Below are 41,229 nucleotides of genomic sequence, written 5' to 3'. Positions count from 1 at the left end.
GGCACCGCTGTCTAGCCCTCGATTCCCTCCGCCCCCCCGCAGCACGCCACGCCCCCCCCCCCCCCCACCGCCCCCCCCCCCCCCCCCCGCCCTCCCCCCCCCCCCCCCCCGGACGACGGGACGGGGACGGGGGATGCACCGAAGACACCCGCGCGGGGGCGCGGGCAAGGCCGCACAGCCGGGTCGGGACCGGGAGCGGCGAAGCACGGAGAACGGCCCGGACGCCAGGGGACGTCCGGGCCGTTCGGCGTAGCCGGCTGCGCTGACCGGCCGAAATGCCCTCCGCGAACCACAGACAAGGGGTTAGGGTTCGCGCTCGTGGATCAAGGGAGCAGGACGGCGGCGAAGATCGTCGTCGGGATCTTGGGTGGGCTCTACCTGGTCGCCGGGCTGGGGCTGACCGCCTTGGCCGCGTTCACGGCGCTCGCCTTCAACGACACCGGCAGCCCGAGCGTCACCAGAACCGTGCTCTACACCGCCGCCGCGCTGGCGATCTGGGTCCTGCTCACCGGGATCGGCGCGATCGTCGTCGCGCTGGAAGCGGAAGAAGCGAGCACCGCCTGGCTCGGGGGCCTCGGGGTGCTCGCCTTCGGCGTTGTCATCGCCGGCGCCTTCGCCGTCTGGTTCTTCACGAAACCATAAAAAAAGCCCGGCCCGCCGAAGCGGACCGGGCTTTTCCTGCGTGGATCAGAAGTCCATGCCACCCATGCCACCGGACGGGTCGGCGGGAGCGGCCGAAGCCTTCTCCGGCTTGTCCGCCACGACGGCCTCGGTGGTCAGGAACAGCGCCGCGATGGAAGCGGCGTTCTGCAGCGCGGAGCGGGTGACCTTCGTCGGGTCCGGCACGCCGGCGGCGAGCAGGTCCTCGTAGACACCCGTGGCGGCGTTGAGGCCGTGACCCTGCGGCAGGCCCTTGACCTTCTCCACCACGACGCCGCCTTCGAGGCCGGCGTTGATCGCGATCTGCTTGAGCGGGGCCTCGACGGCCACCTTGACGATGTTGGCGCCAGTGGCCTCGTCGCCCTCGAGCTTCAGGCCCGCGAAGGCAGCCTCGGCAGCCTGGATGAGAGCGACGCCACCACCGGCGACGATGCCCTCTTCGACGGCGGCCTTGGCGTTGCGCACCGCGTCCTCGATGCGGTGCTTGCGCTCCTTGAGCTCGACCTCGGTCGCGGCGCCGGCCTTGATGACGGCCACGCCGCCGGCCAGCTTCGCGAGCCGCTCCTGCAGCTTCTCGCGGTCGTAGTCCGAGTCCGAGTTGTCGATCTCGGCGCGGATCTGGTTGACGCGACCCTGGATCTGGTCGGCGTCGCCCGCACCCTCGACGATGGTCGTCTCGTCCTTGGTGATGACGGCCTTGCGGGCCTTGCCCAGCAGGGACAGGTCCGCGTTCTCCAGCTTGAGGCCGACGTCCTCGGAGATGACCTGGCCACCGGTCAGGATCGCGATGTCCTGCAGGATCGCCTTGCGGCGGTCACCGAAGCCCGGGGCCTTGACGGCGACGGACTTGAAGGTGCCGCGCATCTTGTTGACGATGAGGGTGGCCAGGGCCTCGCCCTCGACGTCCTCGGCGATGATCAGCAGCGGCTTGCCGGACTGGATGACCTTCTCCAGCAGCGGCAGGACGTCCTTGACGGTGGAGATCTTGGAACCGAAGAGGAGGATGTAGGGGTCCTCCAGCTCGGCTTCCTGACGCTCCGGGTCGGTCACGAAGTAACCGGAGATGTAGCCCTTGTCGAAGCGCATGCCCTCGGTGAGCTCGAGCTCGAGGCCGAAGGTGTTGCTCTCCTCGACGGTGACGACGCCTTCCTTGCCGACCTTGTCCAGCGCCTCGGCGATCAGCTCGCCGATGGTGCGGTCAGCGGCCGAGATCGAGGCGGTGGCAGCGATCTGCTCCTTGGTCTCGATCTGGACGGCGGCCTTGTGCAGCTGCTCGGTGACGGCCTCGACGGCCGCCTCGATGCCACGCTTGAGGGAGATGGGGTCGGCGCCGGCGGCGACGTTGCGCAGCCCCTCGCGGACGAGGGCCTGGGCGAGCACGGTGGCGGTGGTGGTGCCGTCACCCGCGACGTCGTCGGTCTTCTTGGCGACCTCCTTGACGAGCTCGGCCCCGATCTTCTCCCACGGGTCCTCGAGCTCGATCTCCTTGGCGATGGAGACACCGTCGTTGGTGATGGTCGGCGCGCCCCACTTCTTCTCGAGCACGACGTTCCGGCCCCGCGGGCCGAGGGTCACCTTGACGGCTTCGGCGAGGGTGTTCAAGCCGCGCTCAAGACCGCGGCGGGCGTCCTCGTCGAACGCGATCAGTTTGGCCATTGCGGTGTGGTCCTCCGGTATTGGGCGCCACCGCCACGTGTCTACAGCGGCGGCGGCAGGACTCTTCCTCGGCCAGGCTCGGTGCCCGCGACGGACGACTGGACCCGAGTGGGGGTCAGCCTCACCGTCCCGACCTTTGGCACTCGACGGCGTCGAGTGCCAACACCGTGTCTAGCACTCTCGGGTGGAGAGTGCAAGAAGACCTGCTCAGCGCGGCCCGGACTCAGGAGCTCGGCTTGATGGAGATCGACGTCGGCGGGGCCTTGAGCGAAGACGTCGGGTTGCTCTGCGAGTCGCCGGGGCCGACCGGGATGTTCGGCGCCGTCGAAGTGCCGTCACTCCCGCCGCTGCCGCTGTCGGAGAACAGGAAGATCGCGCCGACGATCAGGCCGGCCAGCACGAGCAGGCCGAGGGCGATGAAGATCCACTTCTTGCCACCGCTGCTCTTCGGCTGGTGGAACGCGCCCGCGCCGCCCGCGGGCATCGGGGGCCGCAACCGCATCGGGTCCTGGCCGTAGCCGGGCGGCGGGCCCTGCGGGGGCATGCCCGGCTGCTGCGGGTAGCCGTACCCCGGGGGCGGTCCTTGGGGCGGCATGCCCTGCGGCGGCATGCCCTGCGGCATGCCCTGCTGGGGGTAGCCGTAGCCGGGCGGCGGGCCCTGCGGCGGCCCACCAGGGCCACCAAGCCCACCGGGGCCCTGCGGCCCGGGCTGCTGCCCGTAACCGGGCTGCTGCTGTCCTCCGTACGGGTGCACGGGGGCCCCCTCTCCCTGCGGTGCCGTGGCCTGGTGCGGTCCTTGTTGTACCTGACCAGGCCGTGGCGGCGCGGGAATTCCCCCCGAATTCGTCCCCGGGGGACCCGGTGGGGTGTCCGAGGCGGCGAGGGCGCCGAGCGCGCGGCGCGCGGCCGCGACCATCTCGACGCAGCTGGGATAACGGTCGGCGGGGTTCTTCGCCATGCCCTTGCGGACGACCTCGTCGATCGCCGGCGGCAGCGCGACCGCCCGGGAGATCGCCGGCGGGTCGCCGTTGAGGTGGCCCTTGATCACCGTCGGCACGTCACCCTTGAAGGGCGGGCTGCCGGTGAGGCACGCGTAGAGGACGCACGTGAGCGCGTACTGGTCGGTGCGCCCGTCCAGCGGCTCGCCGCGCAGGTGCTCGGGCGCCGCGTACGTCGGCGAGCCGAGGAAGTCGCCGCCGCGCGTGCGGTGGCCGGTCGCGCCGCGGCGCGTCAGCCCGAAGTCGGCGACGTACACGTGTTCGCGCGAGGTCTCCTTCTTCGTCACGAGCACATTGGCCGGCTTGACGTCCAGGTGGACCAGACCACGGTTGTGCAGCGTGTCGAGGGCGTCCGCGACCTGGTCGAGCATGGTCAGGGCGCGCGCCGGCGCGATCGGGCCGCCCGAGATCAGCCCCGCGAGGTCACCGCCGTCGACCATGCGCATGGCGATGTAGAGCATCCCGTCGAGCTCGCCGAAGTCGTACAGCGGCACGACGTTGGCGTGGTCGATCGCGGAGGTGTTGCGGGCCTCGTCGACGAAGCGCTCGCGGAACTCGGCGTCCGCACCGAGGTGGTCGCCGATGACCTTCAGCGCCACCTTCCGGCCCAGACGCACGTCCGTGGCCTTGTAGGTCACGCTCATGCCGCCCTTGCCGAGCACTCCGTCGATGCGGTAGTTGCCCAGCCGGCGACCGGTGAGGTCCCCCGACACATCGCCTGTCACGCCCGGCAGCCTAACGTCCCAGGTTCGGCGGCTGCCGGGGGTTCGCCAATCGGGTGATGAAGGTCGTTACGACACCTTCCGCACGTCGGCTGCCTGGCTCCGTCCGTCCCGGCCGGACTGGACTTCGAACTCGACGCGGTCGCCTTCGTCCAAAGTGCGGAATCCGTCGGCCTGAATGGCCGAATAGTGGACGAACACGTCCGGCCCCTCGGTGGATTCGATGAACCCGTAGCCCTTTTCCGAGTTGAACCATTTGACGGTGCCGACAGCCACGGCGCCCTCCCTCAGCACAAAGGATCCGCTGGCCCGAGCGGACGCCAGCGGCGGAAGTGTCAATCACGCTACCGGAATTATTCCCCTCGGCAATGGGCAATTCGTCTGAAGATCACGTTGAAGAAAGGCGCCGGTTCCGCGCTTGCACGAGCACCGTCCCGGGACCCGCGAAGTCGACGGCGAGCCCTTCCCCGGTGCGCAGCGACTGCGCGCCGCCCGGGTCGAGCGCCCGCAGCCGGCACTGCACGGTGTCCGGGTAGGCCAGCAGGTAGTCCGGCCGCACGGTGACCAGCTCGCCCTTGCCGAGCTCGAAGGCGTCGACCGGGCCGGGCGCGGCCAGCACGAGCGGGCCGGTTCCGCTGTAGTGCTCCAGGAATCCCGAGTCCGCGCCGAAGAGCTGCTGCAACGGCGCCCAGCCGGGGTCGTGCCGGACGGACGCGGGCCGCACCAGCACCGCGTCGCGGTGGACCGCCCACCCCGTCCCGCCGCCGAGCTCCAGCGGGTAGACGTCGCCGGGGCGCAGCGGCGCGAAGTCGATCCAGCCGCCGTCGGACGGTGCCGTGTAGACGGCGAACGTCGTCTTGCCCGCGCGGGCGCCGCCGCGGCCCGGCGCCGTCTCGGTGACGCCGAACCGGCTGGCGAGCAACGTCTCGGGCGCGGCCTGCACCGCCTCGCCCGGGTCGAGGAGGACGCGGGCGACGCCGAAGCCGGGCGTGTGCCGGGTCTGGACGCGCATCAGCGGGACGGGACGTGGGAGACGATCCAGCTGATCAGCGCGGACGGGTTGCGCGTCTGCGTCATGACCTGGCCGGGACCGACGAAGTCGAACACGAGGCCTTCGCCGCTCTTCATGGACTGGATGACGCCCGTCGCGACCTTCCGGATCTGGTACTGCACGGTGTCGGCGTACGCGACGACGTGCCCGGTGTCGACGGTGACCATCTCGCCCTGCTGCAGGGTGATCGTCTCGACGGCGCCGTAACAGCTGACGAGCAGCTGGCCCTGGCCGGTGGCGTGGGTCAGGAAGCCGCCTTCGCCGCCCACCAGGTTCTTCATCCCGCCCCACTTGGTCTCGGTCTGCACGCCGTGCGACGACGCGAGCCAGCAGCCGCGCGTGACGGCCCAGCCGGTGCGGCCGTCGAGGGGGATCACCTGGATGTCGCCGGGGAGGTTGGCGGCGACGTCGACCCAGCCGCCGTTCTGCGGCGCGGTGAAGGTGGAGATGAAGAAGGACTCGCCGGAGAGGAACGCGCGCCCGAGGCCCTTCATGATCCCGCCCTGGGCCTGCGACTGCACCTGCACGCCGTAGCTGGTCGCCATCATCGCGCCGGACTCGACCTGGCACGGCTCGCCGGGCGCCAGCATCAGCCGGGCGACGGCGAACGAGGGCTGTTGACGGACTCCGACCTGCATGCTGCTCCCCTTCGGCGCGCTCTCGAACGACGCAGAGTCTTGCATGCCCTGCACGGGGGTGGAGGATGGTCCGGTGATCTCCGTCGACGACTACCGCGACCGCGTTGCCGCGCTCCTGGGCAGCTCCCCCGCGACCGCCCTGCCCCTCGCCGAAGCCGCCGGTCTGGTGCTGGCCGAGGACGTCCGGGCCGGGGTGTCCCTGCCGCCCTTCGACAACTCCGCGATGGACGGGTATGCGGTCCGCGCGGCGGACGTCGCCGAAGCGCCGGTGACCTTGCCGGTGGCGGACGACATCCCGGCGGGCCGGGTCGACGTCCAGCCGCTGAAGCCGGGCACCGCGCACCGGATCATGACCGGCGCGCCGCTGCCGCCCGGCGCGGACGCCGTCGTGATGGTCGAAGACACCGACGGCGGCACCGAGACCGTCACGATCTCCGCCGTGGCAGGCGAAGGCGCGCACATCCGGCGGTCGGGCGAAGACGTCCTCAAAGACACTGTGGCGCTGCACGCCGGCACCGTGCTCGGCCACTCCCAGCTGGGCCTGGCGGCCGCGGTCGGGCTCGCCGAGGTGCGGGTGCACCGGCCGCTGCGGGTGCTCGTCGCCTCGACCGGCACCGAGCTGATCGACGCGCCGGCCCCGCTGCGCCACGGCCAGATCTACGAGTCCAACAGCGTGATGCTCGCGGCGGCGATCCGCGGCCTCGGCTGCGAGGTCGACGTCGTCCGCAGTGTGGTCGACGACGTCGAGGAGTTCCGCAAGGTCATCGAGCCGAGGCTGAACGACGTCGACCTGCTGGTCACCTCCGGCGGCGTCAGCGCGGGCGCGTACGAAGTGGTGAAGGACGCGCTCACCGGGCAGGGCGTCGAGTTCGCGAAGGTCGCGATGCAGCCGGGCGGCCCGCAGGGCAACGGCCGCTGGCACGGCGTGCCGGTGGTGACGCTGCCCGGCAACCCGGTCAGCGTGCTGGTGTCGTTCGAGGCGTTCCTGCGCCCGGCGATCCTGACGGCGCTCGGCCACACCGACGTCTCACGACGGCGTGTGCGGGCCCGGCTGACCGAAGCGATGACCTCGCCGGCCGGGCGCCGGCAGTTCCGCCGGGGTGTGTTCACCTCCTCCGACGGCGAGGTGACCGGGATCGTCGGGCCGCGCGGCGGGCCGGGCTCGCACCTGCTGGCCGCGTTCACCCAGGCCAACTGCCTGATCGTGCTGCCGGAGGACGTCACGTCGGCAGCGGTTGGCGAGGAAGTGGACGTGCTGCTGCTCTGACCGGGAAGTCGCGCTCCTTCACCAGCGGCACGAGCATTCCGAGCGCGACGACCAGCACGCCGGACATCACCCAGAGCGTCTCGCGGACGCCGATCGCCTCGCCCAGCACGCCGCCGAGCACCCCGGCCAGCGGGATCGTGCCGTAGTTGACGAGCGAGGCGCTGGAGTTGATCCGGCTGAACAGCTCGGGCGGGCAGTACTGCTGCCGGAACGTCGTGGTCAGCACGTTGGAGGCGACCACACCGGCGCAGACGCCGAACTCCGCGACCACGAACAGCACCAGGCCCCAGCCGGGGCCGCTCAGCGGGCCGAGCAGCAGCATCGGCGCCGCGAAGACCTCGCACAGCAGGAACGCGCGTGCAGTGCCGAAGCGCGCGCCGAGCCGTCCGGCCAGAACCGCGCCGAGCACCCCGCCGGAGGCGGCCACCGCCAGGACCAGCCCGACCAGGCCGGGTGCGGCACCGAGCGTCCGGGACAGGAAGACGATCTGGATGGCCTGGTACCCGGTGAGCGCGAGGTTCGAGACCGCGCCGAACGTCATCAGCGTCCGCAGGTAGCGGTCGCCGAGGGCGAACCTGAGGCCTTCGGCGATCTGGCTGCGCAACGGCGTGCGCGCCACCGGGACGACGACTTCGCGCACCCGGATCGCCCGGACGCACAGCACGGAAACGCCGAAGCTGACGGCGTCCGCGAGGACCCCGCTGACCGGGCCGAACGCCTGCGCCAGCAACCCGGCCAGCCCCGGCCCGGCGACCTGCGTCGCGGACTCGCTGCCCTGCAGCTTGGCGTTGGCCTCCAAGAGCTCGTCCGGCTGGGCCAGAACCGGCAGGTAAGCGCGGTAGGCGAGGGTGAAGAAGACCTTGGCGACCCCGCCGAGCAGAGCCGCGACCAGCAGGTACGGCATGGTCAGCACGCCGAACGCGGCCGCGAGCGGGACGCTGCCGAAGACCGCCATCGACACCGTGTTGCACGTCAGCATCACCGGGCGCTTCGGCAGCCGGTCGACCCAGGCGCCGGCGGGCAGGCCGACGACCAGCCACGGCAGCCAGGCGACCGCCGTCAGCAGCGCGACCTGGAAGGTGCTCGCCCCGAGCGTGACCACCGCGACCAGCGGCAACGCCGTGCTCGCGACCATGCTGCCGAGCATGCTCGTGGTCTCGCCGGTCCAGAGCAGCCGGAAGTCCCTGTTCCCCCAGAGCCCCTTCACGGCTTGCCCAGCGAAGCCCGCGCGGCGAAGAAGACGGGACGGCGCTCGACGCCGTCACCCGGTTCGGTGCGGTTCTCGAACTCGGTGAGCAGCAGGAGGATCCGCTCGTTCAGCTCTTCGAGCTCGGCGACCGAGAGCCGCATCCAGGTGTCGGTGCTGAACGCCGAGCCGCGCCACGGTTCGGGGTAGGTCTCGCGGTTCGCGATCCAGTCGCGGGCGATCGCCATCTGGTGGTCGAGGGTGAGGATCTCGGCCGCTTCGGCGACCGGGTCGTCCGGGAAGTCCGCAGCCGCCCACCGGAGGGTCTTCGCGCTGCGCTTCCACCAGCGTTCCCGCTGGTCACGGGCCAGTTCGGGGGCCTCCTCGACCAGCTTGGCCGCGGCCAGCACCTTCATGTGGTGGCTGATGTTGCCGACCGCCTGGTCGGTCTTGCCCGCCAGCATCGACGCCGTCGCCGGGCCGTCCAGGTGGAGCAGTTCCATCAGCCGTCGCCGCAGCGGGTGCGAAACCGCGGCCAGCACCTTCGAATCCCGGATGTCCCGGACCTCGTCGCTCATGAAGCACAAGAGTAGTTGTACAAGAACTCTTGTGCAATGGCTCTTGTGCACCTGCTCGCGTAAGCTCGCGCCATGGGTTTCGTCGCATGGGTGATCTTCGGGGCGATCGTCGGCTGGGCCGCGAACCTCGTGGTCGGCGGCCGGGACCGCCGCCGCCAGGGTTGCCTGGTCAGCGTGCTGGTCGGGGTGGTCGGCGCGGCGCTCGGCGGGCTGCTCTACCGGCTCGCGACCGGGCAGTCGAAGGCGTTCGAATTCGACTTCCCGAGCTTCGGCGTGGCCATCCTCGGGGCGGTTGTGCTGCTGGCGATCCTGCGGCTCGTCACCGGTCTCGGCCGTCGCCCGAGCGACCGTTTGTAACTTTTGCCGGATGAACGCTGATCAACGGCGTCCCAGCCGTTAAAATTCGTCGTCACGCGCACCACCCGGTGGCCGGGTGCCTGCGCCGTCGGGGGGCGCATGCACCCGGCCTCCGTTCTTCGCTTCGATGACCACGTCGACGGCGCGCACCGGATCCACCAAGGACGGGATCGGCACTTCGTCGATCTCCGTCCGCCACGCGCCGAGCAGCTCGTCGAGGCGAGCTTCGGCAGCATCGCGGTGGTCGGTCATCGTTGCCCTCCCCAGGCCCGGCGGCAGCGCCCCGAACGGCGTCAACTACTTAGAGTTGTCGCCGAATTCGACTTTGTGTTACCGGGATGTGGTCGTTCCCACCCGCTGTGGGGACACCCTCGCGGAGGAGCCACCCAGGGGCGCGCGGACACGTTCACCTGGGGCAGCGGTAGCGTGGTGGCGCCCGTACGCGGCGGCCGGACCCGGCGCCGACCCGATCTTCCGACACGAAACCAGGGGACCCGACCATGAGCGGCACCCGGCCGGAGCCCGCCGGCAACCCAGTCGCGCACGCCCTCCAGCTCGCCCGCGAAACGCTGCCGCCGATGCACCCGGCCGGTCGCCCGTTCGTGGCGGGCGGGGTCGCGGCGACGCTGCTGGCCCGCCGGTTCTCCAAGCGCCTGGGCGTCCTCGGCGCGCTCACGACCGTCGCGATGGCCGCGTTCTTCCGCGAGCCGAAGCGGGTCCCGCCGCCGCGTGACGGCGTCGCGCTCGCGTCGGCCGACGGGCTCGTGTCGCTGATCGAGGAAGCCGTCCCGCCCGCCGAGCTCGGCCTGCCCGCCGAGCCGCGGATGCGCGTGTCGGTGTTCCTCTCGGTGTTCGACGTGCACGTCCAGCGCGTGCCGGCGAACGGCGTGATCGAGCGCGTCGCCTACCGGCCGGGCAAGTTCCTCTCCGCCGACCTGGACAAGGCCAGCGAGGACAACGAACGCAACTCCGTGCTGATGCGTACCGAAGACGGCCACGAGCTCGTCGTCGTGCAGATCGCCGGGCTGGTCGCGCGCCGCATCCTCTGCGAGATCCGCGAGGGTGACAAGGTCGGCGCGGCCGCGACGTACGGCATCATCCGCTTCGGCTCCCGGGTCGACCTCTACCTCCCGCCGGGTTCCCGCGTGCTGGTCGCCAAGGGCCAGCGCACGGTCGGCGGTGAGACCGTGATCGCGGAACTCCCTGACTCGCCTGCGAAGGGCTGATCGATGGTCCGCGTGACCACCCCCGGCGTCCGGCTGCTGCCGAACGCCATCACCGTCCTCGCGTTGTGCGCGGGCCTGTCGGCCGTGCAGTTCGCGCTGACGAAGAACTTCTCGATGGCGATCGCGTCGATCGGCATCGCGGCGGTGCTCGACAGCCTCGACGGCCGGATCGCCCGCCTTCTCGACGCGACGTCGAAGATGGGCGCGGAGCTGGACTCCCTGTCCGACGGCATCTCCTTCGGCGTCGCGCCGGCGCTCGTCATCTACGTGTGGCAGACGGGCGCCGACCGGATCGGCTGGGTGGCGTCGCTGATCTTCGCCGTCTGCATGATCCTGCGGCTGGCGCGCTTCAACACGCTGCTGGACGACACCGAGCAGCCGCCGTACGCGAGTGAGTTCTTCGTCGGCGTCCCGGCGCCCGCGGGCGGTCTGCTCGGGATGCTGCCGCTGGTGGCGTACCTGCAGTGGGGCGACGGCTGGTGGTCTTCGCAGTACGTCGTGTGGGCGTGGACGATCGCCATCGCGGCCCTGCTGATCAGCCGCATCCCGACGCTGTCGCTGAAGACGGTCAAGGCCCCGGCAAAGGCGATCGCGCCCCTGCTGCTCGGCGTCGCGCTGCTGGCCGCGGCGATCATCCAGTTCCCGCTGGTCGCGCTGCTCGTGGCGATGGTGCTGTACCTGGCGCACATCCCGTACTCGGTCTACCGGCACCGCTGGCTGGCCGCGCACCCGGAGGCCTGGACGGTCCCGCCCCGCGAGCGCCGCGCGATCCGCCGGGCCCGTTCCCCGCGCCGACTGGGCCTGCGCCCGCCGCTGCGCCGCCGGGTCGCGGGCGCGGCGATGCGCGCGGTCCGCCTGCCGCGCACCGGCGAAACGGTCCGCACCCCCCGCGGCACCTCGGAAAACGGCAACGGCCAGCGCCGCCGCTCCTGGCGCCAGATCGGCCTCCGCCGCAAGTAACCGTGTCGACCCCCCAATCACGCGTGTCGACCCTCCAATCACACGTGTCGTCCGTCCAATCACGCGTGTCGTCCATCCAGACACGCGTGTCGTCCATCCAGACACGCGCGATGCCCCTCCAATCACGCGTGATGCCCGCCCAATCACGCGAGATCGCCCGCTGATCACACGAGTCACGCTCCCAGTCACGCGAGTCACGTCCCCAATCACGCGAGATCGGTCCCTGATCACGCGAACCGACCGGGCCGACACAGCGTCCACCCGTGACCCGAGGGGCATCACGCGTGACCCGAGAGGCATCACGCGTGATTGGCGGGGCATCACGCGTGATCGGAGGGTCGACACGGGTTCCGCCCGTCCATCACCTCCTGCGCGGCCGCCGGATCGCTAGGGTGAACGGCGTGAGCCACCCGCAGATCACGCTGACCGTCCGGCACACGCCGTCCGCGCTGGACACGCGCCGCGGCGTCGTCCGGCTGCACCCCGAAGTCCTCGACGCGCTGGGCCTGCGGGCCTGGGACGCCGTGCACCTCACCGGCGCCCGCGTCAGCGCCGCCCTCGCCGCGCCGACCGACGAGGCCGACGTGCCGGGGGTGCTGCTCACCGACGACGTCACCATGTCGAACCTCGGCGTCACCGAAGGCGCCGAGGTCGTGGTCGCGCCGGCCGAGGTCGCGGCGGCGAAGACGGTGACCGTCGCGGGCTCGCGGCTGGCCAGCGTCTCGGTCAGCCCGCACATGCTGCGGCTCGCCCTGATCGGCAAGGTCCTGACCGTCGGTGACGCCGTTTCGCTGCTGCCGCAGGACCTCGCGCCGTCACCGGGGTCCGACGCGGCCGGCCTGCGCGGCCAGCTCTCCCGCGCGATCGGCGCGACCTGGACCAACGAGCTGCTCACCGTCACCGCGACCGAGCCGGCCGGCGCGGTCGCCGTCGGGCCGTCCACTGTGGTCGTCTGGCGGGACGGCGCCCGCCCCGCCCCCGAGCCCGCCACGCCCCGCACGGCGACCGCGCTCGTCCGCACCTCCGCCGTCACCGCGGCCGAGGAGTGGATCGACGCGGAGATCGTCGAAGACGAAATCACCGTCCAAGAGACCGCCGAACCGGCCGTGCCGCTGGCCGACCTGATCGGCGCCGAAGCCGCCGCGCGCAAGCTCGCCGAGTGGTTCGACCTGGCCTTCCACCGGCCCGAGCTGCTCGCGCGGCTGGGCGCGCCCGCCCACCTCGGCGTCCTGCTGTCCGGGCCCGAAGGGGTCGGCAAGGCGACGCTGGTCCGCTCGGTCGCGAGTGACGCCGACATCCGCGTGGTCCCGGTGGCCGCGCCGAACCTCGCGGTGCTGGACCCGAACATCGCCGTAGCGCGCCTGCGCGAAGCGATCCGCGCGGCCGAGGAGCCCGCGGTGCTGCTGCTCACCGACGTCGACGCGTTGCTGCCCGCGGCCACCCCGCCGCCGGTGGCCACGGTCGTGCTGGAGGAGCTGCGGACGGCCCTGCGGCGCGAGCGGTTCGCCGTCGTCGCGACGACCGCCCGCGCGGAGTCCGCCGACCCGCGGCTGCGCGCCGCCGACCTGCTCGACCGCGAGCTCGGCCTGGCGCTGCCGGACGCGAAGATCCGCCGTGAGCTGCTGAACGTGCTGCTGCGCGACGTCCCGCTCGACTCGGGCATCGACTGCGGTGTCCTCGCCGAGAAGACGCCGGGGTTCGTCGCGGCCGACCTGATCGCGCTGCGGCGGGACGCGGCGCTGCGGGCCGCGCTGCGCCAGCGTGAGACGGCCGAGCCGCGAATCTCCCAGCAGGACCTGCTGGACGCGCTGGCGACCGTCCGCCCGGTGTCGCTGTCCACTTCGGACAACCTGGCGACCGGCGGGCTGACCCTGGACGACGTCGGCAACATGGTCGACGTCAAGCAGTCGCTCACCGAGACGGTGCTGTGGCCGCTGCGGTACCCGGACTCGTTCGCGCGGCTCGGGGTCGAACCGCCGCGCGGCGTGCTGCTGTACGGGCCGCCCGGCGGCGGCAAGACGTTCCTGGTGCGCGCGCTGGCCGGCACCGGCGCGCTGAACGTCTTCGCGGTCAAGGGCGCCGAGCTGATGGACAAGTGGGTCGGCGAGTCCGAGCGCGCGGTGCGGGAGCTGTTCCGCCGGGCCGCCGAGGCCGCGCCGTCGCTGATCTTCCTGGACGAGATCGACGCGCTCGCCCCGCGCCGCGGGCAGTCGTCGGACTCCGGCGTCGCCGATCGTGTGGTCGCGGCGCTGCTGACCGAGCTCGACGGCGTCGAGCCGATGCGCGAGGTCGTCGTCCTGGGCGCGACGAACCGGCCGGAGCTCGTCGACCCGGCGCTGCTGCGGCCGGGACGGCTCGAGCGGCGTGTCTACGTGCCACCGCCGGACGCCGAGGCCCGCGCCGCGATCCTGGTGGCCAGCTCGAAGAACACCCCGCTGGCCTCTGATGTGGACCTCGCGGAGATCGCGTCCACTCTGGACGGTTATTCGGCCGCCGACTGCGCGGCGCTGATCCGCGAAGCGGCCCTGACGGCGATGCGCGAGTCCCTGGAGGCCCGCGAAGTCACGGCAGCGCACCTGGACGCGGCGAGGAAGGCGGTCCGGCCGAGCCTCGACCCGGCCCAGCTCGCGACCCTCGAGGCGTACGCGAAAACCCAGGCCGGAGAGTGAAAAAGGGGCGTCACCCGCGGGTGACGCCCCTTCGGGGGAAGATCGTCAGCTGCCCTTGTGGCCGGACTGGTATTCCTTCGTCACGATGATGATCAAGCCCGGCGTCGCGCTCTCTATCCCGGGGAACCGCGGCTCGGCCTTGATCCCGAACTCCTGCGCGAGCTGCTTCGCCGCCGCTTCCTCGTCGGTGCCCGGCCGGTAGAACGCCGTGGTCGTCGGGATGGTGCCCTGCGAGTAGTTGCCGACCTCGTTGACCGTCCAGCCGCCGCCGCGGAAGTCGTCCGCCGCGCGGTCCGCCAGGCCCTTGATCGTCGAGTTGTTGAACACCCGGACGGTCACCCACTTGTTGCCCGCCTGCTGGTCGCCACCCGGCTGCCCGGGCTGACCCGGCTGGCCGGACGTCGGCTGCCCCGGGGGCGGGGTGGTCGGCGACGGCGGAGTGGGCGACGTCGGGCTGGGGGTCGTCGACGGCGGCGTCGACGGTGAGGTCGGCGGCGCCGACGTCCCCCCGGACGTGCCCGGCTGCGTGGCCGTGCCGCTCGGCCCGGCCTCGTTCGACCCGTCACCCCCGCTCAGCGCGGAGATCCCGCCGATCACGGCGGCCACGATCGCCACGCCGACCAGAACGACGCCCGCGGCCTTCATCGGCCGGGACATCCCCGAAAACACGCTCATTTCAGCTCGATCCCCAGTCGCCGGGCGCCACGCTTGCGCTGCCGGGCGGCGCGCGTCTTGCGCAGCCGCTTCACCAGCATCGGGTCGGCTTCGATCGCCTCCGGCTTCTCCAGCAGCTTGTTGAGCAGCTGGTAGTAGCGCGTGGCCGACAGATCGAAGCGCTCGCGGATGGCGTTCTCCTTCGCCCCGGCGTGTCGCCACCACTGACGCTCGAACGCGAGGATCTCGACCTCGCGTTCGGTCAGGCCGGGCACGGGCTTCGGCGGCGACGGCTGCGGCTCAGCCATCGACTCCGCGGCGTCCATCCGAGTCCCTCTCAATCGGGCGTCATGGCGAATCAGACCTAGCTCCTCCGCGGGCGCCATTCAACCACGGAAGCGGCCGCCGACGTGGGCATCCGCGTCGGCGCGTCACGGTCTGGTGCAGGTCTACCAGAAGGGTCCGACTAAACTGCGTGGTCGTGACCATCCACCCCATCGTGATCGCCGGCGAACCCGTGCTGCACCAGCCGACCCGGGAGATCACCGAGTTCGACGAGAAGCTGAGCACCCTCGTCGACGACATGTTCGAGACGATGTACGCCGCCGAGGGCGTCGGCCTCGCGGCCAACCAGATCGGCCTCGACCTGCGGGTGTTCGTCTACGACTGCCCGGACGACGAGGGCGTGCGGCACAAGGGCGTCGTCGTCAACCCGAAGCTCGAGACCTCGGAGATCCCGGAGACCATGCCGGACCCGGACGACGACTGGGAGGGCTGCCTCTCGGCGCCCGGGGAGTCGTACCCGACGGGCCGCGCGAAGTGGGCGAAGGTGACCGGCGCCGACATCGAGGGCAACCCGATCGAGGTCGAGGGCACCGGCTACTTCGCCCGCTGCCTGCAGCACGAGACCGACCACCTGGACGGGTTCATCTACCTGGACCGCCTGGTCGGCCGGCACGCGCGCGCGGCGAAGAAGATGCTGAAGGCGAACAAGTGGGGCGTCCCGGGCCTGTCGTGGCTGCCGCCGCGCACCCCGGAAGACGACGGCGCCGTCATCTGACCCCGGCCGGTCGTGAGTGGTAATTAGGGTTAGAACCCGAATTACCACTCACGACATCTTCAGCAGCCGAGGAAGTGGCAGCGGACCACCTTCGGCGTCTCCAGGGTCGAGCCCGCCTTGACGTCCGAGGCCAGCCGGACGTACTGCGCGTGCGTCCAGGCCAGCGGGGTCGCCGACGCGTTCGGCGTGCCCACCGGGAAGCCCGTCTGACCGGACGGCGGGTTCTCGTCCCACACCTGCTCCGGCATGGTCTCCGCCGAGCTGCTCACCCGGCCGAGGTCACGCAGCCGCCGCGCGGCCGAAGCCGGGTCGCCGAGCGTCAGCTCGTACTCGCCGCGCTCCCCCGCCAGCAGCGGCCAGAGCCGGCCGAACGTCGTGCGGCTCTCGGCCGGGAACGTGTAGTCCCACGGTGAGCCGTCGGCCTGCTCGCCGTAACCGTCCTTCGTGTACCGGTGCCAGAACTGCCCGGTCGGCGTGGTGAACGCGATCTCCTTGTCGGTGACGCGGACGCTGTTGCGGATCACCGGGTCGTCGGCGCGGTAGATCCCGAGCCGCACGAGGTCGAGGAACCCGGCGTCGGTGACCGCGCGCTGGTCCATGGTGACGCTCGAGTTGCCGAGGTTGTACGTCGTCCCGGCGTTCGCGTTGGCGTCCTTGGTCAGCCGGACGAAGTACGGGTCCTTCGACAGTGGCCCGTTCGTCGTGATCGTCTGCTTCGGCAGGTCGGCCTTGAACTTGTCCGCCGCGGCGAGGTAGCGGGCGGCGTCCGCCGAAGCGCCGTTGTGCGTGGCGAGGTCCGCCGCGCAGACGAGCCCGGCGATCACCGACGCGATCGTCGACGGCGACCACCCGTCCTGTTCCTCCCAGCGCTCCTGCTGGGTCCACGGCGACGCCTGACCGTTGGGTCCCTTGTAGGACAACAGGAACTCGGCCGCCTTGCGCACGCCGGGCCAGACGTCGGCGCGTCCGAGCTGCTGGGCCAGCACGATCGGGAAAGCGGTTTCGTCGAGCTGGACCGACGTCCAGTACGGCACGCCGTCGACCCGGCTGTTCTGCGGCATGTGCCCGTCGGCCTGCTGCTGCGTGCCGAACATGTAGGTCACCGCGCGGTTCGCGGCCGCGGTGTCGCCGCCGGCGGCCAGCCCGGTCGCGATCTGGTAGAGGTCCCGCGGCCAGACCAGGTGGTAGGTGCCGGACGGCGACCACTCGGGGTCGTTGTTGCCGAAGCGCCACGGCATGCTCGGCGACGCGATGAAGGCGCCCGGGTGGTGCTTGTCCTCGCTCGCGGCGAGCGTCAGCATCGACGCCTTGTAGAGGTCACGCTCGCTGTCGGTCTTCAGCGACGACGGCGGTTTGCTGACCCCATGGAGGTACTGCTCCCAGCCGCGGTCGTAGGCGCGCGTGATGTCGCGGACGCCGCGTCGCTGCGACGCCTGCGCGCTGCCGAGCGCGTCGGACGCCTTCGCGCCCATGCCGAGCGCGAGGGTGACGTGCCGGTTCCGGACGCCGTCGGCGCTCGTCTGCCCGGTCAGCACGACGTTGCCCTTCGCGGCGGTGTCGTAGGTCTTCAGCTTGAACGTCGTCATGAGCTGCGCGGTGCCGTCGGAGCTGCCCGCGTAACCGACGCTGGTCTGCACGAAGGCGGGCTTCGCGGTGAGCGCGGCGGCGTTCGTGGCGTCCGACGCGGTGACGGCGTCACCCTTGCGCGCGGCCGAATCGTCGGAGCCGTCGTTGGTCAGGTCCGGGTCGGCGACCGCGTAGAGCTGGTACGGCCGCCCGGTGAGAGACTGGAAGTCGACATCCACCAGCACCGTCGTGGCGGCCGGGTCGGTGACGTAGGTCTTGCGCAGCCGCCAGCGGTGCTGGTCGTCGGTGATGGTCTGCTCGTAGGTCAGGCTGTCGTCGTCGGTCCGGCGGACCTGCTGCGACTTCTCCGCGTAGTCGAGGTCGGCGAAGCTGCGGCCGTCCGTGACGACGAAGTTCATCGACCGGACGCTCGGCGTCGACAGGTCCGGGTAGTAGACCTCGGACAGCTGCCCGCCCTGGAGCGTGAACCAGACGTTGCTCGACCGGTTGTGGGCGGTGCCGAAGCCGGTCTTGTTCGCGGGCAGCCAGCTCGGATGGGTGCCCGGGGCGCCGGGCGCCTCTCCCTGGGCCGCCGCGATCCCCGGGACCAGCCCGGTGACCAGCAGCCCGGCGAGGGCGCCGAACATGAGTTTGCGCATATCAACCCCACAGAAAGTCACTTCTGCACCGTTACAGAAGCGCCTGGAAGTGTCTCGCCGATCCTTCACGGGCGCATGGTCCGATCCGGTGAACCACTGACCGTCACTGGTCCGGTCGGCGGTTCACGGACAGCGAACTCCCCCCGGCCGGTTTCGAGCGCAGACTTGTAGTACCTGCAACGGTGTAATCGAGGTGCCCATGGAAGACGCGATGGACGCGTACTCGCGCGCGGTGAGCACGGTCGCCCGGACCGTCACCCCGCACGTCGCCGGGGTGCAGCTCGCGCGCGGCAGCGGCTCGGCCGTCGTCTTCGCCGAGGACGGCCACCTGCTCACCAACGCCCACGTCGTCGACGACCACCGGCGTGGTGTCGCGACCTTCGCCGACGGCAGCGAAGTGCCGTTCGACGTCGTCGGCGCCGATCCGCTGTCCGATCTCGCCGTGCTGCGGGCGCGCGGCGAGACGCCGTCGGCCGCCGAGCTCGGGGACGCCGACCAGCTCGTCGTCGGGCAGCTCGTGGTGGCCATCGGCAGCCCGCTCGGCTTCTCCGGCACGGTCACCGCCGGGGTCGTGAGCGCGCTCGGCCGGGCCCTCCCGGTGCGCCACGGCCGCGCCGGGCGCGTGATCGAAGACGTCATCCAGACCGACGCCGCGCTCAACCCCGGCAACTCCGGTGGCGCGCTCGCCGACTCCACCGGCCGGGTCGTCGGGATCAACACCGCGGTCGCCGGCGTCGGGCTCGGGCTCGCCGTGCCGATCAACACGACCACCCGCCGGATCATCGACACGCTCGTGGTCGAAGGCCGGGTGCGGCGGGCGTACCTCGGCGTCGTCGGCGTGCCCGCGCCGCTGCCGGACGACATCGCCGAGCGCACCGGCCAGACCGCCGGGCTGCGGGTGCGCGAAGTCGTCGCGGGCGGGCCCGCCGCGCTGGCCGGGCTGCGCGCCGGCGACCTCGTGCTGACCGTCGGGCGCACCCGCGTCTCGGACGCGCAGGGCATCCAGCGGCAGCTGTTCGCGGAAGTGATCGGCACCGCACTGCCGATCACCGTGCTGCGCAACGGAGCCATGGTCGACGTCTACGCCACTCCGGCCGAGTTGGTCGGGTGACTTGAGTATCGCGCCCCGGCGTGGCATGGTCGGTGGCACAACACCAACGCGGGAGCTCGCGCCATGGCGGGCTGAGAGGGTGACTGGGGTTCTCCCGGCGTCACCGACCGCATGAACCTGACCGGGTAATGCCGGCGTAGGGAGTGAAAGTCGTTGACGACGCTCGAAAACAATGCTGCCCTGAATGTCACGACCGGCCCGATCACGGGCTCGCACAAGGTGTACCACCAGACCGAATCCGGGCTGCGTGTCCCCGCCCGCCGCATCGACCTCTCGAACGGCGAACACTTCGACGTCTACGACACTTCCGGCCCCTACACGGATCCGGAAGTGTCGATCGACGTCCACAGTGGACTTCACCGGCTGCGCGCCGGGTGGGCCGACGGGCGTGAGCACAACACCCAGCTCGGGTGGGCCAAACAGGGCGTGGTCACGCGGGAGATGGAGTACATCGCCGCCCGCGAACGGGTTTCGCCGGAGTTCGTCCGGGACGAGGTCGCGCGCGGCCGGGCGGTGATCCCGGTCAACCGGCGCCACCCCGAGTCCGAGCCGATGATCATCGGCAAGAACTTCCTGGTGAAGATCAACGCCAACATGGGCAACTCGGCCGTCTGGTCGTCGGTCGAGGAGGAGGTCGACAAGATGGTGTGGGCGACCCGCTGGGGCGCCGACACGATCATGGACCTCTCCACCGGCAAACGGATCCACGAGACGCGCGAGTGGATCATCCGCAACTCGCCGGTCCCGGTCGGCACCGTGCCGATCTACCAGGCGCTCGAAAAGGTCAACGGCGAACCGGAAAAGCTGTCGTGGGAGGTCTACCGCGACACGATCGTCGAGCAGTGTGAGCAGGGTGTGGACTACGTCACGGTGCACGCCGGCGTGCTGCTGCGCTACATCCCGCTGACCGCGCGGCGCGTCACCGGGATCGTCAGCCGCGGCGGGTCGATCATGGCCGCCTGGTGCCTCGCGCACCACCAGGAGTCCTTTTTGTACACGCACTTCGAGGAGCTCTGCGAGCTGCTGCGGCAGTACGACGTCACGTTCTCCCTGGGCGACGGCCTGCGTCCGGGCTCGATCGCCGACGCCAACGACCGCGCCCAGTTCGCCGAGCTGGAGACCCTCGGCGAGCTGACGCACCTCGCGCGCTCGCACGACGTCCAGGTGATGATCGAGGGGCCCGGCCACGTGCCGATGCACAAGATCAAGGAGAACGTCGAGCTGGAGGAAAAGCTCTGCGGCGAAGCTCCGTTCTACACTCTCGGTCCACTCGCGACGGACATCGCGCCGGCGTACGACCACATCACCTCCGCCATCGGCGCGGCCCAGATCGGCTGGTACGGCACGGCGATGCTGTGTTACGTCACGCCGAAGGAGCACCTGGGCCTGCCGAACCGCGACGACGTCAAGACCGGCGTGATCACGTACAAGATCGCCGCGCACGCCGCCGACCTGGCCAAGGGGCACCAGTACGCGCAGGAGTGGGACGACGAGCTGTCCAAGGCGCGGTTCGAGTTCCGCTGGAACGACCAGTTCAACCTCTCGCTCGACCCGGACACGGCGCGCGCGTTCCACGACGAGACGCTGCCCGCCGAGCCGGCCAAGACCGCGCACTTCTGCTCGATGTGCGGCCCGAAGTTCTGCTCGATGCGGATCACGCAAGACGTCCGCAAGTACGCCGAGGAGCACGGACTGTCCACTGTGGAGGCGATCGAGGCCGGGATGGCTTCGAAGTCCGCGGAGTTCACCGAGTCCGGCGGCCAGGTCTACCTGCCCGTGGTCCAGCCGTGACTCCGCCCACCGCCCTCACCATCGCCGGATCGGACTCCGGCGGTGGTGCGGGCATCCAGGCGGACCTGCGGACGTTCTTCGCCCACGGTGTCCATGGCCTGGTCGCCCTGACGGCGGTCACGGTCCAGAACTCGCTGGGTGTGCAGGGTTTCACCGAGATCCCGGCTGACGTCGTCGCGGCGCAGATCAAGGCGGTGGCGTCCGACATGGGCGTCGGCGCGGCGAAGACGGGCATGCTGGCCACGGCGGAGATCATCCGCGCGGTGGCCAAGACCCTCGACGAGGTCGGCGGTGAGATCCCCCTGGTGGTCGACCCGGTGGCGGCGTCGATGACCGGGCATTCGTTGCTGCGCGAGGACGCGCTCGAGGCGATCCGCACGGAGCTGTTCCCGCGGGCGGTCCTGATCACCCCGAACCTGGACGAGGTCCGCCTGCTGACGGGAGTGTCCGTTGTGGACGCAGTGTCTCAGCGCGCGGCGGCGGAAGCGTTGCTGGAGTTCGGTTCCCGCTGGGTCCTCGTCAAGGGCGGCCACATGACGGGTTCGGCGGAGTGCGTGGACCTGCTGTCGGACGGCAGTTCGTTCATCTCCCTGAGCGGCCCCCGGTATGCGACGGAGAACACCCACGGCGGCGGCGACACACTGGCGTCAGCGATCACTTCGGGGCTCGCGAAGGGTGCCTCGGTGCCGGACGCGGTGGCGGCGGGGAAGAAGTTCATCGAGCGCTGCGTGGCGGAGGCCTATCCGCTCGGTGCGGGGGTCGGACCGGTGTCGCCGTTCTGGGTGCTGCCAGACTGAGCGGGTGAGAGAACCCGACGAGCTGTGGGCGGCCCTGTCCGAGGAGCTGCGCGCCGAGATCGACGGCCTGCTCGCCGACGGCCACTTCGTGCACGCGATCCTCGCCCTGCGGGAGAAGTCGGGCCTCGACCCGGTGCCGGGGATCAACGAAGGCAAGGGGCTGGCGGGCTTCCGCACCGCTCTCCTGCACGAGCGCGGCCTGCTGAAACCGCCGCCGGAGTACACCGTGGACGGCATGCTCGCCGAGGTCTCGGCGCGGGGCCTGACCCCGCTCGCCATCGAGATAACCTGGGACGGCGATTCCCGGGGGTGGCACACCGAGCTGTGCGCGGTCGTCAAGGACCCGGACTTCGAACTGGCCTGTCTCGGCCGGTTCGTGCCGCACCTCGACCGCACCCGGTCGGTGCGGGACGAAGCGCGGGAGAAGGGTCAGGCGGTCGCGGACCGGCTCGGCGTGCCCTTCTACTTCCCGCTCCCCGACACTCCCGACATCGAGCAGCCGCACTGGTGGGACCTACCGCACTCGTCGTGAGTGGTAATTAGGGTTAGAACCCGAATTACCACTCACGACGGGGTCAGCGGGTCGTGAGGCGCGGGGCGTCGACCGCCCAGTACCAGTTGTTGCCGGCCGCATACAGGCGCCACGTGAAGCGGGCCGTCTGGGCGCCCGCCGGGATCGCCACCGAGGTTGCCGTCGGCTGGGACAGGACGTCTCCACCCCGGTTGGCCGACGACGACTCCGGGCCGTAGGCGAGCAGCGTCTTCTCCGCGCCGCCGTCGAAGGACACCGTCAGCGCGCCTCGCTGGGTGCCGTCCTGGCGGTAGTGCGACACGAACCCTACGTCCACAGTGGACCTACCCGAAACCGGCAGAGACGGCGACACCAGCGAAGAATCGAACGTCCCCCGTGACGACGGCGAACCCTTGTCGTCCCACTCGTCCGGGTCCGCCACCGCGAAGACACCGCGGGACCGGACGTTCGCCTCACGCTCCTGGCCCGGCGCGGTGCGCGTCCAGAAGTCGTCGTTCGTGAACGCCCAGCCCTGCCACTCCGTGACGCCCGCGGGCATGCCCGACGCGTTCCGCACACTCCACCCGGAAGGCGCGTCGTGCGTCCAGCCCGGCACCGAGGCGGGCACGCCCGTTTCGTCCACACGCGACTTCAACACCGCGGAATCGAAGGGATCCACGGGAAGCGAGCCCAGCGCGTAACCGTCCAAAGAAGACGAAATACCCAAGTGGCGCAGCACCGTCGGCGCGATGTCGACGATCTTCGGCGCCACCGCCGGAGTGCCGACAGGCACCGCGCCACCCGCCGCGATCACGAACGTCATGCGCTCCTCGGGACTGTCCCCGCCGTGGCCGCCCGGGCCCGTGTGGCCGTGGTCCGTCGTCAGCATGACAAGCCAGTCCTCTGACGCGTACGAAGCACGCGCGTTGATCGCCGCCAGCAACCGTCCGATGTAGGCATCGTCCGAACGCAACGTCGCCGCGTACTCCGCCGAGTCGGCGCCGTGGGCGTGGCCCGCCTCGTCCGTCTCTCCGAAGTAGACGAACGACGCGTCGGCCTTGTCCTGCTTGAGGTGCTTCTCCGCGTCGGCCGCAATCTGCGGGTCCGTGTTCTCGTAGCCGGCGCTGTCGCCGTCCAGGACGTACTTGCGGTCCTGGCCCGTGCGCAGGATCTTGTCGCCGATCGGCTTCCAGTCGACCGCCGCGTACGTGTCGAGCGCCGGGTTGGCCGTCTCCGCCCGGGCGAGCCAGCTCGGGTACGCCGCGAGGTTGTTGCCGGTGAACGCGTTGTCCTTCACCAGGTGCTTGTCGGGCCAGACGCCGGTGAGGATCGACGACCAGCCGGGCCCGCTGAGCGTCGGCGCCATCCCGCTGCCGTACAGGGAGCTGCGCGACGAATACCCGCGCTGGACCAGCGCGTGCACGTTCGGCGTGTCCGCCGCGAGGAGCTTGTCGAACCGCGTGCCGTCGAGCCCGATCACGAGCACTTTGGGCGTTTTCGCCGCCGCCGAAGCGACGCCGGTGGTCAGCCCGGCGGCCGCCACCAACGCCGTGACCAGGCAGAACAGTCTCCGCATGAACCCTCCAGATAATTGGTTCGGACGAGTTATCCGGAGGTTAGGGAGCGGCGACGACGGTGAGGTGAACGCGCGGCGAAACCCCGCCGGCCATCAGCGGACGGGCAGCAGCTCCCGGCCGTCGTAGGTCTCGCGCGCCGCGCGGATGCGGCCGAAGTTGGCCTGCGACCACGCGCTCAGCGCCACCAGGTGCGCCCCGACCTCCGCGCCCATGTCCGTGAGCGCGTACTCCACCGTCGGCGGGGTCGTCGGGTACACCGTGCGCGTCAGGAAGCCGTCGCGCTCCAGCTGGCGCAGGTTCTGGGTCAGCATCTTCTGGCTGATGCCGTCGACGGCCCGGCGCAGCTCGCCGAACCGGTGCGGCCGGCGGGCCAGCGCGCCGAGCACCAGCGCCGTCCACTTGTTGGCCAGCAGGTCCAGCACGTCCCGGCACGGGCAGCTGCGGAGGTAAACGTCCCAGGGTCCGTCCTGGTCACAGGTGGTTTCCATTGGGTACCTACTTTACGAATAAGTGCCTTCTGGCGAAAAGTGCCTACCCGTCCGAGTATAGGAGGCGACCCCCTCAGCACGAAGGAGACAAGCATGCGCATCGTGACCCAGGAGACCCTCGGCGGGCCGGAGGTGCTCCACGTCGTCGAAGCACCGCGGCCGGAACCCGGGCCCACGGAGGTCCTGGTGCGGGTGCACGCGGCCGGGATCAACCCGGTCGACTGGAAGGTCCGCGCGGGCGGCGGGTTCCTCGGCGAGCCGCCCTTCACCGTCGGCTGGGACGTCGCCGGCGTGGTCGAGGAAGCCGGGTTCGGCGCCACCGGCGTCCGCGAAGGCGACGAAGTCCTCGGCATGCCGTGGTTCCCGCGCCCGGGCAACGCCTACGCGGAGTACGTCACCGCGCCTTCACGCCACTTCGTCCGCAAGCCCGCCGGGCTCTCGTTCGCCGAGGCCGCCGCGCTGCCGCTGGCCGGACTGACCGCGTGGCAAGGGCTCGTCGACGTCGGGAACGTCCGGAGTGGACAGCGCGTGTTCGTCGACGCCGCCGCGGGCGGGGTCGGCCACCTCGCCGTGCAGATCGCCAAGGCGCGCGGCGCGCACGTCATCGGCACGGCCAGCGCGGGCAAGCACGAGTTCCTGCGCGAGCTCGGTGTCGACGAGCCGATCGACTACCACGACCGGAACGCGACGACGTCCGATGTGGACGTCTACTTCGGACTCGTCGGTGAAGAGAGCGACCTGCGGTGGCTCCCCGCGATCAAGGAGGGCGGTCTGCTGATCGGCGTGCCCAGCGGTGTTGCGGACCGCGTCGAAAAGGCCGCCGCGGAACGGAAAGTCCGCACCGAGCGGATCCTCGTGGAGCCGGACCGCGGTGGGCTGACCGGCCTCGTCGAGCTGGTCGAGGCCGGTCAGCTGAAGGTCCGCGTCGAGCAGACCTTCCCGCTGGAGGACGCCGCGAAGGCGCACGAGCTGGGTGAGTCCGGCCGGGTGACCGGGAAGCTCGTGCTGACCGTCTAGCCCCGGGCGAGCACCTGCGGGAGGACCGTGGTGAGCCCGGTCCAGTCCGAGGTGATCACCGACGCGTGCTGCTTCGCCAGGTCGGCGACCCGCTGGTTGGCCTGGTCGACCGTCGGGTTGTGGGCGTCGATGGCCGGCGCGACGTTCTGCCCGTCGGTCATCACGACGTAGTAGTGGTTGGCGTCGTACCACCACGGCCCGGTCTGCGTCACCCACGCGTTGGCGTCGCCGTCGAACACGACGAACCACGGCTTGAGGTCGGCGGTGTACTTGTCCCGCGGGTCACCGCCGGCCGCGCCGTGCACGGTCGGGAAGATGTTCGCGTCGCCGAGCTTCCCGGCGTTCTTGAGCCCGACGAGGTAGCGCGCGTACTCGACGTCGGTGTGCAGCGTGTCGGTCGGGTTCCCCTCCTCGACGGTGCCCGGGATGATCTCGGTGATCACCCGGCCCCGCAAGGCGTCCACGGACGGCCAGTTGTCCGCCTTCGAGGCTTCGTCGAGGGTGCTGTACCCGCCGAGCAGCTCACTCGGCCGGAACGCGACACTGCCGAGGTGCGCGCGGAACGTGGCGTCCAGCTCGTCCGGGCCCATGCCGGTGTTGTCCGAGAAGCCGGTCTTCATCTCGAGCTTGAGCGTGATCGGCGTGTGCCCCGGGTGGGCGGCCAGCCAGATCCGGATGTCGTCGAGGCAGTACTCGAGGTTCTTGTTCTTCCCGCCGGTGTACAGCTGCGACGCCGAGGTGGCCGCGACGCAGTTGTTGCTGTTGCCCAACGGGTTCGAGTGGCTGACCTTCCACTCGTGGGTGAAGAAGTCCGGCCAGACGTCGAGCTCGATCAGCGACGACCCGGCGTCGAGCGCCCGCGCCAGGTAGTCGTAGGCCGCGGGGTCGTACGTGTTGTGCACGCCGACCGTCGTGACGTGGGAGAGCTTCGGGCTGTCCGCATGGGCCGCGGTCGCCCCGGAGAGCACGAGCGCCGCCGTGAGGACTGCCACCGAGAAGAGCTTCATCCAGGCTCCTTCGAACGTGAGTAACGTTCACAATGTCTCACCGTGGTTGACTGCTCATGAAGGAAAAGCGGCCGATTGGCCTAGACCAGAAGTCGGGAAACCACCATGACCCCTCGCACCGCGTTGACGATCGCCGGTTCGGACTCCGGCGGCGCCGCCGGTCTGCAAGCCGACCTGCGCACGTTCCTGACCTGCGGGGTCCACGGCCTGGTCGCGGTCACCGCCGTCACGGTGCAGAACACGCTCGGCGTGCACGACCGGTCCGACCTGCCGCCGCACATCGTGGCCGGGCAGATCGAGGCCGTCGCGGCGGACATGGGCGTCAACGCGGCCAAGACGGGCATGCTGGCGTCGGCGGAGATCATCGAGGCCGTCGCGGCCGCGTGTGACAAGGCGGGGATCGGCCGCGACGAGAAGATCCCGTTCGTCGTCGACCCGGTCGCGGCGTCGATGCACGGCCATCCGCTGTTCGACGACGCCGGCCTGCACGCCCTGCGCGACGAGCTGCTGCCGCGCGCCACGGTGCTCACCCCGAACCTCGACGAGGTCCGCCTGCTGACCGGGATGACGGTGAAGGACCGCGAGGGCATGCACACCGCGGCGGTGGTGCTGCAGCGGATGGGCCCGCGCTACGTCCTGGTCAAGAGCGGCCACCTGCAGGCCGACCCCGAGTGCGTCGACCTCCTCTTCGACGGCTCGACGTTCGTGGAGCTCCCCGGCCAGCGCTACGCGACCCCGCACACGCACGGCGCGGGCGACACCATGGCGTCGGCGCTCACCGCGGGCCTGGCCAAGGGGATGTCCGTGGTCGAGGCGGCGCGGTACGGCAAGTGGTTCGTCTCCCACGCCGTCGAGCACGCCTACCCGATGGGCGCCAAGGTCGGCCCGGTCTCGGCCTTCTGGCGGCTGGCACCCGAGGAGCGCTGAGCGACCGCCCGGTTACCATCCCTGCGTTTACTGATCCTTGAACTCAGCAGGGGGCGGCCTTGACCGGACGCGAGCGGGTGGCGAAGGTCCTCGACGACCGCCGCTTCCAGAACTTCATCATCGCCGTGATCGTGTTCAACGCGGTCACGCTCGGGATGGAGACGTCGACGTCGCTGATCGACGGCTACGGCACCCTCCTGCACACGCTCGACCACATCGCGCTGGGCATCTTCGTCGCCGAGCTGCTGGCGAAGTTCTACGCCTACCGCGGCGCGTTCTTCCGCGACAACTGGAACGTCTTCGACCTGCTGGTCGTCGGCATCGCGGTGATCCCGGCGACCGGGCCGTTCGCCGTGCTGCGGTCGCTGCGCGTGCTTCGGGTGCTGCGGCTGATCTCGGTGGTGCCGTCGATGCGGAAGGTCGTCTCCGGACTGCTCGCCGCGATCCCCGGCATGGCCTCGATCGCCGCGCTGCTCGCGCTGATCATCTTCGTGGCCGGGGTGATGGCGACGAAGCTGTTCGGCGTCATCTCGCCGGAGAACTTCGGTGACCTCGGCACGTCGCTGTTCACGCTGTTCCAGGTGATGACCGGCGAGGCGTGGCCGGACATCGCGAAGGAGATCATGGTCCAGGCGCCGATGGCCTGGATCTTCTTCGTCGTCTACATCCTGGTGTCCAGCTTCGCGGTGCTGAACCTCTTCATCGCCGTCGTCGTCAGCGGCATGGAGGACGAGCTGCGCCAGGACATCCGCGAGGAAGAGGCGAAGCAGGCCGAGACGCAGGCCGCGGCGAACCAGGAGATCCTCGACGAGCTCCGCGCCGTCCGCGCGGAGCTCGCCGAGCTGCGGCGTGAACAGGCGGCTTAGCGGAACGCGGCGAGGTTGCGGGCGACCCAGGCGGCGAAGGACCGCGGTGGCCGGCCGAGGACCCGCTCGAGGTCCGGGCTGACCCGCAGCTCGGCCGCGCTCGGGGCGCCGAGGATGTCCAGGGTGTCGTCGGCGAGCTCGCCCGGCATGGTCTGGGTCATCCCGGCCTTGGCTTCTTCGCGGGTGAGCTCGTGGAACCGCACGGGAGTGCCGAGCGCGGCTTCGATGGCCGACGTCTGCCCGCGCGGCGTGATCACCTCGGGGCCGGTCAGCTCGTAGGTGCCGCCGGTGTGCCGGTCGTCCAGCAGGCAGGCCGCGGCGACCTCCGCGATGTCCGCCGGGTCGATGATCGGCACGCCGGTGTCCCCGAAGGGCGCGGCGACAACCTGCCGCGTGCGGACGGATTCGGCCCACCACAGGGCGTTGGACGCGAACCCGCCCGGCCGCAGGATCGCCCAGTCCAGGCCGGACTCCCGCACCCGGTCCTCCAGCGCGCGCATCGCGACCCGCGTCGTGCCGAAGGGCCTGGTCACCACCCCCAGGGTGGAGAGCAGGACCACCCGGCGGACCCCGGCGGCCGCGGCCGCGTCGAGGGCACGGGCGGGGTCGGCGCCGGTGGCGTGCAGGTCGCCGGACAGCAGCAGGAACACCGCCTTCGCCCCGGCCAGCGCCGGCTCCAGCCCGGCGGGCTCGGCGAGGTCGGCCACCACGTGCCGGACGCCGTCCGGCACGGCCGCGGTGTGCCGCGACACCGCCGTCACCTGCTGCCCCGCCTCGGCCAGCGCCCGCACCAGCGGCCGGCCCACGTTCCCGGTAGCCCCGGTCACCACGATCATGAAAGCTCCTTCGTCCGATGTCTTACCGACGCTAGGAGCCGAGCTAACTTCTGGTAAGGACATACCTTTGGGTAAGCTCATGACATGACCGGAGGCTCACAGCTCACCCCGACCGCCGGCGCGGCCCGGTATGACGTGTTTCACACCGACTGCCCCGCACGCGACGTCGTCGACCACGTGACGAGCCGGTGGGGCATCTGGGTCCTGATCTCGTTGCAGAGCAACGACCTCAGGTTCTTCGAGCTGCGCGAGAGCATCGAGGGCATCAGCGAGAAGATGCTCGCCCAGTCCCTGCGCGCCCTGGTCGAGGACGGCCTGATCTGGCGGCAGGTCGAGCCGACGACACCACCCCGGGTCACTTACGGGCTGACGGAGTTCGGCCGCGACGTGGGCGAGCCGCTGGCGGAGCTGTTCGGCCGGATCACCCGGCGGCTCATGCCGGACGAGCAGCCGGCTTAGCGGTCTTCGTCGGCGATGAGCGCTTCAAGCGCCGGAATCGCCGCCGTCAGGGCTTCGCGGTGCTCCGGCGACAGCCGGTCCAACCGCCGGTTCAGCTCCTGCACGCGCGTCGAGCGGACACCCGACACCAGCCGCTCGCCCTCTTCCGTCGCCTTCGCCAGCCACGCGCGGCGGTCGACCGGATCCGGCTCGCGGCTCACGTACCCCGCCTCGACGAGGGACGCAATGATCCGCGACATGGTCGCCGCGGCGACACCCTCCTTCGCGGCGAGGTCGCCGAGGCGCAGCTGACCGGAGATCACCAGCGTCGCCAGCGCCGAGATCGCGCCGTGGCCGGGACCCGGCACGCCGGCCTGCCGCAGTGACCGGGACAGCCTCCCGACGGCGAGGTACAGCCTGCCCGAGACGTCCTGGACCGAGGTGCTGGTCACGGCTGGCTCCTTCTGCCCTGCCCCGCCGCGGGTGCGCCGGAAAGTGCCGTCCACCTTACGGGTTCGCGGTGCACGTTCGGCGTTAAGCCACCCCGGTTCACCGGGGTGGGCTCGACGCGTGCGCCCAGAAACGCTGCGGCACCCGGCCGGCCTCACGGGCCAGCCGGCCGGCGACGACACCCGCCCGCATCGCCGCCGCCATCCGCTCCGGGTCGGCCGCTCGGGTGACCGCCGTGGACAGCAGGACGGCGTCACAGCCGAGCTCCATCGCCAGCGTCGCGTCCGACGCGGTGCCGATTCCGGCGTCCAGGATCACCGGCACGCCCGCCCGCGAGACGATCAGCTCGATGTTGTGCGGATTCCGGATGCCGAGGCCGGTCCCGATCGGCGCGCCCAGCGGCATCACGGCGGCGCAGCCGGCCTCCTCCAGGCGCAGCGCGAGCACCGGATCGTCGTTCGTGTAGGCGAACACGGTGAAGCCGTCGGCGGCCAGCCGCTCGGCGGCGTCGAGGGTTTCGATCGGGTCCGGCAGCAGCGTCCGGTCGTCGGCGTGCACCTCGAGCTTGATGAGATCGGTATCCAGCGCCTCGCGCGCCAGCTGCGCGGTGAGCACGGCTTCGGCGGCCGTGCGGCAGCCCGCGGTGTTCGGCAGCAGCTCGATGCCCAGCCTTTTCAAGAGTTCGAGGACGCCGGAGCCGCCTTCGGCGTCCGCGCGGCGCATGGCGACGGTCGTCAGCTCGGTGCCGGAGGCGACCAGCGCGCGTTCGAGCACGGCGAGGTTCGCCGCGCCGCCGGTGCCGATGATCAGCCGCGACCGGAGCTTGGCAGTGCCGATGACCAGCGGTTCGACGTCCACTTCAGCCTCCCTGGACCGCGGTGAGCACGTCGACGCCGGCACCCTTGGGCACGGCGGTGGCCGCCCAGTCGCTCCGGCGGACGACCACGCCGTCGACCGCGACGGCGATCCCGGGTCGCTGCCCGCCGGACGCCTCGAGGACGTCGGCGACCGTGGCGCCGTCCGGGAACTCCGTCCACTTCCCGTTGAGCTTGATCTCCATCACACGTGCTCCTTCTGGTGCAGGCGGTCGGGCGAAGCCGCTTCGGTGCCTTCGGGCGGCTTCTCACCCTCGAGCCAGGCGACCACGGCGTCCGCGGTCACGGGGGCCATCAGCAGGCCGTTGCGGTGGTGCCCGGTCGCGGCGAAGACGCCGTCGTCCAGGACACCGAGGTACGGCAGGGCGTCGCGGCTGGCGGCCCGCAGGCCCGCGGCGACCTCGGCCAGCTCGTACTCGGTGATCGCGGGGAAAACCCGTTCGGCGCCTTCGATCAGCTCACGCACCCCGCGCGCGGTGACGGCCCGGTCGAAGCCCGCCTCGTACTGGGTCGCGCCGAGGACGAGCTCCTGGTCGCCGCGCGGGACGAGGTAGATCGGCCGGCCCTCGACGACGGCCCGCACGGTGTGCGACGGCGGCGGCAGGCAGCCACGCCGGGGTTTGAGCCGGAGAATCTCCCCCTTGAGCGGGCGGACGGCGTCGGCGAGCTGCGGGTGCAGCCGGCCGGTCCACGCTCCCGCGGCGAGCACGACCGCGTCGGCGTCCGGGATGGCCGTCACGCGTTCACGGACGAACCGGACATCCCGCTTCTGGCAGGCCGCGTACAGGGCGTTGAGGAGTTTTCGGTTGTCCACGGCCAGGTCGCCGGGCACGTGGAGTCCACTTCGGACGGACCCGACGCCGGGCTCGAGACGTTTGGTCTCGCGGCCGGTGAGGCGGTCCGCCGCGCGGCCGATCGAGTGCAGGTAACCGGCGAGGATGTCGAGGTGGCCGGCGTCGGCGCTGTCGAACGCGACCACGAGCGTCCCGTGCCCGGCCAGGCCGGGGTCGACGCCCTCCTGCGCGAGGTCGCTCGCGAAGCCGGGCCAGCGTCTCAACGACTCTTCGCCGAGGCTGAGGACGTCTTCCTCACCCGGCCAGGCCTCGGTGACCGGGGCGAGCATGCCGCCGGCCAGCCAGGACGCGCCGCCGCGGACGGGCTCGGGGTCGTACAGGGTGACCTGGTGCTTCCGGCCGGCGGCACGCCAAGCCGTGGACAGGCCGATCACTCCGCCGCCCACCACTGCCAGGTTCGTCATGGGATCACGCTCCCTGCGCCGGCATGACCCGGATCAGGTTCCACGGTCGGAGCGGCAGCTCCCTCTCAGCCCGTGCCTCGGGCTCCCGTGCGGACCAGTCCACCCTAGCTCGCCAGGTACGGTCGCCGCTATGCCCGCCCTTTCCGGTGACAAGATCCGCGCCCGCCTCGACGCGGCGCGCCTGTACCTGTGCACGGACGCCCGCACGTCCCGCGGCGACCTCGCCGCCTTCGCCGACGCGGCCCTGGCCGGCGGCGTCGACATCATCCAGCTGCGCGACAAGACCGGCGCCTTGGAAGCCGCGGGAGAGATCGCCGCGCTGGAGGTGCTGGCCGAGGTGTGCGAGCGGCACGGCGCGCTGCTGTCGGTGAATGACCGCGCGGACGTCGCCCTGGCGGTCGGCGCGGACGTGCTCCACCTGGGCCAGGACGACATCCCGGTCCCGCTGGCCCGGCGGATCCTGGGTGACGACGTGGTGATCGGCCGCTCGACGCACTCGGTCGACCAGGCCTCGGCGGCCGCGTCGGAGCCGGGCGTGGACTACTTCTGCACGGGCCCGTGCTGGCCGACACCGACCAAGCCCGGCCGGTCCGCGCCGGGCCTGGACCTGGTGCGCTCGACGGCGGCTGCCACTCCGGCGCGGCCCTGGTTCGCGATCGGCGGCATTGACATGCCGCGGCTCCCGGAGGTGCTGGAGGCGGGCGCGTCCCGGATCGTGGTGGTCCGGGCGATCACCGAAGCCGAGGACCCCGAAGCCGCCGCCCGGGAGCTGCGCGCCCGCCTGCCCTGAAAGAACAGGTTCGGCCGACCTCACACATTTGTTACGGTCGAAATCAGATCTTCATCCCGCCCGCATCGAATTTACCCGATCGGGCCACTTGGAGAAAGCGTGGAGTAACGACGTTCGGCCGAACACCGACCTCCGTGCGGAACCCCGACGCAAGGGCAATAGGGGCCGCACGGAGGATTCGTGAAAACCTACGACGCCGAGATCGGCGCTTCGCCGAAACGCTCGATCTCCAAAGGCACTCGCATCATGGCGGTCTTCGCCGGCGCAGTGGTGCTTTTCGTCGCGATCGTGGTCGTGTTGAACCAGCTCGAAGATCCGGCGAAGAGCACGAACCTGGTGTGGCTGGCGGAAAAGACCACGCATTCTCCCGGCACGCTGCCGCGTGCGTTGCGCGATCGCGTCCGGCAGGCCGGAAAGGACGGCGGAGCCAGACTCACCGCCTACGCTGTCGGCGAGCAGGCGGTGAACGTCGCCAACGACGTCGGCCTGGACCTCGACCGCGGCAACGGAAAAGTCGACGACAGCCGACAGCAGGCGTCCAATGTCGACAAGATCCTCAAGGACGTCACCGGACGCATGAGCAAGGCCGAGGTCAGCCAGAAGGGCTTCTCCCTGTACGCCGCATTGCACGCTGCCGCGGACGAGGCCGCGCGGACGGAGCAGGCCGAGGTCTGGCTGTCGAGCACCGTACTGACCGGCACCCTGGATCCATTCACGATCTCGTCGCTGAGCGCCGGTGCGGACCCCGAACAGGCCGTCGACGAGGTGTTGAAGACCTCGTTGAAGGATCTGGATCTGCAGGGCGTTGATCTGCACGTCGTCTTTTTGACCCCGGTGGGTACTGAACAGCGGCCGCTTGACCCGAGATCGGAATCCTGGCGCGAAAAGTTCACCGCGGCTCTCGCTGATCGCCTCGGTGCGCAAATCGCGGACCCGCTCCACGACAATGGAATGACCGCCGCCTGGCCGAACGCCTCGGACGTCCCGCCGATCGTCCCGTTCACCCCGCCGGCGCCGCCGGTCAAAACGGCGGACCCTCGGATCGACGAGGCGGCGTTCGCCCCGGACAGCGCGGAGCTGATCGACCGGCCGGCCGCGACCGCGGTGGCCGTACAAGCCGCCGAGCTGTACCGGAACACGAACGGGAAGTCCCGGATCAGCGTCATCGGCTATTGCGCCCGGTACGGCGACCCGGCCGGGGCGCGCGCCACCTCCGCGAAACGCGCGGACGCCATCGCGCACCTGCTCCAGGACCAGGGGATCCCGGCCGGCGACATCTCGGCGTCCGGCGTCGGGTTCGACGAACTCGCCGCACCCGGGCAGGACGCCAGGTCACCCGCCCAGCGAGTGGTCGTCATCAAGCTCGTGGCCCGCTCTTGAGAAACGGAGAACTCGTGACCGACGTGCCTGACGTGCCCGACGTCCCGCTGGCGGCCTACCCCGGCCTGCCGAAGGGCGCCTTCCGCGTGGAAGACCTGCCGAGGCAAGCCGCCATGGCTCTCGGCAACACCGAGGAAGGTGTCTGGACGGCGGCTGCCGCCACCTACCTCACCGTGATCGACCCGGCGACCGGCAAGCCCGACCACGACCGGCCGCTGGCGGACGCCGCGGCCGGCGCGGTCCAGACCGCCGCCGCGACCTGCCACGCGCAGGCGCTCGAGTACTCGGCCCCCACCGACGACCGCGCGGCCGAGCAGGACCTCGAAGCAGCGAAGCACCTCGCCGAGGCGGTCGACACGATCGAACACGCCAGCGGAATCCTCAACGACCCCGTCACCGGCCCCGACGGCGAGAAGATCGACGGACGGCGGATCCAGGTCATCCACCACCAGGACGAACAGCTGGCCCGCCAGCGCAGCGCCGAAGGCGACTCGCGGCACACCCAGCGAAGCTGGGAAAAAGCCTGGCGGATCCTCGCGTCGACCCTGCTGGGCGTGATGGACGCGATCCTCCTGTGGAAGCCGCTGCTGAACCTGTCGTTCGCCGGTGGCTCGGACAACGCGCTCCGCTGGGCGATCGGGCTCGGCATGGTCAGCCTGCAGGTGCTGGCCATCGAGTGGGCCGCGCGCACGTTCGTCAGCGCCGAGCGAGCGAGTGTCGATCGCCGCGGCGCGGCCGCAGACTACAACCGCCCCTTCCGGCGCGGCCGGATCGGGCCGGAGCGCCCGGCGCCGACCACGGACGAGATCGCCGAAGCCGACCGGCAGTACTCGCACGCCTACCACTGGCTGGTCGGGGTGGCCGGGGCCGTTGCGATGATCGGCGGAGTCCGCGTCGCCTGGTTGGCCCGGCAGGCGGACCTGCCGATCTACGAAGCCGTCCTGTTCGGCATCGTGATCGGCCTGATCCTCGGCTGCGTCGTGGTCCAGATGGCACGTCTGTACTGCCGGGGGAACCTGCTGGGCGACCGGTTGGAGATCGAGCGGACGGCGATCGACGAGATCACCGGCCGCATCAAGCGGGCCCAGGGCCGGGTGGCCGCCGAGCGGGAGGCCGCGCACCATGCTCTGATCGCGGCGGAAAAGCTCACCAACCACGCGGACACGCTTCGCCAACGCACCTTCAGAGACTCGCTGCGTGCCGTGGAACTGGCCTGGACATGGCTCGGCCTGCCCCCGGGCGATTTCGACCAGGCGGAGTTCGAACGCCGCTCCGTCCCTGAGGTCGAAGACACCGGTGCACGGCGCGTCGACCTCCGGTCGCGGCTCGATCTCGTCAACAACTGGCTCGCCAACCGCGATTCGATTTTCACGGTGCCCGCTCCGGCCGGCGAAGGCACCGCGGTCGCCGAACTCGCCGTCGGCGAGGATGGCCGCGGGACCGCACTGCCGGTCCGCCAGAAGAAGGACGAGCTGGTCATCGTCGGTCCCGCACCGGTGGAGATCCCCGACCGGCCGAAACCGCCGCACCGGCTGATGCTGGTCGCCGCGGTCCTGACCGCTGTCGTGACCCTGGCCACGGCCTGGCTGGCTCCGATCGCCGACAGTAGCTCGCAGGAAACCGCCCAAGGCACCGCAACCTGGTCCTACCCGGCTTGATCCCGAGAGTTAGTGAAGGCCACCTTGAGGAACTTGAAGTTCCTCAAGGTGGCCTTCACGGCTTTACGGCGTCGGCGTGCTCGCCGCGCCCTGGCTGGTGGGCGGCGCCGCCGAGGTCGACGGCGGCTGGGCCGTCGTGCTCGGGGTGGTCGGGGTGGTGGTCGGGGACTGCGACGACGTGGTCGGCGGGGCCGAGGTCTCCGTGGTCGTCTGGGTGCTCGGGGCCGGCGAGTCCTGGGTGTCGTTCGTCGACGTCGTGGGGGTGGTCGACGGTGTGGTGTCGGTGTGACCACCGCCGTTGCCGAAGATCTTGCCGATGCCCGCGCCGGTGCCGCCGCCGATCTGGGTGCCCGTGGCCGACTCGAAGCCCACTATCGCCAGGATCGCCACGGCGAACGCCACCACGCTCGTGCCGATGATCAACGGCCAGCGCAGTTTGCGCAGCCGGGACGGCTCCTCGGGAGGTGAGTCCGGCCGGGGCAGCTGGACCGTCGGCTGGTCGGCCAGCGCCACTTCGGAACCGGTTCCACCCCGCCGCCGGATGCCCGACGTCGCCAGCTGACGCGCCTTCAGCGCGGCCGCGCGCGTGCGCTGCAGCGAGCGGAGGTAGATCTCGCCGCCGACCGTCGTGATCACGCTCGCCACGCCCGCGCCGACCACCGTGCCCGCCACGCCGAGCGTCGAGCCCAGCAGTGCCGCGGTCACCGCCGCGAGCGCCGCCGCCATCACCTGCGCGATGCGCAGACCGGACTTTTCTTCCTTCGCCGTGTCCAACTCGGAAGCCGCTGCTTTCTCCTTGCTCATGATCCCGATCCGGTAGTAAGTCTTCTCCCCTGTCCAACGTGTAAGGCGCGCGGGAAACTCCCCGCGTTGCCGCGACGTGAGAAGCACCACTCCGACTGTCCATAATGGACACTTCTGGCCGAACACTTTCTTGACATAATCGGCACATGGAACTGGTGACGATCTCTGACATCGAGGCGGCCGCGAAGCGCGTCGAAGGTGTCGCCGTGCGCACGCCGCTGTTGCTCCAAACGTGGGATCCGCGTGGGTCCCTGTGGCTCAAACCCGAATCGCTGCAACCGATCGGCGCGTTCAAGGTGCGCGGCGCGTTCAACGCGATCGCCACGCTCGAAGACGCGCGGCGCGCCCGCGGGGTCATCGCGTACTCGAGCGGCAACCACGCGCAGGCGGTCGCGTACGCCGCGCGGGAGTTCGGCGTGCCCGCGGTGATCGTCGTGCCGGACGTCGCGCCGCGGATCAAGGTCGAGGCCACCCGCTCGTACGGCGCCGAGGTGATCGAGGTGCCGATCGGCGAGCACGAGGCCAAAGCGCACGAACTGGCCGCCGAACGCGGGCTGACCCTCGTGCCGCCCTACGACGACGCGGCCATCATCGCCGGGCAGGGCACCGCGGGCCTGGAGATCGCCGAGGAGCTGCCGGACGTCGAGGTGGTGCTGGTGCCGGTGAGCGGCGGCGGGCTGGCCTCCGGCGTCGGCGTCGCGATCAAGGCGCGCTGCCCCCGGGCGAAGGTCGTCGGCGTCGAACCCGCGCTCGCCGGCGACACGACCGAGGGGCTGCGGCTCGGCCGCCAGGTCGACTGGCCGATGGCCGACCGCGCCCGCACGATCGCCGACGGCCTGCGCGCGCAGCCGTCCGAGCTGACCTTCGCGCACCTGAAGGAGGTCGTCGACACGATGGTCACGGTCACCGAGGACGAGATCCGCGACGCCATGCGCGTCCTGGCCGGCAAGGCCCGCCTGGTGGCCGAGCCGAGCGGCGCGGTGACCACGGCGGCGTACCTCCACCACGCGGCCGAGCTGCCGGAAGGCCGCACGGTCGCGATCGTCTCGGGCGGCAACGCGGACCCGGCCCTCTTCGCGGAGGTCCTCGCGGGTTAGCCCGGCCCTACGACCCGGCGACCGGGCTGCCGCGGCGGACGTGCGTCGGCGGGCCCTCGACACCGCAGTGGTAACACTCGCCCAGGTGCGGGGACTCGTCGGCGGCCGGAGCCGTCGGCTCGGCCGGTGGAGCCAGGACGCCGTTGTGGATGCCCAGCGCGATCAGCCCGCCGGCGATCGCCAGCACCGCGCAGATCACCAGGGCCATCCGCCAGCCCGCGGTGAGCGCGACGGGGTCGGCGTACGCGGACCCGGTCAGCCCGGCCGCCGCCGGCAGCACCGCGACCGCCAGGAGCCCGCCGGAGCGCGCGATGGCGTTGTTGACCCCGGACGCGACACCGGCGTAGCGGTCCGGGGCCGCGGCGAGGACCGTCGCGGTCACCGGGGCGACGACGGTCGCCAGGCCGAGCCCGAACACCACCACCGCGGGCAGCACCGTGCCGAGGTAGGACGCGCCGGGCGCGATGCGCAGCATCAGCAGCATCCCGATGCCGACGACGATCGGCCCGACGACCAGCTGCAGGCGCGGGCCGATGCGCTGGGCGAGCGCGCCCGAGCGGCCGGAGAGCAGCAGCATGATCACCGTCAGCGGCAGCCCGGCCAGCCCGGACGCCGTCGGCGAGTAACCGAGCGACACCTGCAGCTGCATGACCAGCAGCATCATCACGCCGCCGAGCGCCGCGTACATGGCGAAGGTCAGCGCGTTCGACAGGGTGAACGTCCGGTCGCGGAACAGCGACGGCGGCACCAGCGGCTCCCGCGAGCGGTGCTGGACGAAGACGAACGCGGCGAGCCCGACGATCCCCAGCACCCCCGCGACCAGCACGATCGGGTCGCCGATGCCGCGTCCCGGCGCCTCGACCAGCGCGCCGGTCACCCCGGCGAGGCCGATCGCGCCGAGCGCCGCGGCGCCGAAGTCCGGGTGGCCGGTCGCCTGCTCGTCGCGGGACTCCGGGACGAACCGGCGCGCCATCAGGACGACGGCGATCGCGATCGGCACGTTGATCAGGAACGCCAGCCGCCACGACCAGACCTGCACCAGGAAGCCGCCGAGCAGCGGCCCGGCGGCGGCCGCGATGCCGCCGAGGCCGGACCACGCGCCGATCGCGCGGGCGCGCGCGTTGTGCGCGAAGGACGACTGGAGGATCGCGAGCGACCCGGGGGTCAGGAGGGCGCCGCCGATGCCCTGCAGGATGCGCGTCACGACGAGCACCTCGGTGGACGTCGCCGCCGCGCACAGCCCGGAGGCGACGCCGAACCAGACGACGCCGATCAGGTACATGCGGCGCCGGCCGTAGCGGTCGCCGAGCGAGCCGGCGACCAGGACCAGCGCCGCGAGGGCCAGCATGTAGCCGTCGAGGATCCACTGGAGACCGGCGACGGAGGCGTGCAGCTCCTCGCCGATGCGGGGCAGGGCGACGTTGACGATCGTGCCGTCGAGCATCGCCATGCCGGACCCGAGGATGGTGGTCGCGAGCACGCCCCGGGCCGCCCCGGTGCCCCACCGGATCCCGGTGTCTTCAGTGGCTGTCACGTGCCCACTCCACCGTGCGCGGAGACGCCCGTCAACCGCGTGGTTACGGCAGCAGCGTCGTCACGAACTTGTAGCGGTCGCCGCGGTAGACCGAGCGGGCGAACTCGACCGGCTTGCCGTCGGTCGCGAACGAGTGCCGGGTCAGCATCAGCACCGGCATGCCGACGTCCGCGCCGAGCATCTCGGCCTCCTGCGGCCCGGCGAGCGAGGTCTCGATCGTCTCCTCCGCGCGTTCGAGCTCGACGCCGTACTGCTCGCGTAGAACGGCGTACAACGATCCGCCCGCGGAAATGTGCTTGCGCAGCCCGCGGAACCGGCCGGCCGGGAGGTGCGACGTCTCGAGCGCCATCGGCTGCGAGTCCGCCAGTCGAAGCCGTCGAAGGCGAAGAATTTTCGCACCGGTGCGGATTCCGAGGAGCTTCGCGAGGTCACCCTCGGCCGGCAGCTCGTCGAGCTCGAGCAGCTTCGACGACGGCTTCAGGCCCTGCTTGCGCATGTCTTCGGTGTAGGAGGACAACTGCAGCCGCTGGGCGAGCTTCGGCTCGGCCGCGAAGGTGCCTTTTCCCTGCACACGGTGCAGGCGACCCTCGGCGGTGAGGTCGGCCAGCGCCTGGCGCACGGTGGTGCGGGAGACCGTGAACTCCCCGGCGAGCGCGCGTTCGGTCGGGATCGGCGACCCGGGCGGCAGCACGTCCAGGAGGTCGAGGAGGTGCTGTTTCAGTGCCCAGTACTTGGGCTCGCGCTGCCCGCGCATCCCGGCGACGGCGCCCGCCTCGCCCGTGGTGGTGGTTTCCAACATGCCCGACTCCCTATGTCTTCCCTCATACGCGCCACGTCCCCGTAAGAAACGTACCCTTTTCCCCAAACGCGCCGCCCCACTAACATTGGTCTAGACCTGACCGACGCCGCCTGAGTCCGGTACATAATGCCGGAGGTGGAGAGGAAAATGATGACCGAACAACGGCCCGGCGAGCACATGGCCGCGGAGATCGCCCAGCAACCGGACGTCCTGGCCGGACTGGTCGAGCGTCAGGCGGAAATCGCCGGGGTGGCGGAAAAGATCTCACAACGGCCCCCGCGCTTCGCTTTGCTCGCCGCGCGTGGATCAAGTGACCACGCAGCGTTGTATGCGAAGTACCTGATCGAGGTACTGCTCGGCCTTCCGGCTGGTCTTGTTTCCCCGTCGACGGCGACGCTGTACGGCGCGCGCCCCGATCTGCGGGACGTGCTGTTCGTCACGGTCAGCCAGAGCGGTGGTTCTCCCGACCTGATCGAGGTCACCGAAACGGCGCGGCGCCAGGGCGCGCTGACGGTGTCCGTCACCAACACGCCCGACTCGCCGCTGCGGGCGGCGTCCGAGCTCGGCGTCGACATCGGCGCGGGCGTCGAGAAGGCCGTCGCGGCGACCAAGACGTACTCCGCGACGCTGATGGCGCTCTACCTCCTGATCGACGCGGTGCGCGGCGGCAAGGGGGCGGACGCCGAGAAGATCGGCGAGCTGGCGCAGCAGACCCTCGACGGCGCCGCCGAGGGCGTGCAGCGCGCGGTCGACCGGTACCGCTTCGTGGACCGCGTCCTCACCACCGGCCGCGGTTACTCCTACGCTTCGGCGCTCGAAGGCGCGCTGAAGCTGGCCGAGACCAGCTACCTCGCCGCCCGCGCGTACAGCGGCGCGGACCTGCTGCACGGCCCGGTCGCGGCGGTCAACGGCGAAACCGCGGTCCTGGCCGTGACCAGCAAGGGGCACGGCGGCCAGGCGATGCACGAGGTTCTCGAGGCCGTCGGCAAGCGCGGCGCGGACGTCCTCGCAGTCGGTTCGGCCGCCTCGGAGGTGCCCGCGGCGCTGCGCATCGACGTCGCGCCGTCGGCCGAGGAGCTCGCGCCGATCCTGGAGATCCTGCCGCTCCAGCGGATCGCGCTCGGGCTTTCCCTCGCCCGCGGCGGTGACCCGGACAGCCCGCGCGGCCTGCTGAAGGTGACCAAGACGAGGTGAGCTTCGCGATCGGCGTCGGAGGCGGGGGGAAGGAGGGCGGGGGCGGCGGGGGTGGGGGCGCACGGGGGGGGGTGGGGGGGGGGGGGGGGGGGGGGGGGAAAGCCAAAAGAGACAACG

General features: G+C 71.1%; 42 protein-coding genes and 2 riboswitches. Of the genes, 20 read left to right on the top strand and 22 right to left on the bottom strand.

The window, feature by feature from the left end; all coding sequences use genetic code 11:
• The first annotated feature begins 318 nt into the window (after positions 1–318).
• Positions 319–642 carry a hypothetical protein gene (locus ACZ63J_RS24840; RefSeq protein WP_465405451.1) on the top strand — a complete coding sequence of 108 codons (324 nt, stop codon included), beginning with the start codon at positions 319–321 and terminating at the stop codon, positions 640–642.
• A gap of 45 nt (positions 643–687) precedes the next feature.
• On the opposite strand, the gene groL is transcribed toward ACZ63J_RS24840, so the two are convergent.
• From groL to ACZ63J_RS24815, 5 genes are all read right to left on the bottom strand, one after another.
• Entirely contained in the window at positions 688–2,316 is a 1,629-nt protein-coding gene (groL, locus tag ACZ63J_RS24835) for a chaperonin GroEL (RefSeq protein ID WP_003085442.1), read from the bottom strand.
• 223 nt (positions 2,317–2,539) lie between these two features.
• The gene (locus ACZ63J_RS24830) at positions 2,540–4,039 is read right to left on the bottom strand and encodes a serine/threonine-protein kinase (RefSeq protein ID WP_465405449.1); all 1,500 of its coding nucleotides are present in this window, start codon (positions 4,037–4,039) and stop codon (positions 2,540–2,542) included.
• Between the two features lie 66 nt (positions 4,040–4,105).
• Entirely contained in the window at positions 4,106–4,312 is a 207-nt protein-coding gene (locus tag ACZ63J_RS24825; RefSeq protein ID WP_005164266.1) for a cold-shock protein, read from the bottom strand.
• A 112-nt stretch (positions 4,313–4,424) separates the two neighbouring features.
• Positions 4,425–5,048 (bottom strand): AIM24 family protein, encoded by a 624-nt coding sequence (locus tag ACZ63J_RS24820; protein ID WP_465342580.1) that lies wholly within the window; start codon positions 5,046–5,048, stop codon positions 4,425–4,427.
• The gene (locus ACZ63J_RS24815; protein WP_465342578.1) at positions 5,048–5,725 is read right to left on the bottom strand and encodes a TIGR00266 family protein; all 678 of its coding nucleotides are present in this window, start codon (positions 5,723–5,725) and stop codon (positions 5,048–5,050) included. The genes ACZ63J_RS24820 and ACZ63J_RS24815 overlap by 1 nt, the downstream gene beginning before the upstream one ends.
• 73 nt (positions 5,726–5,798) lie before the next feature.
• Here ACZ63J_RS24815 and moeA point away from each other — a divergent pair, with 73 nt between their 5' ends.
• Complete coding sequence (moeA, locus tag ACZ63J_RS24810; protein WP_465405447.1) at positions 5,799–6,992, top strand: molybdopterin molybdotransferase MoeA; 1,194 nt, start codon at positions 5,799–5,801, stop codon at positions 6,990–6,992.
• Here the strand turns inward: moeA and ACZ63J_RS24805 are convergent.
• Together ACZ63J_RS24805 and ACZ63J_RS24800 are read right to left on the bottom strand one after the other, a co-directional pair.
• On the bottom strand, positions 6,946–8,199 hold the full coding sequence (locus ACZ63J_RS24805; RefSeq protein WP_465405445.1) for an MFS transporter: 1,254 nt from the start codon (positions 8,197–8,199) through the stop codon (positions 6,946–6,948). The genes moeA and ACZ63J_RS24805 overlap by 47 nt on opposite strands.
• Positions 8,196–8,756: an ArsR/SmtB family transcription factor gene (locus ACZ63J_RS24800; RefSeq protein ID WP_465405443.1), complete on the bottom strand. Its 561-nt coding sequence runs from the start codon at positions 8,754–8,756 to the stop codon at positions 8,196–8,198. Before ACZ63J_RS24800 ends, ACZ63J_RS24805 begins: the two co-directional genes overlap by 4 nt.
• 72 nt (positions 8,757–8,828) lie before the next feature.
• On the opposite strand from ACZ63J_RS24800, the gene ACZ63J_RS24795 reads away from it, so the two are divergent.
• Positions 8,829–9,113 carry a GlsB/YeaQ/YmgE family stress response membrane protein gene (locus ACZ63J_RS24795; RefSeq protein ID WP_465301762.1) on the top strand — a complete coding sequence of 95 codons (285 nt, stop codon included), beginning with the start codon at positions 8,829–8,831 and terminating at the stop codon, positions 9,111–9,113.
• 39 nt (positions 9,114–9,152) lie between these two features.
• Here ACZ63J_RS24795 and ACZ63J_RS24790 read toward each other — a convergent pair whose 3' ends face one another.
• The gene (locus tag ACZ63J_RS24790) at positions 9,153–9,365 is read right to left on the bottom strand and encodes a hypothetical protein (RefSeq protein ID WP_465405441.1); all 213 of its coding nucleotides are present in this window, start codon (positions 9,363–9,365) and stop codon (positions 9,153–9,155) included.
• Between the two features lie 248 nt (positions 9,366–9,613).
• Here ACZ63J_RS24790 and ACZ63J_RS24785 point away from each other — a divergent pair, with 248 nt between their 5' ends.
• From ACZ63J_RS24785 to ACZ63J_RS24775, 3 genes are all read left to right on the top strand, one after another.
• Positions 9,614–10,339: a phosphatidylserine decarboxylase gene (locus ACZ63J_RS24785; RefSeq protein WP_465405439.1), complete on the top strand. Its 726-nt coding sequence runs from the start codon at positions 9,614–9,616 to the stop codon at positions 10,337–10,339.
• Between the two features lie 3 nt (positions 10,340–10,342).
• Positions 10,343–11,299: a CDP-diacylglycerol--serine O-phosphatidyltransferase gene (pssA, locus tag ACZ63J_RS24780; RefSeq protein WP_465405437.1), complete on the top strand. Its 957-nt coding sequence runs from the start codon at positions 10,343–10,345 to the stop codon at positions 11,297–11,299.
• Positions 11,300–11,700: 401 nt separating this feature from the next.
• A complete protein-coding gene (locus ACZ63J_RS24775; RefSeq protein WP_465405435.1) occupies positions 11,701–13,968 on the top strand; it encodes an AAA family ATPase in 2,268 nt (755 codons plus the stop codon).
• Positions 13,969–14,013: 45 nt separating this feature from the next.
• Here the strand turns inward: ACZ63J_RS24775 and ACZ63J_RS24770 are convergent, their stop codons facing one another.
• Complete coding sequence (locus ACZ63J_RS24770; RefSeq protein WP_465405433.1) at positions 14,014–14,643, bottom strand: LytR C-terminal domain-containing protein; 630 nt, start codon at positions 14,641–14,643, stop codon at positions 14,014–14,016.
• Positions 14,640–14,948: a DUF3263 domain-containing protein gene (locus ACZ63J_RS24765; protein WP_003101701.1), complete on the bottom strand. Its 309-nt coding sequence runs from the start codon at positions 14,946–14,948 to the stop codon at positions 14,640–14,642. Before ACZ63J_RS24765 ends, ACZ63J_RS24770 begins: the two co-directional genes overlap by 4 nt.
• Before the next feature lie 155 nt (positions 14,949–15,103).
• On the opposite strand from ACZ63J_RS24765, the gene ACZ63J_RS24760 reads away from it, so the two are divergent.
• Entirely contained in the window at positions 15,104–15,682 is a 579-nt protein-coding gene (locus tag ACZ63J_RS24760; RefSeq protein WP_465342569.1) for a peptide deformylase, read from the top strand.
• A gap of 59 nt (positions 15,683–15,741) precedes the next feature.
• On the opposite strand, the gene ACZ63J_RS24755 is transcribed toward ACZ63J_RS24760, so the two are convergent.
• Entirely contained in the window at positions 15,742–17,907 is a 2,166-nt protein-coding gene (locus ACZ63J_RS24755) for a glycoside hydrolase family 15 protein (protein WP_465405431.1), read from the bottom strand.
• Positions 17,908–18,106: 199 nt separating this feature from the next.
• Between ACZ63J_RS24755 and ACZ63J_RS24750 the strand changes: the two genes are divergently transcribed.
• The 4 genes from ACZ63J_RS24750 to ACZ63J_RS24735 all read left to right on the top strand — a co-directional run bounded on the left by ACZ63J_RS24750 (position 18,107) and on the right by ACZ63J_RS24735 (position 22,138).
• Entirely contained in the window at positions 18,107–19,018 is a 912-nt protein-coding gene (locus tag ACZ63J_RS24750) for a S1C family serine protease (protein WP_465405429.1), read from the top strand.
• Between the two features lie 38 nt (positions 19,019–19,056).
• Positions 19,057–19,178, top strand: a riboswitch (TPP riboswitch).
• Positions 19,172–20,809 carry a phosphomethylpyrimidine synthase ThiC gene (gene thiC, locus ACZ63J_RS24745; protein ID WP_465342566.1) on the top strand — a complete coding sequence of 546 codons (1,638 nt, stop codon included), beginning with the start codon at positions 19,172–19,174 and terminating at the stop codon, positions 20,807–20,809. It overlaps the preceding riboswitch by 7 nt.
• Positions 20,806–21,606, top strand: coding sequence for a bifunctional hydroxymethylpyrimidine kinase/phosphomethylpyrimidine kinase (gene thiD, locus ACZ63J_RS24740; RefSeq protein WP_465405426.1), 801 nt, complete (start codon positions 20,806–20,808; stop codon positions 21,604–21,606). Before thiC ends, thiD (ACZ63J_RS24740) begins: the two co-directional genes overlap by 4 nt.
• Positions 21,607–21,610: 4 nt before the next feature.
• On the top strand, positions 21,611–22,138 hold the full coding sequence (locus tag ACZ63J_RS24735; protein WP_465405424.1) for a hypothetical protein: 528 nt from the start codon (positions 21,611–21,613) through the stop codon (positions 22,136–22,138).
• A gap of 43 nt (positions 22,139–22,181) precedes the next feature.
• Here ACZ63J_RS24735 and ACZ63J_RS24730 read toward each other — a convergent pair whose 3' ends face one another.
• On the bottom strand, positions 22,182–23,693 hold the full coding sequence (locus ACZ63J_RS24730) for an alkaline phosphatase family protein (protein WP_465405422.1): 1,512 nt from the start codon (positions 23,691–23,693) through the stop codon (positions 22,182–22,184).
• Between the two features lie 93 nt (positions 23,694–23,786).
• On the bottom strand, positions 23,787–24,182 hold the full coding sequence (locus tag ACZ63J_RS24725; protein WP_465342600.1) for a winged helix-turn-helix transcriptional regulator: 396 nt from the start codon (positions 24,180–24,182) through the stop codon (positions 23,787–23,789).
• Between the two features lie 93 nt (positions 24,183–24,275).
• Here ACZ63J_RS24725 and ACZ63J_RS24720 point away from each other — a divergent pair, with 93 nt between their 5' ends.
• Complete coding sequence (locus ACZ63J_RS24720) at positions 24,276–25,199, top strand: NADP-dependent oxidoreductase (RefSeq protein WP_465405420.1); 924 nt, start codon at positions 24,276–24,278, stop codon at positions 25,197–25,199.
• Here the strand turns inward: ACZ63J_RS24720 and ACZ63J_RS24715 are convergent.
• Positions 25,196–26,206: a phosphatidylinositol-specific phospholipase C domain-containing protein gene (locus tag ACZ63J_RS24715; protein WP_465405418.1), complete on the bottom strand. Its 1,011-nt coding sequence runs from the start codon at positions 26,204–26,206 to the stop codon at positions 25,196–25,198. The two genes, ACZ63J_RS24720 and ACZ63J_RS24715, sit on opposite strands and share 4 nt — an antisense overlap.
• A 105-nt stretch (positions 26,207–26,311) precedes the next feature.
• Here ACZ63J_RS24715 and thiD (ACZ63J_RS24710) point away from each other — a divergent pair, with 105 nt between their 5' ends.
• Together thiD (ACZ63J_RS24710) and ACZ63J_RS24705 are read left to right on the top strand one after the other, a co-directional pair.
• Entirely contained in the window at positions 26,312–27,133 is an 822-nt protein-coding gene (thiD, locus tag ACZ63J_RS24710) for a bifunctional hydroxymethylpyrimidine kinase/phosphomethylpyrimidine kinase (protein WP_465301729.1), read from the top strand.
• A gap of 59 nt (positions 27,134–27,192) precedes the next feature.
• Positions 27,193–27,999 (top strand): ion transporter, encoded by an 807-nt coding sequence (locus ACZ63J_RS24705; RefSeq protein WP_465405416.1) that lies wholly within the window; start codon positions 27,193–27,195, stop codon positions 27,997–27,999.
• Here ACZ63J_RS24705 and ACZ63J_RS24700 read toward each other — a convergent pair.
• The gene (locus tag ACZ63J_RS24700) at positions 27,996–28,835 is read right to left on the bottom strand and encodes an SDR family oxidoreductase (RefSeq protein WP_465405414.1); all 840 of its coding nucleotides are present in this window, start codon (positions 28,833–28,835) and stop codon (positions 27,996–27,998) included. The two genes, ACZ63J_RS24705 and ACZ63J_RS24700, sit on opposite strands and share 4 nt — an antisense overlap.
• A gap of 84 nt (positions 28,836–28,919) precedes the next feature.
• On the opposite strand from ACZ63J_RS24700, the gene ACZ63J_RS24695 reads away from it, so the two are divergent.
• Positions 28,920–29,294: a winged helix-turn-helix transcriptional regulator gene (locus ACZ63J_RS24695; RefSeq protein ID WP_465405412.1), complete on the top strand. Its 375-nt coding sequence runs from the start codon at positions 28,920–28,922 to the stop codon at positions 29,292–29,294.
• Here ACZ63J_RS24695 and ACZ63J_RS24690 read toward each other — a convergent pair.
• From ACZ63J_RS24690 to thiO, 4 genes are all read right to left on the bottom strand, one after another.
• Positions 29,291–29,725, bottom strand: coding sequence for a MarR family winged helix-turn-helix transcriptional regulator (locus ACZ63J_RS24690; protein ID WP_465301721.1), 435 nt, complete (start codon positions 29,723–29,725; stop codon positions 29,291–29,293). The two genes, ACZ63J_RS24695 and ACZ63J_RS24690, sit on opposite strands and share 4 nt — an antisense overlap.
• A 97-nt stretch (positions 29,726–29,822) precedes the next feature.
• Positions 29,823–30,581 (bottom strand): thiazole synthase, encoded by a 759-nt coding sequence (gene thiG / locus ACZ63J_RS24685; protein WP_465301719.1) that lies wholly within the window; start codon positions 30,579–30,581, stop codon positions 29,823–29,825.
• Between the two features lies 1 nt (position 30,582).
• Complete coding sequence (gene thiS / locus ACZ63J_RS24680) at positions 30,583–30,783, bottom strand: sulfur carrier protein ThiS (protein ID WP_465301717.1); 201 nt, start codon at positions 30,781–30,783, stop codon at positions 30,583–30,585.
• The gene (gene thiO / locus ACZ63J_RS24675; RefSeq protein ID WP_465405410.1) at positions 30,783–31,856 is read right to left on the bottom strand and encodes a glycine oxidase ThiO; all 1,074 of its coding nucleotides are present in this window, start codon (positions 31,854–31,856) and stop codon (positions 30,783–30,785) included. Before thiO ends, thiS begins: the two co-directional genes overlap by 1 nt.
• Positions 31,850–31,955: riboswitch (TPP riboswitch) on the bottom strand. It overlaps the preceding gene by 7 nt.
• Before the next feature lie 31 nt (positions 31,956–31,986).
• Between thiO and thiE the strand changes: the two genes are divergently transcribed.
• From thiE to ACZ63J_RS24660, 3 genes are all read left to right on the top strand, one after another.
• The gene (gene thiE, locus ACZ63J_RS24670; protein WP_465405408.1) at positions 31,987–32,646 is read left to right on the top strand and encodes a thiamine phosphate synthase; all 660 of its coding nucleotides are present in this window, start codon (positions 31,987–31,989) and stop codon (positions 32,644–32,646) included.
• Between the two features lie 180 nt (positions 32,647–32,826).
• Positions 32,827–34,026 (top strand): OmpA family protein, encoded by a 1,200-nt coding sequence (locus ACZ63J_RS24665; RefSeq protein WP_465439613.1) that lies wholly within the window; start codon positions 32,827–32,829, stop codon positions 34,024–34,026.
• 14 nt (positions 34,027–34,040) lie between these two features.
• Complete coding sequence (locus ACZ63J_RS24660) at positions 34,041–35,684, top strand: hypothetical protein (RefSeq protein WP_465405402.1); 1,644 nt, start codon at positions 34,041–34,043, stop codon at positions 35,682–35,684.
• A 63-nt stretch (positions 35,685–35,747) separates the two neighbouring features.
• Here ACZ63J_RS24660 and ACZ63J_RS24655 read toward each other — a convergent pair whose 3' ends face one another.
• Positions 35,748–36,488: a hypothetical protein gene (locus tag ACZ63J_RS24655; RefSeq protein ID WP_465405400.1), complete on the bottom strand. Its 741-nt coding sequence runs from the start codon at positions 36,486–36,488 to the stop codon at positions 35,748–35,750.
• Positions 36,489–36,634: 146 nt separating this feature from the next.
• Here ACZ63J_RS24655 and ACZ63J_RS24650 point away from each other — a divergent pair, with 146 nt between their 5' ends.
• Positions 36,635–37,585 (top strand): threonine ammonia-lyase, encoded by a 951-nt coding sequence (locus tag ACZ63J_RS24650; RefSeq protein ID WP_465405398.1) that lies wholly within the window; start codon positions 36,635–36,637, stop codon positions 37,583–37,585.
• A 7-nt stretch (positions 37,586–37,592) separates the two neighbouring features.
• Here ACZ63J_RS24650 and ACZ63J_RS24645 read toward each other — a convergent pair whose 3' ends face one another.
• Positions 37,593–39,119 carry an MFS transporter gene (locus tag ACZ63J_RS24645; RefSeq protein WP_465405396.1) on the bottom strand — a complete coding sequence of 509 codons (1,527 nt, stop codon included), beginning with the start codon at positions 39,117–39,119 and terminating at the stop codon, positions 37,593–37,595.
• Between the two features lie 43 nt (positions 39,120–39,162).
• Positions 39,163–39,918 (bottom strand): GntR family transcriptional regulator, encoded by a 756-nt coding sequence (locus ACZ63J_RS24640; RefSeq protein ID WP_465301705.1) that lies wholly within the window; start codon positions 39,916–39,918, stop codon positions 39,163–39,165.
• 147 nt (positions 39,919–40,065) lie between these two features.
• Between ACZ63J_RS24640 and ACZ63J_RS24635 the strand changes: the two genes are divergently transcribed.
• On the top strand, positions 40,066–41,112 hold the full coding sequence (locus ACZ63J_RS24635; protein WP_465405394.1) for an SIS domain-containing protein: 1,047 nt from the start codon (positions 40,066–40,068) through the stop codon (positions 41,110–41,112).
• The last annotated feature ends 117 nt before the right edge of the window (positions 41,113–41,229 follow it).

The sequence above is a fragment of the Amycolatopsis sp. NPDC104863 genome (genome assembly GCF_055582965.1).
The sequence above is the reverse complement of the archived record's forward strand: the minus strand, read 5'-3'. Positions and strand labels throughout refer to the sequence as shown.

Excerpts from the sequence above, each read along its gene's own strand:
- groL (WP_003085442.1), bottom strand. The coding sequence starts at position 2,316 with ATGGCCAAACTGATCGCGTTCGACGAGGACGCCCGCCGCGGTCTTGAG.
- ACZ63J_RS24820 (WP_465342580.1), bottom strand. The coding sequence starts at position 5,048 with ATGCGCGTCCAGACCCGGCACACGCCCGGCTTCGGCGTCGCCCGCGTC.
- ACZ63J_RS24815 (WP_465342578.1), bottom strand. The coding sequence starts at position 5,725 with ATGCAGGTCGGAGTCCGTCAACAGCCCTCGTTCGCCGTCGCCCGGCTG.
- ACZ63J_RS24800 (WP_465405443.1), bottom strand. The coding sequence starts at position 8,756 with ATGAGCGACGAGGTCCGGGACATCCGGGATTCGAAGGTGCTGGCCGCG.
- ACZ63J_RS24795 (WP_465301762.1), top strand. The coding sequence starts at position 8,829 with ATGGGTTTCGTCGCATGGGTGATCTTCGGGGCGATCGTCGGCTGGGCC.
- ACZ63J_RS24790 (WP_465405441.1), bottom strand. The coding sequence starts at position 9,365 with ATGACCGACCACCGCGATGCTGCCGAAGCTCGCCTCGACGAGCTGCTC.
- ACZ63J_RS24785 (WP_465405439.1), top strand. The coding sequence starts at position 9,614 with ATGAGCGGCACCCGGCCGGAGCCCGCCGGCAACCCAGTCGCGCACGCC.
- pssA (WP_465405437.1), top strand. The coding sequence starts at position 10,343 with ATGGTCCGCGTGACCACCCCCGGCGTCCGGCTGCTGCCGAACGCCATC.
- ACZ63J_RS24770 (WP_465405433.1), bottom strand. The coding sequence starts at position 14,643 with ATGAGCGTGTTTTCGGGGATGTCCCGGCCGATGAAGGCCGCGGGCGTC.
- ACZ63J_RS24765 (WP_003101701.1), bottom strand. The coding sequence starts at position 14,948 with ATGGACGCCGCGGAGTCGATGGCTGAGCCGCAGCCGTCGCCGCCGAAG.
- ACZ63J_RS24755 (WP_465405431.1), bottom strand. The coding sequence starts at position 17,907 with ATGCGCAAACTCATGTTCGGCGCCCTCGCCGGGCTGCTGGTCACCGGG.
- ACZ63J_RS24750 (WP_465405429.1), top strand. The coding sequence starts at position 18,107 with ATGGAAGACGCGATGGACGCGTACTCGCGCGCGGTGAGCACGGTCGCC.
- ACZ63J_RS24730 (WP_465405422.1), bottom strand. The coding sequence starts at position 23,693 with ATGCGGAGACTGTTCTGCCTGGTCACGGCGTTGGTGGCGGCCGCCGGG.
- ACZ63J_RS24725 (WP_465342600.1), bottom strand. The coding sequence starts at position 24,182 with ATGGAAACCACCTGTGACCAGGACGGACCCTGGGACGTTTACCTCCGC.
- ACZ63J_RS24720 (WP_465405420.1), top strand. The coding sequence starts at position 24,276 with ATGCGCATCGTGACCCAGGAGACCCTCGGCGGGCCGGAGGTGCTCCAC.
- ACZ63J_RS24715 (WP_465405418.1), bottom strand. The coding sequence starts at position 26,206 with ATGAAGCTCTTCTCGGTGGCAGTCCTCACGGCGGCGCTCGTGCTCTCC.
- thiD (WP_465301729.1), top strand. The coding sequence starts at position 26,312 with ATGACCCCTCGCACCGCGTTGACGATCGCCGGTTCGGACTCCGGCGGC.
- ACZ63J_RS24700 (WP_465405414.1), bottom strand. The coding sequence starts at position 28,835 with ATGATCGTGGTGACCGGGGCTACCGGGAACGTGGGCCGGCCGCTGGTG.
- ACZ63J_RS24695 (WP_465405412.1), top strand. The coding sequence starts at position 28,920 with ATGACCGGAGGCTCACAGCTCACCCCGACCGCCGGCGCGGCCCGGTAT.
- thiS (WP_465301717.1), bottom strand. The coding sequence starts at position 30,783 with ATGGAGATCAAGCTCAACGGGAAGTGGACGGAGTTCCCGGACGGCGCC.
- thiO (WP_465405410.1), bottom strand. The coding sequence starts at position 31,856 with ATGACGAACCTGGCAGTGGTGGGCGGCGGAGTGATCGGCCTGTCCACG.
- thiE (WP_465405408.1), top strand. The coding sequence starts at position 31,987 with ATGCCCGCCCTTTCCGGTGACAAGATCCGCGCCCGCCTCGACGCGGCG.
- ACZ63J_RS24655 (WP_465405400.1), bottom strand. The coding sequence starts at position 36,488 with ATGAGCAAGGAGAAAGCAGCGGCTTCCGAGTTGGACACGGCGAAGGAA.
- ACZ63J_RS24650 (WP_465405398.1), top strand. The coding sequence starts at position 36,635 with ATGGAACTGGTGACGATCTCTGACATCGAGGCGGCCGCGAAGCGCGTC.
- ACZ63J_RS24640 (WP_465301705.1), bottom strand. The coding sequence starts at position 39,918 with ATGTTGGAAACCACCACCACGGGCGAGGCGGGCGCCGTCGCCGGGATG.
- ACZ63J_RS24635 (WP_465405394.1), top strand. The coding sequence starts at position 40,066 with ATGATGACCGAACAACGGCCCGGCGAGCACATGGCCGCGGAGATCGCC.